The organism is Acidimicrobiia bacterium (assembly GCA_029210695.1).
Classification (GTDB): domain Bacteria; phylum Actinomycetota; class Acidimicrobiia; order Spongiisociales; family JAHEDJ01; genus JAHEDJ01.
The window spans coordinates 55,823-113,344 of the sequence record JARGFH010000003.1 but is presented as its reverse complement, the minus strand read 5'-3'; the positions used below and the strand labels follow the sequence as shown (position 1 = coordinate 113,344).

At 61.9% G+C, this 57,522-nt stretch carries 59 protein-coding genes (1 of these 59 running past the window's edge); 27 read left to right on the top strand and 32 right to left on the bottom strand.

Annotated features, from left to right (window positions below; all coding sequences use genetic code 11):
- Positions 1–41: 41 nt before the first annotated feature.
- Positions 42–743: an ATP-binding cassette domain-containing protein gene (locus P1T08_01930; protein MDF1594846.1), complete on the top strand. Its 702-nt coding sequence runs from the start codon at positions 42–44 to the stop codon at positions 741–743.
- Positions 740–1,525 carry an iron export ABC transporter permease subunit FetB gene (fetB, locus tag P1T08_01925; GenBank protein MDF1594845.1) on the top strand — a complete coding sequence of 262 codons (786 nt, stop codon included), beginning with the start codon at positions 740–742 and terminating at the stop codon, positions 1,523–1,525. The genes P1T08_01930 and fetB overlap by 4 nt, the downstream gene beginning before the upstream one ends.
- Here fetB and P1T08_01920 read toward each other — a convergent pair.
- Positions 1,473–2,699 (bottom strand): MFS transporter, encoded by a 1,227-nt coding sequence (locus tag P1T08_01920; GenBank protein ID MDF1594844.1) that lies wholly within the window; start codon positions 2,697–2,699, stop codon positions 1,473–1,475. The two genes, fetB and P1T08_01920, sit on opposite strands and share 53 nt — an antisense overlap.
- A gap of 74 nt (positions 2,700–2,773) precedes the next feature.
- Here P1T08_01920 and P1T08_01915 point away from each other — a divergent pair, with 74 nt between their 5' ends.
- Positions 2,774–4,108: a dipeptidase gene (locus P1T08_01915; GenBank protein ID MDF1594843.1), complete on the top strand. Its 1,335-nt coding sequence runs from the start codon at positions 2,774–2,776 to the stop codon at positions 4,106–4,108.
- Between the two features lie 121 nt (positions 4,109–4,229).
- Here P1T08_01915 and P1T08_01910 read toward each other — a convergent pair whose 3' ends face one another.
- Positions 4,230–4,694 (bottom strand): tRNA (cytidine(34)-2'-O)-methyltransferase, encoded by a 465-nt coding sequence (locus tag P1T08_01910; GenBank protein MDF1594842.1) that lies wholly within the window; start codon positions 4,692–4,694, stop codon positions 4,230–4,232.
- A 2-nt stretch (positions 4,695–4,696) separates the two neighbouring features.
- A complete protein-coding gene (nucS, locus tag P1T08_01905) occupies positions 4,697–5,356 on the bottom strand; it encodes an endonuclease NucS (protein MDF1594841.1) in 660 nt (219 codons plus the stop codon).
- Between the two features lie 70 nt (positions 5,357–5,426).
- Here nucS and P1T08_01900 point away from each other — a divergent pair, with 70 nt between their 5' ends.
- From P1T08_01900 to P1T08_01855, 10 genes are all read left to right on the top strand, one after another.
- Positions 5,427–5,864 (top strand): nitroreductase family deazaflavin-dependent oxidoreductase, encoded by a 438-nt coding sequence (locus tag P1T08_01900; GenBank protein ID MDF1594840.1) that lies wholly within the window; start codon positions 5,427–5,429, stop codon positions 5,862–5,864.
- A 187-nt stretch (positions 5,865–6,051) separates the two neighbouring features.
- Positions 6,052–6,663 carry a DUF2975 domain-containing protein gene (locus tag P1T08_01895; GenBank protein MDF1594839.1) on the top strand — a complete coding sequence of 204 codons (612 nt, stop codon included), beginning with the start codon at positions 6,052–6,054 and terminating at the stop codon, positions 6,661–6,663.
- 2 nt (positions 6,664–6,665) lie between these two features.
- Positions 6,666–6,872 carry a helix-turn-helix transcriptional regulator gene (locus P1T08_01890; protein ID MDF1594838.1) on the top strand — a complete coding sequence of 69 codons (207 nt, stop codon included), beginning with the start codon at positions 6,666–6,668 and terminating at the stop codon, positions 6,870–6,872.
- Between the two features lie 50 nt (positions 6,873–6,922).
- Entirely contained in the window at positions 6,923–7,660 is a 738-nt protein-coding gene (locus P1T08_01885; protein ID MDF1594837.1) for an ABC transporter ATP-binding protein, read from the top strand.
- A 2-nt stretch (positions 7,661–7,662) separates the two neighbouring features.
- On the top strand, positions 7,663–10,209 hold the full coding sequence (locus tag P1T08_01880; protein MDF1594836.1) for an FtsX-like permease family protein: 2,547 nt from the start codon (positions 7,663–7,665) through the stop codon (positions 10,207–10,209).
- A gap of 168 nt (positions 10,210–10,377) precedes the next feature.
- Positions 10,378–10,938: a YceI family protein gene (locus P1T08_01875; GenBank protein ID MDF1594835.1), complete on the top strand. Its 561-nt coding sequence runs from the start codon at positions 10,378–10,380 to the stop codon at positions 10,936–10,938.
- 88 nt (positions 10,939–11,026) lie between these two features.
- Positions 11,027–11,326 (top strand): hypothetical protein, encoded by a 300-nt coding sequence (locus tag P1T08_01870; GenBank protein MDF1594834.1) that lies wholly within the window; start codon positions 11,027–11,029, stop codon positions 11,324–11,326.
- A gap of 6 nt (positions 11,327–11,332) precedes the next feature.
- Positions 11,333–12,829: an AAA domain-containing protein gene (locus P1T08_01865; protein ID MDF1594833.1), complete on the top strand. Its 1,497-nt coding sequence runs from the start codon at positions 11,333–11,335 to the stop codon at positions 12,827–12,829.
- A gap of 163 nt (positions 12,830–12,992) precedes the next feature.
- Positions 12,993–14,390 carry a Na+/H+ antiporter NhaA gene (nhaA, locus tag P1T08_01860; GenBank protein ID MDF1594832.1) on the top strand — a complete coding sequence of 466 codons (1,398 nt, stop codon included), beginning with the start codon at positions 12,993–12,995 and terminating at the stop codon, positions 14,388–14,390.
- Between the two features lie 19 nt (positions 14,391–14,409).
- Positions 14,410–14,586: a hypothetical protein gene (locus P1T08_01855; GenBank protein ID MDF1594831.1), complete on the top strand. Its 177-nt coding sequence runs from the start codon at positions 14,410–14,412 to the stop codon at positions 14,584–14,586.
- Between the two features lie 3 nt (positions 14,587–14,589).
- Here P1T08_01855 and P1T08_01850 read toward each other — a convergent pair whose 3' ends face one another.
- Positions 14,590–14,994 (bottom strand): CoA-binding protein, encoded by a 405-nt coding sequence (locus tag P1T08_01850; GenBank protein MDF1594830.1) that lies wholly within the window; start codon positions 14,992–14,994, stop codon positions 14,590–14,592.
- 123 nt (positions 14,995–15,117) lie between these two features.
- Here P1T08_01850 and P1T08_01845 point away from each other — a divergent pair, with 123 nt between their 5' ends.
- A complete protein-coding gene (locus P1T08_01845; protein ID MDF1594829.1) occupies positions 15,118–15,522 on the top strand; it encodes a thioredoxin family protein in 405 nt (134 codons plus the stop codon).
- Positions 15,523–15,627: 105 nt separating this feature from the next.
- On the opposite strand, the gene P1T08_01840 is transcribed toward P1T08_01845, so the two are convergent.
- The 3 genes from P1T08_01840 to P1T08_01830 all read right to left on the bottom strand — a co-directional run bounded on the left by P1T08_01840 (position 15,628) and on the right by P1T08_01830 (position 18,214).
- On the bottom strand, positions 15,628–16,413 hold the full coding sequence (locus P1T08_01840) for an ABC-2 family transporter protein (GenBank protein ID MDF1594828.1): 786 nt from the start codon (positions 16,411–16,413) through the stop codon (positions 15,628–15,630).
- Positions 16,414–16,493: 80 nt separating this feature from the next.
- A complete protein-coding gene (locus P1T08_01835) occupies positions 16,494–17,210 on the bottom strand; it encodes an ABC-2 family transporter protein (protein MDF1594827.1) in 717 nt (238 codons plus the stop codon).
- The gene (locus P1T08_01830) at positions 17,207–18,214 is read right to left on the bottom strand and encodes an ATP-binding cassette domain-containing protein (GenBank protein MDF1594826.1); all 1,008 of its coding nucleotides are present in this window, start codon (positions 18,212–18,214) and stop codon (positions 17,207–17,209) included. Before P1T08_01830 ends, P1T08_01835 begins: the two co-directional genes overlap by 4 nt.
- Before the next feature lie 228 nt (positions 18,215–18,442).
- Between P1T08_01830 and P1T08_01825 the strand changes: the two genes are divergently transcribed.
- The 4 genes from P1T08_01825 (at position 18,443) to P1T08_01810 (ending at position 22,423) form a co-directional block, all read left to right on the top strand.
- The gene (locus tag P1T08_01825; GenBank protein ID MDF1594825.1) at positions 18,443–20,032 is read left to right on the top strand and encodes a S1C family serine protease; all 1,590 of its coding nucleotides are present in this window, start codon (positions 18,443–18,445) and stop codon (positions 20,030–20,032) included.
- 158 nt (positions 20,033–20,190) lie between these two features.
- Positions 20,191–20,535 (top strand): PadR family transcriptional regulator, encoded by a 345-nt coding sequence (locus P1T08_01820; GenBank protein ID MDF1594824.1) that lies wholly within the window; start codon positions 20,191–20,193, stop codon positions 20,533–20,535.
- Positions 20,522–21,322, top strand: a complete 801-nt coding sequence (locus P1T08_01815; protein MDF1594823.1) for an NfeD family protein — start codon at positions 20,522–20,524, stop codon at positions 21,320–21,322. The genes P1T08_01820 and P1T08_01815 overlap by 14 nt, the downstream gene beginning before the upstream one ends.
- A gap of 111 nt (positions 21,323–21,433) precedes the next feature.
- On the top strand, positions 21,434–22,423 hold the full coding sequence (locus P1T08_01810; protein MDF1594822.1) for an SPFH/Band 7/PHB domain protein: 990 nt from the start codon (positions 21,434–21,436) through the stop codon (positions 22,421–22,423).
- A 63-nt stretch (positions 22,424–22,486) separates the two neighbouring features.
- On the opposite strand, the gene P1T08_01805 is transcribed toward P1T08_01810, so the two are convergent.
- Together P1T08_01805 and P1T08_01800 are read right to left on the bottom strand one after the other, a co-directional pair.
- Positions 22,487–23,008, bottom strand: a complete 522-nt coding sequence (locus P1T08_01805) for a hypothetical protein (protein ID MDF1594821.1) — start codon at positions 23,006–23,008, stop codon at positions 22,487–22,489.
- 29 nt (positions 23,009–23,037) lie between these two features.
- Positions 23,038–23,805 (bottom strand): hypothetical protein, encoded by a 768-nt coding sequence (locus P1T08_01800; protein ID MDF1594820.1) that lies wholly within the window; start codon positions 23,803–23,805, stop codon positions 23,038–23,040.
- 308 nt (positions 23,806–24,113) lie between these two features.
- Between P1T08_01800 and P1T08_01795 the strand changes: the two genes are divergently transcribed.
- Entirely contained in the window at positions 24,114–25,253 is a 1,140-nt protein-coding gene (locus P1T08_01795) for a M20 family metallopeptidase (protein ID MDF1594819.1), read from the top strand.
- 145 nt (positions 25,254–25,398) lie between these two features.
- Here P1T08_01795 and P1T08_01790 read toward each other — a convergent pair whose 3' ends face one another.
- The 4 genes from P1T08_01790 to P1T08_01775 form a co-directional block, all read right to left on the bottom strand.
- Positions 25,399–26,139 (bottom strand): amino acid ABC transporter ATP-binding protein, encoded by a 741-nt coding sequence (locus tag P1T08_01790; GenBank protein ID MDF1594818.1) that lies wholly within the window; start codon positions 26,137–26,139, stop codon positions 25,399–25,401.
- A 12-nt stretch (positions 26,140–26,151) separates the two neighbouring features.
- Positions 26,152–27,900, bottom strand: a complete 1,749-nt coding sequence (locus P1T08_01785) for an amino acid ABC transporter permease (GenBank protein MDF1594817.1) — start codon at positions 27,898–27,900, stop codon at positions 26,152–26,154.
- The gene (locus tag P1T08_01780; GenBank protein MDF1594816.1) at positions 27,900–29,426 is read right to left on the bottom strand and encodes an ABC transporter permease subunit; all 1,527 of its coding nucleotides are present in this window, start codon (positions 29,424–29,426) and stop codon (positions 27,900–27,902) included. The genes P1T08_01785 and P1T08_01780 overlap by 1 nt, the downstream gene beginning before the upstream one ends.
- Positions 29,427–29,495: 69 nt before the next feature.
- Positions 29,496–30,626 carry an amino acid ABC transporter substrate-binding protein gene (locus P1T08_01775; GenBank protein ID MDF1594815.1) on the bottom strand — a complete coding sequence of 377 codons (1,131 nt, stop codon included), beginning with the start codon at positions 30,624–30,626 and terminating at the stop codon, positions 29,496–29,498.
- A 210-nt stretch (positions 30,627–30,836) separates the two neighbouring features.
- On the opposite strand from P1T08_01775, the gene dxs reads away from it, so the two are divergent.
- From dxs to P1T08_01740, 7 genes are all read left to right on the top strand, one after another.
- Positions 30,837–32,699, top strand: a complete 1,863-nt coding sequence (dxs, locus tag P1T08_01770) for a 1-deoxy-D-xylulose-5-phosphate synthase (GenBank protein MDF1594814.1) — start codon at positions 30,837–30,839, stop codon at positions 32,697–32,699.
- Positions 32,700–32,878: 179 nt separating this feature from the next.
- On the top strand, positions 32,879–33,658 hold the full coding sequence (locus P1T08_01765; GenBank protein ID MDF1594813.1) for a transporter substrate-binding domain-containing protein: 780 nt from the start codon (positions 32,879–32,881) through the stop codon (positions 33,656–33,658).
- Between the two features lie 181 nt (positions 33,659–33,839).
- Positions 33,840–34,628, top strand: a complete 789-nt coding sequence (locus P1T08_01760; GenBank protein ID MDF1594812.1) for an amino acid ABC transporter permease — start codon at positions 33,840–33,842, stop codon at positions 34,626–34,628.
- Between the two features lie 4 nt (positions 34,629–34,632).
- Positions 34,633–35,379: an amino acid ABC transporter ATP-binding protein gene (locus tag P1T08_01755; GenBank protein ID MDF1594811.1), complete on the top strand. Its 747-nt coding sequence runs from the start codon at positions 34,633–34,635 to the stop codon at positions 35,377–35,379.
- Positions 35,379–35,609, top strand: a complete 231-nt coding sequence (locus P1T08_01750) for a hypothetical protein (GenBank protein ID MDF1594810.1) — start codon at positions 35,379–35,381, stop codon at positions 35,607–35,609. The genes P1T08_01755 and P1T08_01750 overlap by 1 nt, the downstream gene beginning before the upstream one ends.
- Before the next feature lie 89 nt (positions 35,610–35,698).
- The gene (locus P1T08_01745; GenBank protein ID MDF1594809.1) at positions 35,699–36,844 is read left to right on the top strand and encodes a Na/Pi symporter; all 1,146 of its coding nucleotides are present in this window, start codon (positions 35,699–35,701) and stop codon (positions 36,842–36,844) included.
- A gap of 11 nt (positions 36,845–36,855) precedes the next feature.
- Positions 36,856–37,530, top strand: coding sequence for a PhoU domain-containing protein (locus P1T08_01740; GenBank protein MDF1594808.1), 675 nt, complete (start codon positions 36,856–36,858; stop codon positions 37,528–37,530).
- Positions 37,531–37,687: 157 nt separating this feature from the next.
- On the opposite strand, the gene P1T08_01735 is transcribed toward P1T08_01740, so the two are convergent.
- The 11 genes from P1T08_01735 to P1T08_01685 all read right to left on the bottom strand — a co-directional run bounded on the left by P1T08_01735 (position 37,688) and on the right by P1T08_01685 (position 47,639).
- The gene (locus P1T08_01735) at positions 37,688–39,418 is read right to left on the bottom strand and encodes an ATP-binding protein (protein MDF1594807.1); all 1,731 of its coding nucleotides are present in this window, start codon (positions 39,416–39,418) and stop codon (positions 37,688–37,690) included.
- Positions 39,411–40,112 (bottom strand): response regulator transcription factor, encoded by a 702-nt coding sequence (locus P1T08_01730; protein MDF1594806.1) that lies wholly within the window; start codon positions 40,110–40,112, stop codon positions 39,411–39,413. Before P1T08_01730 ends, P1T08_01735 begins: the two co-directional genes overlap by 8 nt.
- Entirely contained in the window at positions 40,099–40,782 is a 684-nt protein-coding gene (gene phoU, locus P1T08_01725) for a phosphate signaling complex protein PhoU (GenBank protein ID MDF1594805.1), read from the bottom strand. Before phoU ends, P1T08_01730 begins: the two co-directional genes overlap by 14 nt.
- Positions 40,779–41,531 (bottom strand): phosphate ABC transporter ATP-binding protein PstB, encoded by a 753-nt coding sequence (gene pstB / locus P1T08_01720; protein MDF1594804.1) that lies wholly within the window; start codon positions 41,529–41,531, stop codon positions 40,779–40,781. The genes phoU and pstB overlap by 4 nt, the downstream gene beginning before the upstream one ends.
- A 77-nt stretch (positions 41,532–41,608) precedes the next feature.
- Entirely contained in the window at positions 41,609–42,961 is a 1,353-nt protein-coding gene (gene pstA / locus P1T08_01715) for a phosphate ABC transporter permease PstA (protein MDF1594803.1), read from the bottom strand.
- On the bottom strand, positions 42,958–43,890 hold the full coding sequence (pstC, locus tag P1T08_01710) for a phosphate ABC transporter permease subunit PstC (protein MDF1594802.1): 933 nt from the start codon (positions 43,888–43,890) through the stop codon (positions 42,958–42,960). Before pstC ends, pstA begins: the two co-directional genes overlap by 4 nt.
- Before the next feature lie 102 nt (positions 43,891–43,992).
- Positions 43,993–45,039, bottom strand: coding sequence for a substrate-binding domain-containing protein (locus tag P1T08_01705; GenBank protein ID MDF1594801.1), 1,047 nt, complete (start codon positions 45,037–45,039; stop codon positions 43,993–43,995).
- 316 nt (positions 45,040–45,355) lie between these two features.
- Positions 45,356–45,754 (bottom strand): arsenate reductase ArsC, encoded by a 399-nt coding sequence (locus P1T08_01700; GenBank protein ID MDF1594800.1) that lies wholly within the window; start codon positions 45,752–45,754, stop codon positions 45,356–45,358.
- Between the two features lie 75 nt (positions 45,755–45,829).
- Positions 45,830–46,264, bottom strand: a complete 435-nt coding sequence (locus tag P1T08_01695; GenBank protein ID MDF1594799.1) for a copper chaperone PCu(A)C — start codon at positions 46,262–46,264, stop codon at positions 45,830–45,832.
- A gap of 11 nt (positions 46,265–46,275) precedes the next feature.
- The gene (locus P1T08_01690; protein MDF1594798.1) at positions 46,276–46,917 is read right to left on the bottom strand and encodes an SCO family protein; all 642 of its coding nucleotides are present in this window, start codon (positions 46,915–46,917) and stop codon (positions 46,276–46,278) included.
- Entirely contained in the window at positions 46,914–47,639 is a 726-nt protein-coding gene (locus P1T08_01685; protein ID MDF1594797.1) for an SCO family protein, read from the bottom strand. The genes P1T08_01690 and P1T08_01685 overlap by 4 nt, the downstream gene beginning before the upstream one ends.
- Before the next feature lie 136 nt (positions 47,640–47,775).
- Here P1T08_01685 and P1T08_01680 point away from each other — a divergent pair, with 136 nt between their 5' ends.
- Complete coding sequence (locus tag P1T08_01680) at positions 47,776–48,246, top strand: hypothetical protein (protein MDF1594796.1); 471 nt, start codon at positions 47,776–47,778, stop codon at positions 48,244–48,246.
- Positions 48,247–48,267: 21 nt separating this feature from the next.
- Here the strand turns inward: P1T08_01680 and P1T08_01675 are convergent, their stop codons facing one another.
- From P1T08_01675 to ppk1, 8 genes are all read right to left on the bottom strand, one after another.
- Positions 48,268–48,630, bottom strand: a complete 363-nt coding sequence (locus P1T08_01675; protein MDF1594795.1) for a c-type cytochrome — start codon at positions 48,628–48,630, stop codon at positions 48,268–48,270.
- 4 nt (positions 48,631–48,634) lie between these two features.
- Complete coding sequence (locus P1T08_01670) at positions 48,635–50,866, bottom strand: hydrogenase iron-sulfur subunit (protein MDF1594794.1); 2,232 nt, start codon at positions 50,864–50,866, stop codon at positions 48,635–48,637.
- A 221-nt stretch (positions 50,867–51,087) separates the two neighbouring features.
- Positions 51,088–52,749: a b(o/a)3-type cytochrome-c oxidase subunit 1 gene (locus P1T08_01665; GenBank protein ID MDF1594793.1), complete on the bottom strand. Its 1,662-nt coding sequence runs from the start codon at positions 52,747–52,749 to the stop codon at positions 51,088–51,090.
- A gap of 16 nt (positions 52,750–52,765) precedes the next feature.
- Positions 52,766–53,278, bottom strand: coding sequence for a cytochrome c oxidase subunit II (locus P1T08_01660; protein ID MDF1594792.1), 513 nt, complete (start codon positions 53,276–53,278; stop codon positions 52,766–52,768).
- Complete coding sequence (locus P1T08_01655) at positions 53,275–53,415, bottom strand: cytochrome c oxidase subunit 2A (protein ID MDF1594791.1); 141 nt, start codon at positions 53,413–53,415, stop codon at positions 53,275–53,277. The genes P1T08_01660 and P1T08_01655 overlap by 4 nt, the downstream gene beginning before the upstream one ends.
- A 246-nt stretch (positions 53,416–53,661) precedes the next feature.
- Positions 53,662–54,399, bottom strand: a complete 738-nt coding sequence (locus P1T08_01650) for a cytochrome c (protein MDF1594790.1) — start codon at positions 54,397–54,399, stop codon at positions 53,662–53,664.
- Between the two features lie 105 nt (positions 54,400–54,504).
- Positions 54,505–55,977: a CHAD domain-containing protein gene (locus tag P1T08_01645; protein MDF1594789.1), complete on the bottom strand. Its 1,473-nt coding sequence runs from the start codon at positions 55,975–55,977 to the stop codon at positions 54,505–54,507.
- A gap of 2 nt (positions 55,978–55,979) precedes the next feature.
- Positions 55,980–57,522, bottom strand: partial view of a polyphosphate kinase 1 gene (gene ppk1 / locus P1T08_01640; GenBank protein MDF1594788.1) — the 3' portion only. The gene runs 494 nt beyond the window's last position; only the last 1,543 of its 2,037 coding nucleotides appear in the window; the start codon falls outside the window, past its right edge; it ends in the stop codon at positions 55,980–55,982.

Genomic DNA, 57,522 nt, shown 5'->3' with positions numbered 1-57,522 from the left:
GATGAATCCCCGGTCGCGCCGGCGCTCCTATCGTTGCGGGGATGGTGTTCGAGTTCGACAACGTGGTGATGAGCGGCGCCAACGGGACCAGGCGGCTATCGGTCGCCGATCTGCGACTCTCCTCAGGCGGTATGACGGCGATCGTCGGCCCTTCGGGAGCCGGCAAGTCCACGCTGCTACGACTGTGCAATCGCCTCGAGGTCCCCGACCGAGGGGTGATCCGCTTCCACGGTCGATCGCTCACCGACCTACAGGTACTGGAACTGCGTCGGGCGGTCGGCATGGTGTTTCAAGAGCCGGTCCGGTTCGCGGGCACCGTCTTCGACAATCTGCGAGAAGCCGACCCTGATCTCGACGCGTCGGCAGCCGCGCGGTTGCTGGAACGAGTCGGCCTCGACCCATCCTTCGTCAACAGGACCGCCGATGAGCTCTCCGGCGGGGAAGCCCAGCGTATGTGCATCGCACGTGCACTGGCGACCGGTCCGGAGGCGCTGCTGATGGATGAGCCGACGTCGTCGTTGGATCCCGCAGCAACCCGCACAATCGAAGATCAGGCGATGGCTTTGGCCGCGGCCGGCATGCCCATCCTCTGGGTCACCCACGATACGGCACAAATGAACCGGATCGCTTCTCACGTTGTCTGCCTGGTCAATGGACGGGTCGCCTATGAGGGGACCGCGGCCGGATTGATGGCATCCGCCGATCCGAGTATCGCCGCCTACCTTGCAGAGCAGCAATCATGACCGCAGACGTCACAACCGTCGGCCTGATCGCCTCTCTGCTCCTGGTCGTCGTAGCGATCGCTATGTCTGCGAGCCAGCGTCTCGGGCTCGAACGAGACATCATCTGGGCAACGGTTCGCTCCCTCGTCCAGTTGTTGTTCGTCGGCGCCATCCTGGCCTTCGTCATCGATCCGGAGCAGCCGCTGATCCTTTCGTGGGGTTGGGTCATCGCGATGGTGGCGTTCGCCGGTGTTGTCGTACGCCGCCGGGCACCTGAAATACCGGCGCTCCTTCCGCTCGGATTGCTGGCTATCGGAGCCGCGGCCGGAGTGACCCTGGTGGTCATATTCGGACTCGGGGTGTTCCCACTCGAGGGGCGCACCCTGGTCCCGCTCGCCGGCATGATGATCGGTAACTCCATGAACGCCACCGTTCTGGCGGCTCGCCGGGTGATCGACGAGTTCCGGGACCACCGCGCTGAGGTCGAGGCTCGTCTGGCGCTCGGCCAGTCGTCCTCCCAGGCGAGTCGCCGCCATCTCCGTTCCGCCCTTCGCACCGCGCTCACACCACAAATCGAAACGACCAGGGCCGTGGGTTTGGTCTTCCTGCCAGGCGCAATGACCGGGTTGATCCTGGCGGGGGTCGACCCGATCGAGGCGGTGCGGGTTCAAGCCGCCATCATGTATCTCATCCTGGGATCGGTGGCGACCACAGCCACCGTGATGACCCTTGGAGTTGGCAGGCGGCTCTTCACGGCCGACCACCGGCTGATCGATTTGCCGCGGCCCGCCGAGCGCTCCTGACCTCGGACGCACTTCGTCCTGCCATCCAGGTCACGAGCGCGGCAAGAGCCATCGTGATTGTCAGACCGGCCATCGGGAGTTGGTAGCTACCCGTGACGTCGCGCAGGATCCCAACACCGGCCGGAAAGACCGCACCGAACACTGCGGCTACCGACCACTGCACTCCCAGGATCCGACCGTACGCCGATCCGGAATACCACGAGGACATGACCATCGCTCTGAGCGGAAGCATCACACCGAACGAGACGCCGAACAGGAGGAAATGCGCGCCCATCTGCCACCCGGCTCCAACGAACACCGCCAGAGCAAGTGCAAGTGCGAGGGCAGCCATTCCCGAGGCATGAACGGAGGTGGGCCGCCGTCTGCCCGCCACATACGGCGAGGCATATCGGCCGGGAAGGCTCAACGCTGAAGCAACCGCCGCCCACATCGCCACCGAGGCGACGGCGAAACCGGCTTCTTCGAAGCGGGCGACCCGGTGGGTGATGATCGCCTGCATGGTGCCGAAGCTGAGCAGCATTCCGATCGTGTACATCACGAACCGACGATCGGAGAGAAGGCGGCGCACCGAAAAGGGAGCCGATGGAGCCTGCCCGACCCGCCCGGCGCCTGACGGAAGAAATACCAAGGAAGCAACACCACCGACGATGAGCAGAATGCCGCCGAGGGCGAAGGCGGCGCCTCGCCAGCCGAACCAGGTGACGAAGCGTTCTGTGAGAGGTATGAAGATCATGCCGGACACTCCCCCGATGACGGTCAACGTGGCAAGTGCACGGGCGCGATGTCGGGCCGAGAACCACTGGTCAACGGCGACGAAGGCCGGTTCGTAGTAGGTCATCGCGCCGGCCGGACCGATCAGCAGCCACCAGGCGGCCAGTACGTGCCACGGCTCCTGAGCAAACGAGAACGCCAGCAATCCGAGGAAGCCGACGACGGACCCCACACCGAAGACGAGGCGAACCCCGCGCCGGTCGGCGAATCTCCCGATTGGGAAGGCCAGGAGTCCCCCAACGAGTGCTGCACCTCCGTATCCGAGGGAGAGAATCGTCGTGCTGAAGTCGGCGCCTGCAGCATCTGCGGTCAGGAATACCGAGAAGCCGTAGAACATGGCGCCGAACGCCACCATCACGATCAGTGCGATGGCAACGATCGCCGACCACGAGAAGCGCTCCATGACGGTGAGGGTAGATCGAACGGGGCCGTCGGCACGGCGGCGGACGCCGGTTCTGAGCCCATTAGCCTTTCCTCATGCACGACGATCTCCGCTCTGCCATCGATAACCTGTTTCCCTCCCTCCAGGCGACCCTCGAAGACCTCGTCCGGATTCCCTCGATCAGCGCACCGGGCTTCGACCCATCCCGCCTCCGCAGTTCCGCCGACGCCGTCGCAGCCCTCCTGACTGAGGCCGGATTCGACGACGTTCGCTTGTTGGAGGTGGATGGCGCCCACCCGGCCGTCTTCGCGGAGATTCCGGCGCCCGACGGCGCTCCAACCGTCTTGTTGTACGCCCACCACGACGTGCAGCCGGTGGGCAATCTCGATGATTGGGACCGGGATCCGTTTGAACCAATCGAGGAGAACGGGCGCCTGCTGGGTCGGGGATCATCCGATGACAAGGCCGGCATCGTTGTGCATCTCGGCGCCGTCAAGGCGCACGGCGGGAGACCCCCGGTAGGGGTCAAAGTCATCGTCGAGGGGGAAGAAGAAGTCGGCTCGACCCACCTCGGCGAGTTCCTGGGTCAGTACCGCGACCTGCTGGCGGCGGACGTCATCGTCATCGCCGACTCCGGGAACTGGCGGGTCGGTCAACCGGCGCTGACCACATCACTCCGGGGCTTGGCCGACTGCACGGTCGAGGTCAGGACGGCTCGATATGCGATTCACAGCGGTCAGTTCGGGGGCGTGATACCCGATGCCCTGACTGTGCTGGCGCGCCTCCTCGCCACCCTGCACGATGCAGACGGCAACGTTGCCATTCCGGGTTTGGTTTCCGGTGTTGCCGACGACCTGGATCTGACCGAAGAGGAACTGCGGGCTCAAGCAGATACGGTCGAGGGTCTGATGTTGATCGGATCGGGTTCGCTCACTTCGAGGATGTGGAGGCAACCGGCAGTGGCCGTTCTGGCTATCGACGCCCCATCGGTGCGTGATGCGGTCAATGCTCTGGTGCCGGTGGCGCGAGCCAAGGTGAGCTTGCGAGTCGCGCCCGGTGACGATCCGAGACGCGCCATGAGCACACTGGTGGCGCATCTGGAACAGCACGTCGACTGGGGAGCCGAGGTGACGGTGACGCCCGGCGCCATGGGCCAGGCCTTCGCCCTCGAGACGTCCGGTCGAGTGACGGACGCGTTTCGGACTGCCTTCGAAGAAGCGTGGGGGCGGGAAACGGTCGACATGGGGGTCGGCGGCTCGATCCCGTTCGTGGCCGCCTTTTCTGAGGCCTACCCGGATGCAACGATCCTCTTGACGGGCGTCGCCGATCCGACCAGCAGAGCCCACGGACCGAACGAGAGCGTCGACCTCGACGATGTCCGCAAGGGTGCCCTTGGAGAGGCGATCGCCCTCCGCCTCCTCGCCAACTGAACTCTTCTCCGCAATGCAATGGCGCGTCACACACCATTGCATTGCGCAGAAAAACCCGCTCACTTTCTCAGCAATACAGTGGCGCGTCACACACCATTGCATTGCGGAGAAACCCCCAGATCTAGACGCCGCCTGCGAAGTCGTGCCGTTTCCACGCCTCGAACAACACCACCGCCACCGCGTTCGAAAGATTGAGGCTGCGCGATCGGGGCAACATGGGAATCCGAACGCGACGATCCACGAGAGGCAGACCCAACACTTCGTCGGGGAGGCCGTCCGACTCCGGGCCGAACAGCAACGCGTCGCCCCGTTGGTAGTCGACGTCCGAATACCTGTTCTCGCCGTCACGCGTAAAAGCGATCACCCGGCCGGGAGCCACTACAGCCACGAAAGCTTCTATCGACTCATGTTCCCGGACGTCGGCCCACTCCCGGTAGTCGAGTCCGGCCCTCCGCAGCTTGGTGTCCTCAAGGTCGAATCCCAACGGGTGGATGAGGTGCAATACCGTGCCGGTGTTGGCGCACAGGCGCATGATGTTGCCGGTGTTCGGAGGGATCTCCGGCTGGTAGAGAACCACGTCGAACACGTTCAGAACAACCGGAGCGTATTCGATTCTGCGCCCCGCAGATCGTCGTAGTCCACCTCGACGCACATGATGCCCCGTGCGTCGGCAACCACCTTGGCTTGCGGGGTGATCGACTGGGCGGCGAAGATCCCACGCACCGGTGACAGCCGGGCGTCAAGGTTGAGCCGCTCCAGGTAGCGAGCGAGTTGCTCGACGCCGTCGATGTCGCCACGCCGTTTGATCTCGACCGCCACGGTGCCGCCTGCCCCATCCGTGCACAGGAGATCGACAGGGCCGATGTCGGTGAAGAACTCGCGCCGGATGAGTTGCAGACCATCTTCCAACACCCCCGGTTGGTCGGCCAGCAACACCTGGAGATGGGCCTCAACACCGTCCTTCTGGAGACCGGGATCCTCGCCTAGCTCGATCGTCACGTCGGAGAGGACCTCCCCGAGTCGGATCGTCAGGCGTTCCCCCTTCGGATTCGTCACAACCCACTCGTCGTCGAACTCCTCGAGATAGTTCGGGGCGTTCATCCAGTTGAGCGGCTTGTAGGCGCCGCCGTCGGCGTGCACGGCGACACACCCATCCGCTTTGACCATTATGAGACGGACGGCGGGAGGCAGGTGTGCGTTGAGCCGTCCCTCATAATCAACACAGCATTTGGCCACGACCAATCTCACGGCACGAGCGTAGCCAGTCGTGAGCAACTCGTCGGCGGCTGTAGGGAGCCAACGCTGTATCTTCTCCCCTATGCATGACAAGGCTGCCAAGCATCTCTCCACGTTTCACACCCTCCTCTATCGCGCAACGCGGGGACGGATCGGCCGGCGTCTCCTCGACAACGACATGCTCCTGCTGACCACGCGAGGCCACACGACCGGTAAGGCCCACACGGTGCCGTTGCTGTACCTCGAGAACGGCACCTGCCCGGTCGTGATCGCATCCTGGGGCGGGAGACCCAACCATCCCCACTGGTACCGGAACCTCCTTCACACACCCGAGGCCGAGGTCCGCCTTCCGGATGGCTCCTTTCGGGTGATTGCCAGGACCGCTTCCGGGGAGGAGAGAAGAGACTGGTGGCCGAGGATCGTCGCGGCATACGCTGGATACGAGGCCTACCAATCGCGAACCGATCGTGAGATACCGGTCGTATTCCTGGAACGAACTTCGAACACGCAGGACAAGTAGCTCCGATCGGCCGCTCCTCCGGCAGCGCGAGCCGCAACGTACGGGGCGTACCAGAGCGTTTCTCATATCGCCGGCGGGGAGAGAAGGCAGCCCCGATTGGCAAGGGTTCACTTGATCCACATTCTTTATCAATATGTTGACCGATAAACGATAAGCTCTTATTGTTTATCAATAAGGAGGTTTGGACATGCAGACAAGACTCCCTCGCCTCTTGCGGGGATTCACCACCTTCGCGATTGCCTTGTTGACCGTCGTGACCGTCGCCATAGTCGTCTTCGCGACGGTCCTCATCGGGACCGATGAGTCCGGATCGGCGGAACTGGCGGTTCCCATTCAATTCAAAATCGACTCCGACGCCTATTCGCTGACCAGCGACGGGTGGGGAGACGGGACGATCATCCGCGCATCCGGAGAGGCCAACTTCGACGACCCGGGAATCGGCCTGGCGATTGCCGCCGGCGGAACGATCCTCGCCGGCCTGGCGGCGGCTTTCATAGCGCTGATACTCATGCGCAGGATCTTCAGCACGATGATGGTCGGCACCCCGTTCCTACCCGAGAACGCTAGACGCATCCGCTGGCTCGGATACATGGTCATAGGAGGCGCACTCGTCGAACAGATAATCGAGATCGGACTCGGTCTGCTGGTGCTCAACAGTATCTCGAGCACAGGGCTCGACATCGACTACCACTTCGATCTCAACCTGGCCGCCGTGTTCGTCGGCTTGATCATCCTCGCCCTGGCTGAGGTCTTCAGGCACGGAACCGCGCTGCAGGCCGACGCTGATCTCACGGTGTAGCCATGACAATCTCCGTACATCTCGACCAACTGCTCCTCGATCACAAGATGACACTCACCGAGCTCGCCGATCGAGTCGGCATCACCGTCGCCAATCTCTCGATCCTCAAGACCGGCAAAGCCCGCGCGGTGCGTTTCTCGACTCTCGAGGCAGTCTGTCGCGAACTCGACTGTCAGCCGGGTGATGTCTTGAGATTCTCTCCCGAGTAGGGACAACTCTCCATTCGCGAGAGAATGGACAAGACGAAAGAGGTAGCTCTGTGACAGAACCCAATTCAGCCGCCGCCTCGGCACGCGGCCTAACCAAGATCTTCGGTGAGGGCGAGACGGCCGTCACCGCCCTCGACAACGTAGACGTCACCTTCGAGGCAGGCCGATTCACCGCAATCATGGGGCCATCCGGATCAGGAAAATCAACCCTCCTCCACTGCATGGCCGGACTCGACAGAGTCACTGAGGGGCAGGTCTTCATCGGCGACGTAGACCTCACAGATCTGGCCGACAAACGGCTGACACACCTCCGGCGCGACAAAGTGGGCTTCGTATTCCAGGCGTTCAACCTGGTGCCGACGTTGAACGCTCGTGAAAACATCACCCTCCCGATGGACATCGCCGGCCGTAAGCCGGACGCCGATTGGCTGGCCCACGTAATCGACATCCTCTCTCTCAGCGATCGCCTGTCTCACAAACCGTCAGAACTGTCCGGGGGCCAGCAGCAACGCGTCGCGGCTGCCAGGGCGCTTGCCAGTCGCCCGGAAATCATCTTCGCCGATGAACCCTCCGGCAACCTCGATTCGAAATCCGGAACCCAACTGCTCCAGTTCATGGAACAAGCCGTGGAGGATTACGGACAGACGATCGTGATGGTCACGCACGACCCGCTGGCCGCGGCCCACTCAGACCGCGTTGTCTTCCTCGAGGACGGCCATATTGCCGGCGACATGCTCGACCCGACCGCCGAGCGGATTCTGGATCGCATCAAGACGCTGGAAGGCTGAGCATGCTTCGGGCGGCTTTCAAGAACATCTGGGCTCACAAGATCAGATCAGGGCTTCTTTCGCTGGCAATCCTGGCCGGAGTCAGCTTCGTTGTCGCCGCCTTCGTGTTCACAGACACAATCGGCGAGGCATTCGACGATCTCTTCTCCGAGGCATTCGCGGCCACCGATATCCAGGTGCGGCGGGAAGTGGACCCCGATCTGAGCTTCGGGCTGCCCGAGCGGATGCCGGAGGACCTCATCGAACAAGTGAAGAACATCCCCGGCGTCGAAGGCGCCTGGGGAACCGTGTTGTCGCCGTACGGTCAGATCCTAGACGCACAGGGCGATCTCCTTCCGACCGCCGGACCTCCTACTTTCGTGACGTCGTGGTCGGGAGGCCCTTCGCAGTTCACGATTCGCGACGGCCGGCCTCCGGTGGGGGCGTCGGAGCTGATGCTCGACGTCGGCACGATCGAACGTGCCGGCTTCGCAGTTGGAGACACGGTTGAGATGCTCATAGGCGGACCAAAGCTGAGTTTCACGCTCGTAGGAAGCCTCGGGTTCGGCGAAGCCGACAATCTGCTGGGGACTAGCTGGGCCTTGTTCGACCTCGAGACCGCTCAGCAGCTTCTCGACGCCACGGGCCAGGTCGATGCGATCGAGATAACAATCGAGCCGGCCGGTGACCTGGATACCGTCATCGAGGCCGTTGACGCGGTTCTGCCGTCGGGGATCGAAGCTGTGAGCTCCCAGAGTGTCGCCGAGGAGCAGACGTCGCAGGTCAAAGAGGGCCTGGGATTCCTGAACACCCTTCTGCTCGCTTTCGCCGGCATCTCCCTTTTCGTAGGTGTATTCGTCATCTACAACGCCTTCAGGATCGTTGTCGCCCAGCGCACCCGGGAGCTGGGCCTCCTGCGTGCGATCGGCGCGACCCGTGGCCAGGTGACTTCATCGGTGCTATTCGAATCCGCAGTCACCGGACTCATAGCCTCTCTGTTCGGTGTCGGGGCCGGGGTGTTGTTGGCGATGGTGATGCAGGTCCTGATCGAAGTGGCGTTCGGGGGCGACCTGCCTTCAGGCGGCCTTCAGCTGCAGGTGCGTACCGTCGTCGTGGCTCTGGTCACCGGGCTCACAGTCACCATGATCTCCGCCCTCTTGCCGGCAATCCGGGCGTCGCGCATCTCCCCCATGGCCGCGCTGCGCGACGTGCCGACCGTCGGCACGAGAAAGTCCTGGCGCAATCGAGTGATCGGAGGGACGCCCATCGCCCTGCTGGGTACGGCCGCAATTGCAGGCGGGCTGACCGGGCTGGACGTTGCCGATCTGTCTCCGGCGCTTCTGGTGGGAATCGGAGCCGGCCTCGTGTTCATAGGCACCTACGTTCTGAGCCCGCTGGTGGCAAGACCGGTTGCTCGCCTGATCGGGGTCCCGATGCGCGCTCTGTCGAACGCCACCGGAAATCTCGCCCAGCGTAATGCTGCAAGAAGTCCGCGTAGGACCGCGGCCACAGCCGGAGCACTGATGATCGGCCTCGCACTCGTGGCGACTGTTTCAATCCTCGCCGCTTCGACGCGGGACACCGCGACCAGCGCTATCGAGGAGGCCTTCACCGCCGACCTGCTGCTACAACCGCCCGGCTTTGGTTTCATCGGTTTCAGCTCGGAAGCCATATCCGCGGTGGCGACCCTCGACGGCGTCGATCTGATCACCGGAGTGCAAGCAGGACCGGCGAAAGTGCTTGGTTCGACGACCCTCATAGCTGGTGTGGATCCCACCGTGGTAGGCGAGTTCCTCAGCGTCGAAACAGTCGATGGATCATTCGAGGGCCTCGGCGGCAATCTGATAGCCACGACCCAATCTGTCGCTGATGACAAGGGTCTGGAGCTGGGCGACCCGATCGACGTCGGCTTCGCACGGACGGGAGCACAAGAGTTCGAACTGGCGGCCATCATCGACATTGCCAGCGCCACCGATGTGTCGTGGTTCATGGCCACCACCACTTTCTCCGCCAACTACATCGAAGACACGATCACACAGGCCTACGTCCGGCTGGCAGAAGGGGTATCGATCGAGAGTGGCAGGACGGCAATCGAGGCCGCCCTCGAGCCGTTCCCAGGCATTCAGGTGATCGATCAAGAGGAGTTGCGCGACCAGATTTCCTCTCAGATCAACCAGGTCGTGTACCTGATCTTTGGGCTGCTGGCGATGTCGGTCTTCATCGCCCTGCTCGGCATTCTCCTGACTCTGTTGCTGTCGGTCTATGAACGCACACATGAGATCGGCCTTCTCCGAGCTATCGGCATGAGCAGACCACAAGTGAGGAACATGATCGGATTGGAGTCGGTCATCATCGCGATCTTCGGCGCATTGCTCGGTGCCGGACTCGGCATGGCTTTCGGGTGGGCGCTGGTGGCGGCACTAGCTGATCAGGGACTCGAGCTCAGCATCCCGTGGGGATGGCTCGCCACCGGCATCGTCGGTGCGGCGGTGGCCGGCATCCTGGCGGCCGCCTGGCCGGCGTTCCGGGCCTCGAACCTGGATGTGCTCGAGGCGATTTCGTACGAGTAACCGATCGTTGCAGAGGTTCTAGGTTTTGGTTTTGGGTTGTAGACCTACCGATACCTCGGCGTGCTCGCTGCAGCCGGTTGCCGTGACTCGGCCAAAGATCTCCGTCAAAGTCATGTTGAGTCTTGCGTATGGTAAAATCATTGAACGTTCAAGTAAAAGGAGAACCTGATGAGCACTCGCACCATTGACACCCGGACCGTACCGGCCACCGGAACCTGGGTCATCGATCCCTCACATAGCACCATCTCCGCCGTCGCCCGCCATCTCGTCGTTTCGAAGGTTCGGGGAACATTCGGGGACTTTGCCGGCACCATCATCGTTACGGAGGATCCGGCTGAATCCGTGGTCGAATTCACCATCCAAAGCGCCAGCATCACCACCAATGCGGAGGATCGCGACACCCACCTGCGGTCCCCCGACTTCCTCGACACCGAGAACTACCCGCAACTCACCTTTGTCGGCACCTCAGTAACGCCACAGGACGGACATTGGAATCTCGCCGGCGATCTGACCATGCGGGGTGTCACCCATCCGATCGAGATCGACTTCGACTTCCTCGGTGTGTTCGCCGACCCATGGGGAAACCAGAAGGCCGCCTTCACCGGTTCAGCCACGCTCGTGCGCGAACAGTGGGGCGTCAACTGGAACGCTCCACTCGAGGCCGGTGGCCTACTCGTTTCGAAGAAGCTCGAAATCGAACTCGAGATCCAGGCCGCGCTTCAGTCCTAGACCGGCCCACGGAGATATCAAGGAGCGCCCGGGCAACCGGGCGCTCCTTGATGTAGGTTTTCCGATCGAGCGACTCAAGGGGACCACAATGACCGTCACGCTTGCCATCGGAACCTCCAAGGGGGCGTTCTTTCTTCGCTCCGACGACCGCCACCACTGGGACATTGGGGAACCCGCCTTTCCGGGCTGGAAAGTCACAGCCTTCAATCGCACACCGAACGGTGAGTACCTACTGGCAACTGCCAGCAACTGGTTCGGGGCGGCCCTGCATCGAAGTGCAGATCTCAACGAGTGGGAACAAGTCGTGGCCGGGCCGGGCTGGCCGGAGGGCTCGGAAAGGCCACTCACCCAGATCTGGACTCTGACCTCGGTTGGTCGGCGGACCTAGGCGGGAGTGGACGAAGCTGGACTGTTCGCCAGCGACGACGACGGTGCGACCTGGCATCCGATCGAGCCATTGAACGAACATGCGACCCGCTCGAGTTGGGAACCGGGGCTCGGCGGACTGTGCGCTCATCACATCCTTGCCCATCCGGGCGACCCGCAGCGATTGTGGGTGGGGATCTCTGCCGTCGGCGTGTTCCGGACCGACGATGGCGGCGAAACCTGGCAGCCGAAGAATTCCGGTGTAACCGGTCCAAGCGATGAGGCAAGCGGTAGTGGCTGGTGTGTTCACGGCCTCACACTCGATCCCGAGCATCCCGATCGTCTCTGGCGCCAGGAACACACCGGCGTCTACTGCTCAATCGACGCGGGCGACTCGTGGCAGCGGATTGAGACCGGGCTACCTGCATCGTTCGGCTTCCCGATGGTGAGCGATCATCGATCCGGACGGTTGTTCGTCGCACCTCTGCGGAGCGACGAGTTCCGTCTGCCGGTCGATGGCCGCCTCCGGATCTTTCGCTCGGACAATCAGGGAGACACCTGGGTGGAGTCGGGCACCGGCCTCCCCGACCAGACCTACACCACCGTCTTGCGCGGCGCCATGGTCGCCGACCAGCTCAATCCGGGCGGCGTCTACTTCGGCACAACCGGTGGCGCCGTGTACGGAAGCGCCGACAACGGCCAAACTTGGGATCGGTTCTACGGCGGCCGGTTGAAGTTGATGACCCAGCACCCGGCAACGGAGTCCAGGGACGCCATTCAACTGATGTACACCGCCGGCCGGCGCGATAGAGCAGGGGTGAACGAAGCCGAGGTTGTCGCGGTGAGAACTGAAGTGGAACGTCTCGCCGGCGCGGGAGCAACCAGTATCGGCGTTGTAACCCCGTTCCGGGCCCAAGCCGACGCGCTCGAGCAAATGCTGCTCGATGTCTTCGAGCCGGAAGATACCGAGCGGCTCGGACTGCGCGTGGGTACGGTGCATGCATTCCAGGGGAATGAACGGGATTTCGTGGTTGCGTCACTGGCTATGACCGACGACGAACTCGGCACCGGACTTCGATTCGTCGAGAACCCGAACTTGTTCAATGTGATGGTCACGCGAGCGAGATCCGGGATGACCGTTGTTCATTCGTTCGCGGCCGATGCTCTGCCGGCCGGCCTACTCAAGGACTACTTCAGGCACGGTGACCATCCTCCGCGTCCGTCAGAATCGACTGCTCGGCCGGACGGCTGGGCCGGAGAGATATTCGACGAGCTTCGTCGTTTCCGTGTCGAAGCAGTCGCCGACTACCCGGTGGCCGGTTGGACCGTTGACCTGGCCGTGGGCCGGGGCAGGGGGGCCTTTGGCGTGGTGTGCAGGGTTCATCCCGACGGCCCTGACGCGCACATCGAGCGGCATATGGCGCTGCGCAGGGCCGGCTGGACCATCACCGACGCTCATCAGAGCCGCTGGCTCAGCCGTCCAGACGCGATTGCAGAAGAACTGGCCAAACGGGCGCTGGACTGATCTCACCCTGGCTCGTTGCCGGCCGCGAGATCTCTCCGGCCATCCCACCCGCTCCGAGGTGGATTGGCACCACCAGCCCACCGGAGAGCGCGATCAGCGCGCGCTCCCCGACTACCCGACCGACGAACGGACTCGTCCGCGAACCTTGGTAGCCTCCTCGTTCGTGGACGATGAACGCGTATACCCAACCTGGCTTCATTCGGACCGGTTCGTCCCGCGCCGGTTCATGCAGCCGGTCATTCGATTCACGGAGACGGAAGCTGCCTCCGGGATCATCCTTCTCATCGCGGCGGCCGTCGCTTTGATCTGGGCAAATGCTCCATTCGGTGAGACGTACGCCACGTTTTGGGAAGAAACGCACCTCACCTTCCAGATCGGGGAGTGGTTCCATTTCGACGAGAGCCTCCAGCACTTCGTCAACGACGGACTCATGGTGCTGTTCTTCTTCGTCGTTGGACTCGAGATCAAACGCGAACTGGTCGTCGGCGAGTTGCGGGACCCGAAGGCGGCCGCCCTGCCGGCGATCGCCGCACTCGGAGGAATGGTCGTACCGGCGCTGATCTACATCGGCTTCGTGTGGGGCACAGGCGGCGAAGCGATGAACGGCTGGGGTATCCCGATGGCCACCGACATCGCCTTTTCAGTTGGTGTGGTGGCGCTGCTCGGTTCGCGAGTACCGACCGGAGCCAAGCTCTTCTTGCTGGCCCTGGCGATTGCAGACGACATAGGCGCCATCACGGTCATTGCGGTCTTCTATACCGACGACATGAACCTCGGATGGTTGGGGGCGGCCATCGGAACGCTCGTCGTCATCGAGGCTTCAAAGCGCTCGGGCGTCAGGAGCATGGTGTTCTACATACCGGCCGGAGTCGTTGCCTGGTTCTGCCTCCTCGAGTCCGGGGTGCACGCCACCCTGGCCGGCGTCGCGCTCGGTCTCATGACCCCGGCGCGTCCACTGTTCTCGAGCGATGAGTTCGACAACAAATCCCGCCGTATCCTCGATGTGTACCCGGCTCGAGCCACCACTCAGGCCGCCAGGGAGCACGTCGACTACGAGGCCGGCCAAATCATCTCTGTTGCACACGAGTCGATGGCACCACTCACGCGACTCGAGCACAAGTTGCTGCCGTGGAGTTCGTTTGTTGTCGTTCCGATCTTCGCTCTGGCCAATGCAGGCGTTCGATTCGCCGGGGTCGACCTCGTCGATGCCATCACCCATCCCGTTGCTCTCGGAGTAGGTTTCGGACTCCTCTTCGGCAAGATGTTCGGGATCACGCTGTTTACCTTCGCAGCGGTGAAGTTCAATATCGGAAAGCTTCCGGCCGGCACGACGAGAGCACACGTTTGGGGTCTCGCCCTTCTCGCCGGAATCGGATTCACGGTCGCTCTGTTCGTGGCGAGCCTGGCATTCGACGACCCGACACTGACCGATCGAGCCAAGACGGGGATCTTCCTGGGTTCGCTCCTGGCAGGCATTGCCGGCTACTGGCTGCTCCGTCGGATGAAACCATCCACCGGGATCGACAACGCGGTCGAAGATCCTGCCACCATCCGCCTCTAGCTGTCGCTACCGTTGAGGTATGGAACCCGCGCCGATCATCGTCTGCGTTGAGTGCGGAGGTCGCGCCCATCTCATCAGCTTCGCCCCGCCCGACCGGGAATACGAACCCGGCGATCAGTTGATTTACCGGTGTGAGGACTGCATGGACCGGTTCGATATCGTTCACGATGACATCGAAGGACCGGAAGACCTCTAGCGATCAACGACCCCTGCGTCTGAGCTCGATCGCCGGACAGCGGTCCATCACGACATCAAGTCCCGAATCCGTTGCCCGGACGGCCGCCTCTTCGTCGATCACGTCGAGCTGCATCCAGACGGCCCTAGCACCGATAGTGATTGCCTCATCAACGTGGGCGCCGGCCAGTTCAGACCTACGGAAGATGTCCACCACATCTACCTCGAAGGGAATCGATTCGAGATCGGGATAGCTCTTTTCACCGAGGATCTCATCTTCCAAAGGATTGACCGGAACGACCGTCATCCCGATGGACTGCAGCCGCACAGCCACCCGGTAGGAAGCGCGATCAGGATTGGCTGACAGCCCGACAACGGCCCAGGTCTTCGTATCGGTGAGCAGACGATCGATGGTCTTGGAGTCGTTCATGCGAGAAGAAGGTAGTCGCGAGACGCGAGCCGCGAGTCGCCGTTTGCAGCTATCGGGTGGAATCCGGGCATAATCGCGGGCTCGTTATTGTTGACCATCCTCGAAACCATCAAGGAAACCCGCATGATCTTCAAACGTCGGCAAAAGGCCGTACAAGCCAACTCCCTCGCGCAAATCGACGAGATGGTCGCGTCCGGCAAACCAGTGCTGATCGACTTCTTTCAATTCGGTTGCCCTCCCTGCAAAGTGATGGACGGCATTGTCGACGAAATCGCCGACGAGTTCGGCTCGAACGCCCACGTAGTCAAGGCCAACGTGGCAAACGTGCCGGACGCAGCCCAGCACTTCAAGATCCGATCGACCCCCACCTTCGTGCTCGTTTCAACTTCTGAGCGTCAGAAGAAGAAGAGCAAGCCGAACGGCAACCGGGTCGTCGCAACCCAGCGGTGGCGAGCGTCGGGTCTCGTGAAAAAGGATCAGCTGCGGCGGGTACTCGAACGCGAGGGCGCCGAGCCGATCGAGGCGTAGGGAGACGAGGGCGCCGGGCCACCCAAGGGGCCCATACGACTGAGCGGCCTGGCATCTTCGGCACTCCGCTGGGGCAATAGAAACGTAACCCGCTCCTACTTCTGCTCAGGCAGAGGCACCCGAATAGTGGCGCACCCCGTACTGCCATGCGGCCCGGGTGACCAGGAGCATGACTCCCGTCACGGTCACCGTCAGGGCCAGCGTTCCCCCGGTGAGCCGCGAGGTTAGGCCCTCGGCGGGGACCGTGATGGCAAAGGCCAGGGGAACGACGAACGTGAGGGTCAATCGGAGCCAGCCGGGGTAGATGGTGACCGGCCAGCGGCCCGCCTGGAACAGACCATTCAGCAGTTGAGCCGTGTCGTCAACACGAATCCACTTGAAGGCAGCCGAAGCCAGGATCATCCACATGCAGTAGAGGATGATCACCCCGCAGAACACGGCTACGAGGAATCCCAACACCTCGAACCAGGAGGTCGTTTCGACGATCCCGCTCACCGCCCAAACGATCACTACCGCGCCGACCACGACATCCACCAGTTGCCAGAACCGCAGGTTGCGGATGCTCACCATCAGCTGTGAGTCGACCGGTCGCGCCAGCACGTAGTCGAACTCGCCCTCGCCGATCGTGTAGATGAACTGAAACACATTCGGCTCGATGAACGTCCGCACGATCCCGGACAGCAGGATGTGAATGCCCATGACGGCCAGCAGTTCATGTCGACTCCAGCCGGCCAGGTTGTCGATGTGGGCGAAAACGAGGTAGATCGCCACCAGTCCCGTTGCCAAACGGATGGCCGAATCGACCAACTGGAGGAAGAAGTTGACCCGGTACTGGAGTTCATGCATGGCGCCGACCTTCCAGTGCATCGCGGCGAGCCGGAACCCGTTCACGAGCCCACCGCCGTGTAGCGCTTGATTGCGCGCCGCCAGGTCAGGACGATGGCACCTGCCATCAACCCCACCCAGAGGAACTACATGCCGAGGCCGATGAAAACGTCCCGATTGCTCAACTGTCCGATCAACACCTCTATCGGATACTGGAAGGTCCATTGAAACGGGAGCCAACCGGCCAGGCGCTCCACCCATTCGGGCATAACGGCCAGCGGAACCAATCGACCCGACAACAGCAACTCCGCCCCGATCATGATCTCGATCAAAGCCTGGGCCCGCGTCGTCCAGAAGCTGATGAGCCCCAACAGGAACAGCAGTGAGAATCTGATGATGTAGCCGAGCCAGATGGCCACAAAGAACACGAGGCCCTGGAGCAATGTAGGGCTGAGCTCCGGCTTGAAGATGAGCGAAAGGACGGCTGCCACCGGGAACCACAGCAAGATCCAGACGAACTTGAATCCGGCGAAGCCGGCCAGCTGCCGGTGATAGACGGCCACCGGATGCATGAGGTCGTTTGAGATGCGGCCGGACTGGATCCAGTAGTCCCAGGCGCCGGGAGCCAGCGCCAGGTTCATGTTCCTCACCAGCGTCCACACGATGTAGTAGGACGTGAACTCGGCAACGCCGTAGCCGCCGATCGGGCCACCTTGTTCGGCGACGGTTCGCCACACCACGAGGTAGACCACCGGCTCGATGAGAAACCCGGTCAAGCTGAAGAAGGCGGCCCACCGATACTGCATCTGATTGGCGACTGCGAACTTCATCTCCGCCGCATAGACGGAGACCAGCTTCCTCACGACCGGACGTCCTCTTCTTCTTCAGCCGCTTGGGCGTCGCCGATGGCGAACGCATGCTCGATGACGTCCTCGATGGGCGGATCTTCGATCGAGAGGTCGGTCACCGAGTAGTCGGCCAGCAGCCGGGCAGCCACCGAAGCTATCGCCTCCTTCGGTACCTCGAGCGTGGCCTTGAAGGAGTTCTGCTCCAGGACCCTGCCGAGATGGGTGAGCGTCCCCAACTCGCCGGCAACCGCCACCACGATCGTCTTGTGGGCCGTGAACCGATCGGAGAGGCCGGCGAGATCGCCGTCGAACAGGATGCTCCCGCGATGGATGACGATTACGCGTTCGGCGAGGGCGGTGACGTCGGCCATGTAGTGACTGGTGAGCAAGACACTCGCCCCGGTCGCGGCCGCGTACGTGGCGACGAACTCCCGGATCCGCTTCTGCATCGTGATGTCGAGCCCGATGGTCGGCTCGTCGAGGAAGAGCACCTGCGGGTGTGGCAGGAGCGAGGCGAGAATCTCGACCTTCATGCGCTCACCCAGCGAGAGGTTGCGGACGGGCTTGGTGAGGAGGCCGCCAACATCGAGCATCTCGACATAGGCATCCTTCCGTTGCTCGAAATCTCCCCTGTCGACCTCGTAAATGGCGCGACGCAGCTCCAGGGAGTCGGCCACCGGCAGATCCCATTGCAGGCTGTTGCGGTTCCCCATGATCAGCGCCACCCGGCGCAGGAACTCCGCTTGGCGGCGCTCCGGCCTGAACCCGAGCACGTGGGCCATGCCGCCGTCGGGGTACAGCAGGCCGGACAGCATCTTGAGGGTGGTGGTCTTGCCTGCGCCGTTCGGACCAAGGAATCCGACGATTTCACCCGGCTCGAGCGAGAAGCTCACCCCCTTGACCGCTTCAACCATCCGATGCTCGCGCTTGAACAGCGACCGCAAGGAATTCCGCAGCCCGGTCTCCCGCACCGGCACTTTGAACACCTTCTTGAGATCCTGAACGTCGACGGTGGGCATGACCACCAGCCTGGCATAGCCAACCGGGCGATGCGCGCCGTTTTCGGGGCAGGAGACCCTGTGCGTAATTGCCGGACCATGCGATCTGAGACGAGAAGCTCCTCCCGAAACAGCCCGGAGTCCTAATGAACCGGGATCTGTTGGCCGATACGTAGCATGGAACCAGCTACAACCCACCCGTCCCGTCTCGGGGTCGGGAGTTCGAACCTATTGATAGGGAAGGCCGTAATGAGAGCATCAGCCGTACGAGTAGTCGTCTTCGCCTCGATCATTTCCTTGATCCTGGCCGCCTGTGGGGGAAGCAGCGACGAGACGACCGTGGCTACCACGCCCGACACAGACACAACATCGGCTACAGCCGCTGAAACCACGACGACGGCGGCAACAACCGGGGCGGCAGGAACGCTCGGGGATGTCAAGGGAGCCACAGTCCGCATCGTCGCCTCCGGGACGTTCGTCGATCCCGACTACGGAACCCAGCTCAACTCGGCCGGTAGCGGTTCCGGGTTCATCATCGATCCGGCCGGAATCGCCGTCACGAACAACCATGTCGTCACCGGCGCCGCCTTTCTCCAGGTCTACGTTGGGGGCGAGACCGAACCGCGCAACGCCAAGATTTTGGGCGTATCCGAGTGTTCCGATCTGGCCGTGATCGACATCGACGGTGACGGCTACCCCTACCTCGAATGGTTCGACGGCGATGTCACTGCGGGGATGGACATCTACGCAATCGGGTTCCCGCTGGGAACCGAGGAGTACACAGTGCTCGACGGCATCGTCTCCAAGGAGAGAGCCGACGGAGAGTCGTGGTGGTCGTCCGTCGACAACGTGATCGAACACTCGGCCGACATCCTTCCCGGCAACTCTGGTGGACCCGTAGTAACCAAGGATGGCAAGGTTGTGGCGGTCAGCTACGCCAGCGACGCGGATGGTCAGACCTACGCCATCGGCCGGGCCGAAGCGTTCAAGGTGCTCGACACGCTGCGCGGCGGTGCGGATGTCACATCGATCGGCATCAACGGCCAGGCCATTGTCGGCGACGGCTACTCCGGCATCTGGGTAGCTTCAGTCGAGTCTGGTTCACCGGCCCACGAAGCCGGGATCCGTGGTGGCGACGTCGTCACTCTGCTCGAAGGCCTCGTACTCGCCACCGACGGGACCATGGCCGACTACTGCGACATTCTCCGCTCCCACGACTCTGCCGATCCGTTTGCCATCGAGATCTACCGGCCTGATACAGGGGAGTTCCTCGACGGCACACTCAACTCGGGGAATGAACTCGAGGTTGCCTTCTCCTTCAGCACGGAACTCGACGACGAGATCGTCGCAACCGGTGACATCTACACCGAATACGTGGAGATTTCGGACGATTCCTTCTCACTCTACGTCGATGTACCGATCGAGTGGACCGACCAGCAATCCGGGATCTGGAGCCTCGCCGACACCGATGTAGGTGTGCAGGTTCTCGCCTCACCGGACCTCGACGGCTACTTCGGGACGTGGACGACACCCGGAATCTTCTTCGGAGCGTCCACAACCCTCGGTGAAACGTGGACGATGGAGGACTTGCTGGATTACCACGGCTTCCCCGACTCTTGTGTCAGCGGCGGTCGGGATGCATACGACGACGGTTTGTACGCCGGTCTGTGGGAGGTCTGGGATTCCTGCGGTGGAACCGAATCGTCGATCGTCAACGTTGCTGCCCAACCTGCCGACGGGTCCTTCATGGTTCTCGTTCAGATGCAGGTGGTAACCGATGCCGATCTCGATGCTCTCGATCAAGCGCTGGCCACTTTCGTCGCCATCATGGACTTCTAGACCGTACCGAGGAGTCTGGGCACTGGGATGGTGCCGGCCCGAAAGGGCCGGCACCGTTCTGATTGATGGCCTGTGGGAGAAAGTTCCGGGCCCGACCAACCAGCTATCTTGCAGTGCAAGGTAATGACCGCTATACTGCATTACATGGTAGTGAAAAGATGAGCGTCGAACGTAGCTCCCAACTCCTCAAGGGCGTGCTTGACATGTGCCTGCTGGCGATCATCGCCGAGGAGCCGAGCTACGGCTACGAAATGGTCCGCAAACTGCATGAGCGCGGACTGTCGCTGGCGAGCGAAGGCAGCATCTACCCGCTGCTCAGCCGGCTCCAGCGACAGGAGCTCATCGAGGGCTACCTCGTAGCATCGACCGAAGGGCCGAGGCGCAAGTACTACAGGATCCTCCCGGATGGCGATGAACGCCTCGCCACCTGGAAGGCCGAGTGGCAAGAACTGACGGAAGGCGTCAACCGGGTGCTGAATGGAGGTGCACGTGTCGACCGATAGAACAGTGACGGAGATCGTCGCCGACTGCGAACGCTATTGGCTTCAGACGCGTGTGCCACGAAAAACCGCCGACGAGATGCGGACTGAACTGGAACAACACCTTCTGGAGGCGACGAGTGAGGGGAAATCTCCCTCGACGGTCGTGGGGCCGGACATCGCCACATTTGCCGAAGCGTGGGCATCGGAACAACGGGACCGCTCCGGCCAACTGCCCAGCTGGCAGGACGTCAAGAGCGGAAACTCTGAACGACGTCGGAACGCCCGGTATGCCTTGCTGGCATATGTACTGATTGTCGCGGCGATCACGGCGCTTGGGTTTGTAGTTGGAAAAGGAGATGAAGCAATGGACTTCGAGGTATGGCGCTGGGTTTGGACGATCCTCGCCGTTGTGATGCTCATCGGTGAGATGTTCACAGCGGGGTTCTTCCTGCTGCCGTTCGGCATTGGGGCGGGGGCGGCGGCCCTCCTCGCCTGGTTCGAGACCGGCCTGGCCGTGCAGTGGATCACGTTCTTTGCGGTTTCGATCATTTCGCTTCTCTATGTGCGCCGGTTCGTCCACCATCAGGACGACTTCGAGCCCACCCCGGTGGCGAGTAATCGCTTCCTCCATGCCAAAGCGATCGTCCTCGAGACGATCGACCCGCATGCAGGATCCGGCATGGTGAGAATGGAATCGGAGGAGTGGCGAGCAACCAGCGACGGGGAGGTCATCGAAGCCGGATCTGAGGTGCGCGTCGAGCGGATCACCGGATCGCGCTTGGTAGTGGCCAGGGATGAAACGACATGACACCCGCCGACCCACAGGAGGCACCCGTGGTGCTCCATTGACGCCGGGCCGCTCGTCGGTCGAGATGTTTGAAGTACACGAACGCACAGAAAGGAAGTAGCTATGGAGGCATTGATTGGACTTCTGATAGTCCTGGCCGTGATGGCCATCGTGATCGCCGCCACCGGCCTCAAAGTCGTCCGCCCGTTTGAGCAGGGACTCATCGAGTTCCTGGGCAGATATCAGCGGACCGTCGGAGAAGGCCTTCGCTGGGTGATGCCATTCGTGAAGCGCATGACCAAGGTCGACATGCGCGAACGGGTCATCGACGTACCTCCCCAAGAGGTCATCACGAAAGACAACGTGGTGGTCACCGTCGATGCGGTCATCTACTACGAGGCGACTGATCCGGTGAAGCTGACGTACAACGTACAGAACTTCGCCCAGGCGGTCATCAAACTCGCCCAAACGAACCTCCGTAACGTCATCGGTGATCTCCAACTCGACGAGGCTTTGACCTCCCGCGAGTTGATCAACACAACACTGCGCTCGATCCTCGACGTCGCCACCGACAAGTGGGGAACCCGCGTGGTCCGTGTCGAGATCCAACGCATCGAGCCTCCACCCGATGTCACCGACGCCATGCACCGTCAGATGAAGGCGGAGCGCGACCGTCGCGCGGTGGTTACAGAGGCCGAGGGTCAGAAGCGGTCGGCCATCCTCAAAGCGGAGGGTGTCAAGGAAGCGCAGATCTTGCGAGCCGAAGGTGAAGCAGAGGCCATCAAGCGAGTGGCCGATGCCGACAAGTACCAGAAGCTCACGGTTGCCGAAGGTGAAGGACAGGCCATCGAGCGAGTGTTCGGTGCGATCCACCATGGCGACCCGACTCCCGACTTGATCGCCATCCGCTATCTGGAAGCGCTACAAGGTATCGCCGACGGGCAGGCCACGAAGATCTTCCTGCCGCTGGATACCTCAGGCATCCTCGGGAGCATCGGAGCGATCCGGGACCTCTTCGTCGATGTGGAGCCGGCCGGCGTCGCCAAAGCAGGCCGGGTAACGGCGAGCTCTCCTGTCTTCGAGGCGGGCGAGGAAGCGCCACCACCGGAGCCCATGGGATGACGGCTCTGTAGAAGCAACGCAAGAACTAGTCGGCCGGTGGTTTCGACCACCGGCCGACTCGCGTCATCGATCCGGGATCAGGGACTCGGCCACCTCGAGCGCTTCGTCGGCTGAGGTGGGCGGATATAGGATGAGGGTGTACAGGTCACAGCGGTCTTCGCTCTCAAACCAGGCCACCGCCCAGATATCACCCGGCAGCGGACCGAGCGCGGCATCCTCTCGCACCACCTCGATACGCGCCGTGGGACCGGCCCAGGCTACGGGCGGAAGTGATCCGCGCACCAGCGCCATGACGGGTGCAGAGTCGGCGTCTACCCACAGCTTCAACGAAGTCCCGGGAATCGCGGTAAGCGGATCGTTGCCCAGGTCCTTCGGGGAGGTCTCCGCTCCGGCCACCCGCCCCGGAACGACCAGCGCCCGGTAGGGAACGTCGTCGCAAGATTCGAGCGTCGGGAGGCTCGTGGTCGAGACCGCAGGCGTCGTAGAGGTCGTCGTCGTGTCGGCGGTGAGCGCGACGGTGGTCGAGGCGGCCTCGCCGGAACAGGCGGCAAGGAGAAACACAACAGCGAGAAAGGAGCGAGCCACGCCAAGACCCTACACCCCCCGTTCTGGCGTCAGGAACCGGCCAGAATTGCGCGCTTTCTGACGCCAGAACGGTGGATGGCTGCCGCCAGGGCAGCTTCTAGCTCGGATAGCACTACTTCGGGGCGATTGATGAGATCCCACCACGTGTACCGAAACGTCCTCCATCCGAGGAGTTCTGTGCGGTTCTGAACTCGACGATCTTTGCGAAACGTGGGTCGGTCCATATGGAACGCCTCCGAGTCCAACTCGACTCGGATTCGATGGGCAGGGAATGCGAAGTCGGCCCGGCACACAAAACCCCAGTGGGTATCCTCGATGACGTACTGGGGAACGGGCTGAGGGAGCCGGACTCCCCAGATTCGACGAAAGAGGTCCTCGAGTTCGCTCTCGGTGAGACCGTCCCAATGCAATCGCTGCTCAATCAGGGGTCGGATGATCCCGACGCCTGCTCGACCCCTACGGCCAACCCTGCCGACGAATGCCTCTACGTCGGCCAGGGTCAAGGCCTGCTGCCGGATACCCCTCTCGAGTGCCTTTTCAACCAACCAGGGAGCGGAAGCACCCAGGTCGACGACCGTCCGAGCTGCCGTGGTCGTAGGTATGCCCTCGACGATCACCCGGTCTTCGGGGAGCAGATCCTTCGACTCATGAATTCGAAACGGCGGCTGCTGCGACCGACGCCAGCGAGGCATGACGATCTCAACCTGGTCGAGCGGACGGTCGAGCAACCCGTGGAGAGTGGCGGCGGTGGCGTGTGAGGCGAGCGCAGTTGGGCCGCCGGTGAGTGTGGCGCTCATGACCTCTTGATGCCACGAGGGTTCAACAACCGGAAATCGAAAGGTCCGAAACGCAATCCTCTCGAGCTTGCCGGACCTGACATGGCGCTCCACCGTCCTCGGGCCTACGCCGGCCGATCGAAGTTGATCAAGACTGATCAACCCGTATTGAGCACGTGCAGTTTCGATGGCAGATAAGAGCCCGGTCACATTGCCCAATATGCGGCACCCTTCCCCCGAAGTGAAGTAGGTCGCAACAAACCCCCGTTCTGGCGTCAGGAACCCGCCAGAATTGCGCGCTTTCTGACGCCAGAACGTAAGGTTGGGGGATGGATCGCAAGGCAGCCGCACAAGAGAAGTTCACCGCTGTCGAGGGCGAACTCCAGCAAATCAGCCGGTGGATGTATGACAACCCGGAAATTGCGTTTGAGGAATTCGATACCTCGGCCCGACTCTCGACGTTTCTCGAGGAGCACGGCTTCGCCGTCGAGTACCCGGCGTATGGACTCGATACGGCCTTTGTGGCACGGGTCGGGGACTCGGGGCCGGAAGTTGTGATCTGCGCGGAGTACGACGCTCTGCCCGGCGTCGGCCATGCCTGTGGTCACAACATCATCGCCACGTCGGCGCTGGGAGCGGGAGTCGCGCTCGCCGGCCTGGCCGACGAGCTCGGCATCCGGGTGACGGTGCTCGGCACACCCGCCGAAGAGATGAGGGGCGGCAAGGTCGACCTCATCGAGGCCGGCGCATTCGAGGGCACCGCCGCTTCGATGATGATCCACCCCTCCCCCGACGATGTGCTCGACCCCGACGTCCTCGCAGTTCGGCACATCGACGTGACTTTCCACGGGCGGGACTCGCACGCCGCCTTCGCTCCACAACTCGGTATCAACGCCCTCGACGCATTCGTGCAGGCTTACGTGAACGTCTCGACACTTCGACAAGCGTTCTACCCGACCGACAAGGTCCATTGCATCGTCACACACGGCGGAGACGCTCCCAACATCATCCCTTCGATGACGAAGTCATCGTGGTACGTCCGGGCCGGAACCAAAGCCAGAATGGTCGAACTGTACGACAAGGTGATCGCCTGCTTGGACGGCGCGGCCACTGGATGTACCTACGAGGTCGAGGAGATCGGCCACCCCTACGAAGACCTGGTCAACAACCCCGTCCTCGTTGACCGGTTCAACGCCAATATCTCTGCCCTCGGGCGGACCATGCTGCGTGCAAGCGACTTCGACCCAGGGGCAGCCGGTTCCACAGACATGGGCAACGTTTCCCACGTCGTTCCCTCGATTCACCCGTTCCTCGGCATCAACGCCGGCGGCCACGTGAACCATCAACCGGAGTTCGCCGCCCATACGGTGACACCAGACGGCGAGCGAGCAATCAGAGACGGCGCTCTCGCCATGGCGTGGACGGTGATCGACCTGGCGGAGCGCGACCTATGGGGTCAGCTGCGATGACGTTCAGAGGTTCGAGTCGGGCTTCATGTCGGGAACGTCATCGTCGAACCAACCGGACTGGTCGGCGACATCGTCTCAACCAACCATTCTGGCGTCAGAAATCAGCCAGAAATGCGCGCTTTCTAACGCCAGAAAGGTCTTAGGGCTAGAGGATCTGGCTGAGGAACAGCTTCGTGCGGTCGTGTTGGGGGTTCGTGAAGAAGTGCTCCGGTGTGCCGGCCTCGACGATGTTGCCGTAGTCGAAGAACAGCACCCGGTCGGCCACCTCTTTGGCGAACCCCATCTCATGGGTGACCACGAGCATCGTCATGCCCGACCTGGCCAGCTCCTTCATAACGTCCAGGACCTCTTTGATCATCTCGGGGTCGAGCGCGGAAGTCGGCTCGTCGAAGAGCATGATGCGAGGCTCCATCGCCAGGGATCGTGCAATGGCGACACGCTGTTGCTGACCACCGGATAGCTGGCCGGGGAACTTGTCGGCTTGCTCGGGGATTCCAACCCTCTCCAGCAGCGCCATCGCCGTCTCCTCAGCGTCCGCCCTCGTGTGCTTCCGCACCCAGATCGGCGCCAGGGTGATGTTCTGCATCACGGTCAGGTGAGGGAACAGATTGAACTGCTGAAACACCATGCCGACTTCAGAGCGGATCTTCTCGATATTGCGGAGATCGTTCGTCAGTTCGACGCCGTCGACGACGATACGGCCTTCCTGGTGCACTTCGAGGCGATTGATGCAGCGGATGAACGTCGACTTGCCCGATCCGGAAGGGCCGATGATCACAACGACTTCGCCCTCTTTGACGTTCGTCGTCACGCCTTTGAGCGCCTGGAAGTCGCCAAACCATTTCTTGACGCCGTCGCTGATGATGATGTCTTTGTCGCCTGGCACTGTTACCTCCGTTTACCGCTCGCCGACGCCGAGCTTCCGCTCCAACCTCAAGCTGGCGCGACTGACATTGAATGTGAAGATCCAGTAGATGACCATCGCAAACAGGAGGCTCTCCTGGAGGCTGCCCAGCGAGGCAGGCTGGTTGGGCACGATGTCGCGGGCGACCCGCAAGAAGTCTGCGAGACCGATGATCGCCACAAGCGATGTGTCCTTGAACAGGGAAATGACCTGCCCGACGATGGCCGGGATCACCGACCGCAACGCCTGCGGAAGCGTGATGAACACGGTCATCTGGACGGTGGAGAGACCCATCGCCTTGGCTGCCTCGTACTGACCCTTCGGAATCGACTGGAGACCACCGCGCACGTTCTCAGCCAGGTACGCGGCGGAGAACAGGGCGATCGCCACGATTGCTTTCACGATGTTGTCGAGTTCGACCTCGCGGGGTAGGAATCTGTTGATCACCAGGTTGCCGAAGAAAAGCACCGTGATCAGCGGAACCCCGCGCACGGTTTCGATGTACCCGGTGCTGAGAAGCCGGAAAATGGGCATCGATGAGGTACGGCCGAGCGCCAGCATGATTCCGATCGGGAACGAGATGACCAGGCCGGAAACGGCGAGCAGGAAGGTCAGGTTGAGGCCGCCGATGAACTCCCCCTGGAGGCCCACGAGGCCGGTTTCCGCTTGCATCATGACCATGAAGTAGGCCGTGATCAGCACCGTGACCGACCAGGCGATGACGATGTTCTTCTGCGCCTTCCCGGTTCCACCGAACGTCGGAGCCGCCAGGGCAAACGTGGCCAGAGCCAGCAGCAGGAACCTAACCAACATCGGCATCGAGACCAGCCAGCAACCGAGAGCCGCGATTACCACAACGCCGGCCGCCAGGCGCCCGCCCTCGCCGGCATTCCCGGAGCTCATCCACCACAGCAAGCCCCCACCAAGCACGATGAACGCAACGGCGGAGGGCAGGAAGACCGACATCACCGGCACGTCGGCGGTCACCGGTGCCCGCTGAACGACCAGGTAAACCACAGGAAGAGACAACAACCACAGGCCGACCAGGACGCCGCGGGCCAAGCCTTCTGAAACAACGCGGACGACCACCCCGCCCAGGAGGTACGACACGACCAGCAGCACACCTTGAATGGTCAAGCTGGTTTTGGTGCCGGTCTCGATCGGGAGTATCCAGACAATGACGCCGATGATCAGCAGGATGCCGAGGAGAACGGAGCGGATGTGGATCGTTTCTTCTTTGAACCGCTCACCGGCCATCATCCGAACCGCCTGGCCCGCCAAAAAGAGAACGGCGCCAACCGCAGCGGCGCCGACCCGAATGCCGGACGGTGCATCGGCCAGGATGGCGACCACCAGGCCGGTGATGCCGATGGAAGTCAGCGTCCTACCGAATTGACGCGGGGCGGTTTTCCCGCCCACTTTCCAGACGGCCAGACTCAATCCCGCCAGCACCAGGACGATCCCCAGCGAGACCCAGGTCCTGGTCATTTCGGCGACGGGATAGGCCTCTGTCCAGTACAGCTTCATGTTGCGAGGAATGACGTTCCACAGCCGCTCCTCGGCAAACACGTAGCTCAAGAGGCCTCTCACGAACACCACGATCAGCGCCAGCATCAACAAAGAGAGGACCGAGTTGAAGAACGTCGAGAAGAGGTTCTCCCTGGCCCAGCGGATCGCACCGGCCGACGGTTTGTCAGGTGCAACCTCGGACTCGCTGATCTCGTTGACAAATGGTTCGGTCATCAGCGCTCCACGAGTGCGACTCGGCGGTTGTACCAGTTGACGATGGCTGAAAGCATCAGACTGACCAGCAGGTAGAACCCCATCCAGATCAGGATGACTTGAATCGTGGCGCCCGTCTGGTTGAAGAGCGTCTGCCCGACGGCCACGACCTCGGCGTATCCCACTGCGATCCCGAGCGACGTGTTCTTGGCCAGGTTGAGGTACTGATTTCCCATCGGCGGGAGGATGATCCGGAAGGCCTGAGGCAGAACGATCATCCGCAGCAACTGGCTGCGCTTGAGGCCCAACGCCAGTCCGGCCTCAGTTTGCCCCTTGGCGACGGCCAGAATGCCGCCGCGCACGATCTCGGCGATGAACGCAGCCGTGTACAACGTGACGCCCACCCACACACCGAAGAAGTAGCCGCTCATCGTCATGCCGGTGGCTCCGAAACTGGCGAATCGCCCGGGAGCTTCCACCGTCGGACGCCCGAACTCGAGCACGGTGCCTGTGCGCAAGAAATCGAATTTGCCATCCCAAAATCCGAAGAGGCGTTCGAGTCCGAGATTGATCCCCTCGGTGATCCCGGGCACCAAGAAGAAAACGATGGCGGCAACGACACCCATCGCCCCGGCCAGGCCGATCCGGAAGATGTCATCATCGGTCAACCGGGCAAGACCAGCCGGGCTGCGCAGCGAGTCGAGGAACCGTTTGATCCACCGGGCCGCCAGGCCGACGACGGCAACGGCCAGGACGAACTGCATGAGCACCAGCGGAACGCTCCCGAACAGCCAGGACAAGCCACCAAAGACCCACCCGAGAGCGCCGGCAATGGGGTGCGCGAACCAACCGACGACGGCAAAGAGCATGAAAGCGGCGAGCGAGTACCCAACGGCGTGGGCTTCATGTCCTGTCTCTTCAAGGACCCTGATCCGCCACCGGAAGGCGAACCGGGCGGCGATTGCACCGGCTAGAACGAATACGAACCACTGCCAAAACGCTTCGCGAGGAAAGAACCACGGGATGGACAGACCCTTGTTCGTGGCGTACAGCCACCCCTCGATCGGCCCCGAGCCTTCGGATTCCAAGCTTGGAAGCGAGCCAAAGACTGCAAACCAGAACACAATCTGGAGCAACAGCGGAACGTTGCGAATGGTCTCGACATATACGGTGGAGGCCTTGTTGACCAACCAGTTCGAAGAGAGCCTGGCGATGCCGACGATCACTCCAAGGATCGTGGCGGCTACAACGCCCGAGGCGGTGACCCGCAACATGTTGACGACGCCGACGAGTATCGCCTCGAGGCCGGACGAGGGCAGTGTGGCGAAGCCCTCAGAGAGCTGAATGCCCGGCGCGTCACTCAGGAACCGCCAGGAGAAGGTGAGACCTTGCGCCTCGAGATTGGCTGCGGCGCTGCGGACGGCGACGACACCCACGAAGATCAGTCCTAGCAGGACCGCAATCTGAGCTGCCCACTTCAGAACAGTGGCGTCCCGCCAGAGCGGGGGCCGCTCGTGTGCTGCCTTCGGTTCGACGGTCTGCGTCACAAAGCCCCTCCGCGAGCCGATGTGGTGAGGGGGCGCCTGCGCGCCCCCTCACTGTGTCTTCCTCTTCGGTTACCTAGCAGGCGGTGCGTAGATCAGACCACCGTCGCTCCACAGTGCGTTGAGGCCGCGCTCGAGTCCCAGCACCGTGAGATGCCGATCGAAGATCTCACCGTAGTTGCCGACCTGCTTGATGACGTTATAGAACGCATCAGCAGAAAGGCCCATCGCCGTCTGCTTTTCTTCCTCGCCGCCGAGCAAACGCTGAACCTCACCATTAGGTGGGCTCGCCTGCATGGCGTCCACGTTGGAGCTGTCCACTCCCAGTTCCTCAGCGAGGATCATGGCGTAGATCGACCAGTTGACCGCATCGGCCCACTTCGCGTCACCCTGGGCGACGCCGGGACCAAGAGGTTCCTTGGAGATCGGCACCGCCGGGAAGATGACCCAATCGCCGGGGGCGGGTTCATCGGTGGACTTGCGCGAAATGAGACCGGAACCGTCGGTGGTAACGGCGTCACAAGCGCCACTCTTGAAATTCTCCAACACGATGTTGAAGTCCTCGAAAGTGGTGAGTGTGAAATCCGTACCGGCCGCTTGCATCGCCTCGGTGATGTTCTTCTCGGTCGTGGTTCCGGCGTTGGTGCATATGACCGCACCGGCGAGATCCGCAAGGCCTGAGCCGCTGTCGAATCCGTCGGCAGCCAGAGCCATAACCTGCTGTCCGTCGTAGTAAGTGGTCGGGGCAAAGTCCACGCCCAACTCGCCATCACGGCTTTGGGTCCAGGTCGTGTTCCGGCTGAGCATGTCAATTGAACCTGAGGACAGAGCCTCGAAGCGCTGTGCGGCCGTCAATGCGGTGTAGTTCACCGCTTCTGAGTCGCCGAGCACCGCGGCTGCCACTGCACGACAGAGATCGATGTCAAAACCGACAAATGCGCCCGTCTCATCCTTCGAACCGAACCCGGGCAAGGTTTCGTTCACACCACAATTGAGCGTTCCGCGGGCGATAATCTCGTCGAGACGGCTTCCACCCGTCTGCGCTCCGGTATCGGTTCCGCCTGCGGTGGTCTCGGTAGTAGTGCCGTCATCCGGGGTGACGGCCGTGGTGGGAGTGGTCTCGTCTCCGCCCCCTCCGGCGTCACACGCCGTCAGGACCAGAGCCAATACCGCCAGTACCGCCATTAGTTTCTTGAGATTCATTCTGCTCCTCCCAAATGGGAATTCAGGGACTGCGCCTCCCCGATTAGTGAAACCACCATAGACAGGGCCGAACGGACGCATCAACCAAAAGTGGGACCTATTTCAGATCGGCCGTGACCAGTGGCCCGTTGCAGCGCTAGTCTGTGACCCTCGTTTCCGACCGCACAAGCGGTTGCCGCCGACACCACGACCCTCACAAACGAAGCGCACGTGAACTTTCTCGAACACATCCAGGATCCTGAAGACCTTCGCAGCCTCGACGTCGATGAACTCGAGCAACTGGCTGCTGAGATTCGACAATTCATGGTTGAGAAGATCTCGCGCACCGGGGGCCATCTCTCACCGAATCTCGGAATCGTCGAACTGACCCTGGCCCTTCACCGGGTCTTCGAGAGCCCGGACGACCGCATCTACTGGGACGTTGGGCACCAGGCATACGTCCACAAGATCGTCACCGGCCGCCAGGGCGGCTTCGACTCGCTCCGCTCGTTCGGCGGAATGACGGGCTACCCGAGCCGGGCTGAGAGCGACCACGACTTCGTCGAGAACAGCCACGCGTCTGTATCGCTCAGCTATGCGCTCGGCAACGCCATCTCCAACGCGGAGGCGGGCAACGGCCGCTATACGATCGCGGTCATCGGCGACGGCGCCCTGACGGGCGGAGTTGCGTATGAGGCCCTCAATCACATCGCGGTGACACGGCCCCCGAACCTGATCATCGTCGTCAACGACAACGGGCGTTCGTACGCGCCGACGGTCGGCGGACTTGCTGCACTGGCTCACCTACGGTTCAACCCGCGCTACGAGCACGCCAAGAAACTCACCGGCCGCGTTTTGCGCTCCCTTCCCATCGTGGGCGACACCGCCGACGAACTCGCATTTCGTTTGAAAGAGAGCCTCAAACAGTTGGTCGAGCCGGCCACAGTTTTCGATGTGCTCGGCCTGAAGTACTCGGGGATCCTCGACGGCCACGACTTCCAGGCAATGGAAGAGGCACTCGAACACGCCAAAGACATGGGAGAACCGGCCATCGTCCATGTCATCACGGACAAGGGCCGTGGGTACGAACCGGCCATCAACGACGAGGTCGAGAAGCTGCACGGCGTGAGCGCCTTCGACGTCGAGTCGGGCCGACCTAACAACTCCGAACTGAAGATGACGGACATCGCCGCCATGGCCGTCCTCCACGCCGCTCGCCAGAACGAGGATGTCGTCGCCATCAGCGCCGCCATGGTGTCTCCGACCGGTCTCGGTGAAATGGCAGGCGAGTTCCCCGACCGGGTCATCGATACCGGTATCGCCGAACAGCACGCGGTGGCGCTGGCAGCAGGGTTGGCGATGAGCGGCAAGCGCCCGGTCGTTGCCGTGTATTCGACCTTTCTGCAGCGAGCCTTCGACGAAGTAGTGATGGATGTGGCGATGCACAACCTGCCGGTCACCTTCCTCCTCGATCGTGCGGGCGTGACCGGACCGGACGGTCCATCTCATCATGGAGCTTTCGATCTCTCCTACCTGCGGATGATTCCCGGCATGACCATCGGAGCACCATCGGATGCACGCGAACTCTGTGCGATGGTGGCGGCCGGCGTTACTCACGAAGGCCCCATGGCTATCCGCTTCCCGAAAGGTGGAGCAGACACGATCCCGGAACTGCCCGTCGAGCCACTCGAAATAGGCACTTGGGAAGAACTCGAGTCCGGATCAGACGTACTGCTGCTCGCAACGGGTCGAATGGTCGAACTCGCTCAGAAGGCACAGTTGACGCTGGCACAACAAGGCGTGTCGGTCGGCCTGATAAATGCTCGCTGGGTGAAGCCTATGGACGAGCGTCTGGTCGACTGGGTGCGCGCCTACCCGATGGTTGTCACGCTCGAAGACAACGTGATTAGCGGTGGCTTCGGCGCCGGGGTTCTGGAGACGGTGAGCCTGGACGGCCTCGCCGATCGCATCCGGATCATGGGCATTCCGGACGAGTTCCTGCCCGCCGGTTCGGCCGGCGAGATAATGAAGTCGATCGGGCTCGATGCGGAGTCGATTGCCGAGCGCGTGCTTGGCCTGGTAAGCGGCGCCTGACCCAGAGAAGTACTGGGTACCGGGACATCGTTTCTCGGTCATTTTGGATACATCTGAAGTCCCAATAGCCGATACCCGGTACGGGGTACCTCTTCACGATCTGCACCTTTCGATTGCACGACCTAGAGTTCCAGATACGGGGAGAGCAGACTCCTCGTTCCCAATGGGAGGAAGACACCGTGAGAAGCAAATGGACTACGATCTTCGTGCTGTTGCTGGCGTTCTCGCTGGTCGGAGCGGCATGCGGCGGCAGCGAAGCAGACACCAGCGAATTCGGCCTTGTAGCAGCCGACACATTGACTGTGTGCTCTGAGATCCCCTACGAGCCTTTTGAGTACGAAGTCGACGGCGAATACACCGGGTTCGACGTCGACCTGATGCAAGCGATCGCCGACGAGTTGGGCCTATCGCTGGAGTTCCTCGGCACGGGCTTCGACGCCATCACGTCCGGCAGCGCCATGGCTGCCAATCAGTGTGACATCGCAGCATCCGCCATCACCATCACCGAAGAGCGCGAGGCGAACATCGACTTCTCGGATCCATACTTCGACGCGGCACAGTCGCTGCTCGTCAAGAAGGACTCGGGTTACGCAACCCTCGACGACCTCGTCGGTAAGAGCCTTGGTGTCCAATCCGGCACAACCGGTGAGGCATACGCCCAGGACAATGCCCCCGATGGCGTCGCCCTGCTCTCCTTCGAAAACGGCGGCGAGTTGTTCGTGGCACTCGAGTCCGGCAACGTCGACGGCATCCTCCAGGATCTGCCGGTCAACGCTGACCGTGCACAGAAGGACGAAACCGTTGAGGTCGTCGACACCTACTCGACGGGCGAGAACTACGGATTCGCCACGCAGGAGGAAGGTAAGGAAGCCCTGTTGACCGCAGTCAACGAGGCCATCCAGACCCTGCGCGACAACGGCACCTACCAGGACATCTTCGACAAGTATTTCGGCGCGTAAACAAAACTCGCCGATCCACAGACCTCGCTGAGGGGGACCCGCTAGTGGTCTGTCTGCTATTTGATGACCGGGGTAGGCAGTGCCACGAACCCTGCCACAGCGGGGATCGTCCGGCAGGAGACCAAGTCACCAAATCCGCGACGGACCACTAGGGTCCCCCTCAGCGCGTCGGGAGGGCAGCGTGACAAAGAGAACCAAACTCCTGATCAGCCGGGCGACCCTCTACTCGGTCCTCGTGATCATGGCCATTGTGGTCCTGCTCTTCGCAGACTGGGCGACACTGCAGCGCTCATTCGCCGACGTCGACGTGGCGGCCGACATGTTGCCGGAAGTCATCACGATCGCCGCCAAGAACACCCTGCTCTATACGTTGCTGGCGTTCTCGCTGGGTCTGGTCATGGCGCTGATTCTGGCGCTCATGAAGATGTCGCCGATCCGGCCCTACAAGTGGATCGCTACCGCCTACATAGAGTTGTTCCGTGGCCTTCCGGCCCTCGTCACCCTCATCTTCGTTGCCTTCGCACTACCCATTGCGTTCGATGGATTCGAAGTACCAGGCGGCACGCTCGGAAAGGGTGCCGTTGGCTTGGGAATCGTGGCCGCCGCCTATATGGCCGAGACGATCCGAGCGGGGATTCAAGCTGTGCCGCGCGGCCAGATGGAGGCGGCCCGGTCGCTCGGAATGAGTTCCGGGCAGGCGATGAGCCGCATCATCCTTCCCCAGGCATTTCGGATCATCATCCCGCCCCTCACGAACGAACTCGTGCTCCTGATCAAAGACACCTCCTTGTTCTTCGTGCTCGGCACCACGCCGGTCTCGAAGGAACTCACGAAGTTCGGACGCGACCTCATGAACCAGAAGTTCAACGGCACGCCGCTCACGGTGATCGCAATCGTGTACCTGGCGATCACACTGCCGCTCACGCAACTAGTCGCGGTGCTCGAGCGCAAGGCCGCCAAGGCGAGGTGAACCGATGAACCCCAACGTCCCTCCCATCAAGATTGTCGGTCTCCACAAGTCCTTCGGGAAGCTGGAGGTGCTCAAAGGCATCGATTTCGAGGTGGCGGCCGGTGAGGTCGTTTGTGTGATCGGACCGTCCGGCTCTGGGAAGTCGACGATACTCCGCTGTGTCAATCTCCTCGAGGTGCCCACCGCCGGCAAGATCTTCGTCGAAGGCATCGATATCACCGACTTCGAGACCGACGTCGACGCCGTCCGAACCCGGATCGGGATGGTGTTTCAGCGCTTCAATCTCTTCCCGCATCTCACGGTCCTCGGCAACCTCACGATTGCTCAGAAACGTGTACTGAAACGCTCCGATGACGAGGCGAACGAGGTCGCCAACAAGATGCTGGAGCGCGTCGGTCTCACGGACAAGGCAGACGAGTACCCGATCCGTCTGTCCGGCGGCCAGCAACAACGGGTGGCGATCGCCCGATCGCTGTGCATGAACCCTGACCTGATGTTGTTCGACGAACCCACCTCCGCACTCGATCCAGAGCTGGTCGGCGAGGTGCTCGACGTCATGCGCGGTTTGGCATCCGAGGGAATGACCATGATGGTCGTGACCCACGAAATGGGATTCGCCCGCCAGGTCGCAGATCGAGTCGCCTTCATCGACGGAGGGGTCATCGTTGAGGACGGCCCCCCTGCCCAGGTGATCGAGGCGCCCCAGCACGAACGCACTCGGAAGTTCCTCGAAGCGGTACAGCACTACTAATGCTCGACACCGTGCTCACCTGGGTGTTCGGTGCGGTCGCTCTCTTCATAATCATCTGGTTCATCCGCTACGCCGTCAGTGTGCTCCGGGGTGACTATGGACATGCCAAAGGCGCCAAGCGAGTCTGGTGGATTCCCGGCGGCGGCACACACGGCATGGGCCAGGTTCCCCCGATAGTGCCCGACCAGGAAGAGGACGACCAAGTCGACCCATACATGCCGCCGGGATAGCGGCTTCAGCCGGATCTCGACCTCGTCTCAGGCACTAGTCTCCTTCCCGCCACGAGGGACAACCCAACTCCACCCGGAGGCACGGCACGATGGAGACCGAAGAGCAGAGCGCCAAACGGGACCTTCCGACCTGGGTACGTCTCATCCTTGTCTTCTTCCTCCTCTACCTCTTCTTGGTGGGGGTCAAGGCGCTCGAATCTGGTATCAAGTCATTCGGCTCAGACTTCACCGACAGCCTGTTCGCGAATGTCTCCAACCCGATCGCCGGACTGTTCGTCGGGATCCTCGCCACGGTGCTGGTGCAATCTTCCTCGGTCTCAACGGCGACGATCGTGGGCCTGGTCGGCGCAGGAACGCTGTCCGTGCCCTTCGCCGTGCCGATGATCATGGGGGCCAATATCGGCACGACGGTTACGAACACGCTTGCCTCACTCGGCTTCCTCCGGCGCAGCACGGAGTTCAAGCGCGCCTTCGCCGGTGCCACCATGCACGACTTCTTCAACATCCTTGCCGTGGCCCTGTTCCTTCCCCTCGAACTCGCCACCAAGTTCCTTTCGAAGAGCGCTGAGTGGCTGGCCGACCTCCTCGGGGCCAACACCTCCCTTCAGTTCGAGAACCCCGACAGTCCGATCAAGTCGGCGGTGAAGGCACCCGTTTCGTGGTTCGAGTCAATCGTCGAACGATTCACCGAGAACGAAACGGCGATGGGCTTCGCGCTCCTCGTTCTCGGGCTTGCTCTGATCTTCCTGGCCCTCGCCTACATCACCGTGAACATGCGGTTGGTCATGGCAGGGCGGATCGAGCGATCGATGAACGCGGTGCTCTCGCGGGGCGGTGGCATAGCCGCCATCGCCATCGGGTTGCTGATGACCGTCGCCGTACAGTCGTCATCCATCACCACGTCAGTCCTCGTACCGATGATCGCCGCCGGAGTCCTGACCCTCGAGAACGGATTCCCCGTCACGCTCGGCGCCAACGTCGGCACCACAGTCACCGCGCTGCTCGCCTCCCTGGCGGCAGAGTCGCCAGCCGCGCTGGTCATCGCACTCACCCACACGCTCTTCAACGTCTCCGGCATTCTTGTCTTCTACCCGATCCCGGCGATACGTCGGATCCCGCTGATCCTCGCTCGGAAGCTGGCAGACGTTGCGGAGGTCAGGAAGTCGGCGGTGCTGGCCTACGTAATAGGCGTCTTCATCCTGCTGCCGATCATCGGCATACTTATATTGAACTGAGGAGAGCAATCATGGTGATGGAATTCTTTCGAGGCGGAGCCGACAAGGAACTCGAGCAGATCGAGCAAACGATTCAACAGATGCTGGTCGATTGCCGTCACACCTTCGACGCGGCCATCAACGCGCTCCTCGGGGGTACCGAACCGGAACTCGTCAAGAAAGACATCAAGAAGACGGATCGCCGGGTCAACAAGGCACAGCGCGAGGTGCGGCGGGAACTCATCGTGCACACCAGCGTCCGGGGAGCATCTGCCGACATCCCGATGGTGCTGGTTTCGATGAGCATCGTGAAGGACGCCGAGCGGATCGGCGACTATGCAAAAAACATCTTCGACCTGGCGAATGCAGGAGTGGATCTATCGTCGAGTGATCTCCGGGACCAGCTCCTGACGAACCGGGATCGAATATCGCGACTCATCGCCGAAACGGCCCGAATCTTCGGCGAGCGTGACGCCGAAGCCGCACACGAGATACTACAGACTGAAGATGAACACCTCAGCGAGTACGACGACCTCGTCCTCGAACAGATCCAATCGGCGGCACCGGCGAGCGAAGCCGTTCCGCTGGCATTGCTCTACCGCTACTTCAAACGGATCACCGCCCACTCGATGAACGTGCTCACCTCCCTGGTGATGCCGCTCGACCGCCTCGACTACTACGACGAAGACAAGGCTGATCGTTGGTAAGCCGTTTGCCGGGCACTTCGTGCCCGGCAAATTCGAGTTTCGCTTTGCGAAACTCCCCCCATACCCACCGGGCACCGCGAAACCCGAGAATACCCGTTTCGCTTTGCGACAATCGGCCCACATTGCACCTTGCACCACACCACACCCGGCACCCCATCTACGCCAAATCGGGCAGTGGAAGCCGGATGGTGAACGTCGACCCCCGCCCCAGTTCACTCGCAACCTCAACCGAACCACCGTGCCGCTCGGTGACATGCTTGACGATTGCCAACCCCAGACCGGTACCCCCAGTTTCTCGCGAGCGGGCCGCATCCACCCGGTAGAACCTCTCGAAGATACGGGGCAAATCCCGGCTGGGAATCCCGATTCCGGAGTCTCTCACCTCGAGCACCGCCTCTCCACCCTCCCGGCGGGCCGCAATCCTCACTGTTCCACCCGCAGGCGTGTAACGAAGGGCATTATCGAGCAGGTTCCTGAAGCCGAGCCGCAGGTCGTCGGCGTTGGCCAACGCTTCGACTCCATCGAGGCGCAGGATCAGCTCGATCTGGCGTCTATCAGCATCCGATCGAATCGCCGCGACCTCATCCTCGATCAACCGGTCGAGCCGGACTAGCTCGACGATCGGCAGCTCACCCTCTAGTCGCGAGAGATCGAGCAAATCGGAAACCAGGCGGCCGAGCCGGATGGCAATCCGGTCGATCTGTTCGGCGAACCGCGTCACCGCCGCCGGGTCGTCGTCGACCGCACGGAGAATCGTTTCGGCACCAGCCCGAATGGCCGCGACCGGCGTCTTCAGCTCATGCGACGCGTCGGCCACGAAATCCCGCCGCATGGACTCCACCCGTTTGGACTCCGTCATGTCCCGGGCGACCAACAAGACCATTCGACCCTTCTCGAGCGGGAGAACCGTGACGGCATAAACCTGGGGCGGCACACCTGCAGTGAACTCATCTTGTTGCGTCCGGGCAGTTGCCAGGGCGCTTTCTGCGGCTCGCTTCGCCGACGAGGGCGCCAGCCCGCTCACACCGGCCGGTGCTCCGAACAGCGCCTTGGCCGGCTGGTTGGCGTAGACAACCGATCCACCGGCGTCGATCAGGACCAGCGCTTCCGGCAATGCAGACAGGACGTCATCCCGCAGGCTGCGGGCATCCTCAGCGTCGGCGACCTTCCGCTGGAGCTCACCGGCCATCCGTTCGACAGACTGAGCCAATCGCGCCGACTCGGCGAGGCGCGGCGCCGGCAGACGCCCGGACGCGTCGCCATCCGCAATCTGGGAGACGGCGTCGGTGATCTCACCGAGCGGGCGGGAAATCCTGGCCGCCACCAGCCACACCGTGGCCACCCCGATCAAACTCATGAGGAGGGCGCTCCCAACGATCGAAAAGCGAAGCCGGCTCAATGACTCCTCGACCTCGGTCAACGGAACCGACAGCCTGTAGATCAGTCCGTCCGCCACCGGGAGCGCAACATATCGAAACGAGACACCGACCGTTTCGCTGAGACGCGAATCGACCCCCAGTTCCCCTGCCAGGGCGGCTATCACTTCGGGGCGTGTCCCGTGATTCTCCATCTCGGCCGGGTCCGAGCGCGAGTCTGCGAGCACCGTTCCGTCGGCTGCGATTACGGTGATACGCGTCTCGATTCTGTCACCGAGCGCAACGGTGTCCTCCCGGATGGATGGCGACTGTTCCAACGAGAACCGCACCACTTCCGCCTCTTCCTTTAGCAAGTTGGTGAGTTCTTCAATCAGGAGATCTCCCGTCCGTTCGTTGATAACGACGCCGAGGACGAGCAGGAGGACGACGACTGCGAGGGCATACCAAACGAGCAGACGGCGGGCGAGTGTCGGCCGGTGCCCGCGCCTGATTCGGGTGGGCGATTCAGTCATCGAGCAGCTTGTAGCCGAGACCGCGCACCGTCAGGATCAGGGCCGGAGAATTGGGATCGGTCTCGATCTTGTGGCGCAAGCGCTTTACGTGCACGTCCAGAGTCTTCGTGTCCCCGAAATACCCGGGCCCCCATACGTCTTCGATGAGGGCTTGCCGTGTGGCGAGGCGCCCATTTCGACGTAGCAATGCCTCCAGAAGATCGAACTCCTTCGGACGAAGTTCAACAGGCAGGCCCCTGACCTCGAGCTCGTGGCGATCGATGTCGAGTCTGAGTGATGCGCTCTCCAGAACCTCCGCGTCGGCCGACACTCCGAGCGACGCTCGGCGCAGATTGGCGCGCACTCGGCTAAGCAGCTCGCGCATCGAGAACGGCTTCTTCACGTAGTCATCCGCGCCGATCTCGAGCCCTGCGACGGCGTCGGCTTCGCTGTCCTTCGCCGTGACGATGATGATCGGGACGATGGACTCGGCTCGAAGGGTCCGGCACACGTCAAACCCCGACATCCCGGGCAGCATCAGGTCGAGAAGCACGAGATCGTGATGAGCGGCGCGGAACCTCCGCACTGCCGTCCTGCCGTCGGCCGCTATCTCGACCGAATAGCCCTCCCGCTCGAGGTTGTAGCGGATTGAATCGGCCAGCGCCTCTTCGTCCTCGACGACGAGGACCAGCGGGGGGGATTCAGTGAGCATCATCGCCGTCTGGCCTGGTGAACTCCTGAAACTCGCCCGTGATCAGAAAGGCAACCTGCTCGGCGATATCGACTGCTTGATCGCCCACTCGCTCCAGCGCACGGGCAACCATCAGCATCGGTACCGCCCATTCGAGGAGGTCGAGATCCCGGCCACAGTTGGCGATCTCACGGGCCATACTCCGATTCAGCCGGTTGACCGGTTCGTCCATCTCCGGCACTCGGAGAGCGAGGTTGAGGTCTCGCTGGACTAGTGCGTCCATGGCGGTGCTGACCATTGGCTGGACCAGGTCGCCCATCTCACGAACATGCTCGAGGATCATCGGCTCTCGTGGCAGGCCCTCGATGGCATGAACCACCTTGGCCACGTTGGTCGCCTGATCGCCCATGCGCTCGAGGGTCACATCGACGTGCAGGATCACCGACATCAAGCGCAAATCGATGGCGACAGGCGTCTGCAGCGCCATCGTCTCCAACCACTCCTGATGGATTGCCATATAGAGGTCGTCGATAGCCTGGTCTTCTGCGACGACCTGATCGGCAAGGACCGCGTCGTCCAAGACGAGGGCCAGCACCGCCTTCCCGACCGCCTGCTCTGCCAGGTCGGCCATGAAGACCAGTCGCTCAACGAGCCTCTCGAGTTCCTGATGGAAGTGCCGGCGAGGCTGGGTCATCCGAACCGTCCTGTGATGTAGTTCTCGGTTTCCTCGTGTTCGGGATTCGTAAATATATCTGCCGTTCTGCCGAACTCGACCACTCTCCCCGCCCTGTCCGCGTCCATGTTCAGAAAGGCGGTGAAGTCCGACGCACGGGCAGCTTGCTGCATGTTGTGCGTCACGATAACGATGGTGTAGTGGTCTTTGAGTTCCTGGATGAGTTCCTCGATGCGCAACGTAGCGACCGGGTCGAGCGCCGAGGTCGGCTCGTCCATCAAGATGATCTCCGGCTTCACGGCGATGGTACGGGCGATGCAGAGCCGCTGCTGCTGACCGCCGGACAGCGAGTAGCCGCTCTGGTCCAGTTTGTCCTTGACCTCGTCCCACAAGGCAGCCTGCCGGAGCGCCCCCTCAACCAACTCCCCCATGTTGCCGCGGTACCCGTTGACCCTGGCGCCCCAGGCGACGTTGTCGTAGATGCTCTTCGGGAATGGATTGGGTTTCTGGAAGACCATCCCGATCCGGCGCCGGACCTCGACGGGGTCAACGTCGCCGGCGTAGATGTTGGTTCCGTGGAAACGGACGTCTCCCTCCACCCGGGCTCCCGGAACGAGGTCGTTCATACGGTTCAGAGCCCGCAGCAGTGTGCTCTTTCCGCAACCGGACGAGCCGATGAGAGCCGTGATGTAGTGGTCGTAGATGGTGAGGTCTACCTCCTTGACGGCCCGGAACGATCCGTAGTAGGCGTGCATGGAGCGGATCTCCATGGCGGACGTGAGCCGTCCTGGCACGGCTTTGGCCGGCTCAGAGACCGATGTCCTCACGAAGGCGTCCTGCCCGGTCATCAAACCCTCCTTGCGTAGCGATTGCGGAGAACGATCGCAGTGGCGTTTAGCAGCAGCAGCAGCACGAGAAGCACAATGATCGCGGCGGCCGCGATATTGCGGAACTCGTCCTGAGGTCGGGACGTCCACTGGAAGATCTGAATGGGAAGCGCGGTGAATTTGGAGAATGGCCCGGTCGGATCAGCAGTAATGAACGTCGATGCGCCGACGACGACAAGTGGCGCGGTTTCACCCAATGCCCTTGCGACGGCCAGGATCGCGCCGGTGAGAATTCCCGGGATCGCATTCGGCAGAACGTGGGCACGGATTGTCTGCCACTGCGAAGCGCCCAGCGCCATTCCCGCCGACCGCAACGACTGAGGGACGGCCCGGATCGCCTCCTGGGCGTTGATGATGATGATGGGGAGAATCAGCAAACCCAGCGTCAGCCCTGCAGAAACAACGGTTCGGCCGTTGGCGGTGACGCCGTCGACTCCGCCGAAGGCGGCGCCGCTGGTGAATGCCTGGAGCACGCGGACGAAGATGGCCAGGCCGAGCATCCCGTAGATGATCGAGGGCACCCCGGCCAGATTGTTTATGTTGGTCTGGACCAGGCGATTCAGGCGGGTGTCCCGGGCGTACTCCTCCAGGTAGACCGCGGCGCCCACGCCGACCGGGAACGAGAAGAGGATCGTAACGCCGACGATCCACAGTGAACCCAGGATGGCAGTGCGCACCCCGGCGATCTCTGCCTGGGGGGATTGCGGACTTGTCACGAAATCGACCGAGAGCCACGAGCGGAAGATGAGGTCGGCGCTGGGGTAGAGCGCAGCCGCCCTCTCTTCGATCTCGGCACGGTGGAAAATCGAATCGAAGAGCAACCAGGTCTCCTGCACTCTCGGCTGGACGATTTGCTCGACGATGAGCGCGTATACGTTGTCCCGTTCCCGTGCGCCGGACGAACAACCCGCGGGACGATCCACGGCACGGGCACACAATTCGTCCCATTTCGCTTGCGTCTCGAACACGAGCCGATCGTCGTAGAAACGCTGGTCCCGTTCCAGGCTCCGACCGACGTTGTTGTTGATGTTGGTGCGCAGCACCGTGACGAGGTCGTCCTTGGACAGGTCGACCAGAGCGGATGAGGTGGAGTCGAGGCCGAGCGACTCCACCAGAGCTGCCGGCGCCACTTCGCTCTCGAGGGCGACCAGACCGAACGCACTGTTCACGATGTGGTACAGCAAGGTCAACAGCGCGAATACCGCAACGATCAGCGACGCCAGAAATGACAGCCGGAGGTAGGCGCCACGCCTGCGCCGCCGGCTGATCTGGCCATCGAGTTGAACCCCCTCCGGGAACCCTCCGGCGCTCATTCGTAGACCTCGCGGAATCTGGCCACGAACCGGCGGCTCAGCATGTTCAGAGACAGCGTCATCAGGAACAGCATGAGGCCGATGGCGAACACGCTGTTGTAGTCGATGGAGTTGTAGCTGAGGTCGCCTCCCGAGATCCGGACGATGTGTCCGGTCATCGTCTCGCCTGAGATGAACGGATTGAGCACCGTGCTGAACAGACCGTCCTTGCCGAGATTCCAATTGCGCGGCGCGGCACCTGCCGCTATCGCTACCACCATCGTTTCGCCGATTGCCCTCGACACCGAGACCACAACTGCGGCTGTGATGCCGGAGAGGGCGGCGGGAAGCACCACCCGCAGGGACACCTCGAGTTTGGTGGCACCGAGACCATGGGCTGCCTCGCGCAAGGAGAGGGGCACTGCGTGGAGAGCGTCCTCGCTCATCGAGCTGACGAGTGGAATGATCAGAATTCCCACCACGATCCCGGCAGACGCCACATTGAAGATTTCGACCAGCGAAACGCCGAGGAGCGATCGCAGAATGGGAGTCACGAACGTGAGAGCAAAATAGCCGTAGACGACGGTCGGGATGCCGGCCAGCACCTCAAGTACGGGCTTCAGCAGGCCGCGGGCACGATCCGAGGCGTATTCGCTTAGGTAGATGGCCGCAGCCAGGCCAAGCGGTACCGCCACCAGAATCGCGATGAGGCTGACCATGAGCGTTGACCGAACAAGCGGCCAGATCCCGAACTCGAGAATCTGTGGCTCCCAGGTCGTCGAACTGAAGAACTCACCGAGCGTCACTTCTTTCGTCTGAAAGAACAGCAGGGCTTCGCGGCCCAGGACAACGACGATCCCGATCGTGGTCAGGATCGAAATCATGCCGGCGAGAAACAAGGACCCCTGTATGGCGGCCTCGATCGGGCGCGACCGCCTGGTCAGGTCGATAGTCCCGTCAGTTTCGTTAGTGCTGGTCGTGCCCGTCTCCCTTGCTCGGATAACCCGATGGGTGAGGTCTGGAGGAACACTCACCCATCGTGGGTTCTCTTTCTACTCTCCGAGTGCCCCAGCTAGGGCAGACCTGGCAGCATCGAGATCTTCTGCCGGGGCGGGGAAGTAACCGACCTCGCCGATCTCCTCATCCACGTAGGTCAGCACGAAATTGAGGAACGCTCCAACCTGGGGTTTTTCCGCGATGATCGAAGCGGTCGTGTACATGAACAGCGGGCGCGCCAGGGGATACTCACCTGCATCGACCGCCTCTGCTGTTGCCTCAACGCCCTCGACTGCCAGCACGTTCAGCACACCCCGGTTCTCTGCGTAGTAGGCGTATCCGAAGAACCCGACCGCGCAGGTGGTCGATACATCGGCAGCATCACAACCGTCCGCGGTGATGCCCTGCACCAACACATTGTCATCTTCGGACTTCTGCGTGTCGGCAGCAGCCAGGATCGGACCCGGCTCCTCGTCGAAGACCTCCTCAACGAAGTAGTCGAACGTCCCCGAGTCGGTACCGGGAATGAACCTGGCAACCGGATTGGCCGGCCAATCCGCCCGCACGTCCTGCCAGGTCACCGCCGTCGAGAACAGCACCGCCAGCTCCTCGAGTGTGATGTCGGTTGCAAACGTGTTGCCCGGCGATACCGTCACCGCCAACGCGTCCGTCCCAAGCCGAATCTCGATCGGATCCCGATCGATCGCCCGACACGCGGCAACCTCTTCATCCTTGATGGGGCGGGACGCATTCGAAATGTCCGATTCGCCCTCAACACAGAACCGCTCGAAGCCGGCGCCCGAACCGATACTGTCGATCGTGATCTGACCCGAATACCCTTCGTTCTCGAACCGGGCGGCCATGGCCTCGACCAGCGGGAACACCGTCGACGAGCCGGCCGCCGCGATGTCACCCGTCACGTCCAACGGATCAACCATCGGCAGAATGCCATCACCCGATGAAGTCGCCGTCCCCCCGAGCGTGGTAGTGGTGGGCTGGTCGGTAGGGGTTGCGGTGGTATCCGCCGTCGAGTCACCACACGCTGCCGCAACAACTGCCAATGTCGCGATCAACGCGACCAGGGTACTGAGCTTCTTGAACATCGAAACCTCCACGGTTGGCTTGGTGCGGGGTGGATCGAGAATCTCTCCTCCCTGGGAGCCGTCGTAGCTCCGGCGAGAACGTTAGAGAACGCTATTAACCGGGGTGTGGCGTGGAAGTGAACGTCCGGTGAACGTTTCTTCGGCGCTTTGCGCCAAAGAAATTGGAGTTTCGCCCAGCGAAACTCCCGTCAAGAACCGCGTTCCTCCCTCGGCGCAGACGGGGGAGGTGGCGTGCAGCTGATGCTGCACGGCGGAGGGGCAAGAACGGGGACTCCCCCTCGGTGAGGAGAGAGCGCGACGGGGTTCCCACCAACGCCTACAGCAGCTCGTCCAGCAACAGCTTCACCCGGCGACTGATCTCATCCCGAATTGGACGGATCTCCTCAACCGATTTCCCGGCAGGGTCCTCGAGTTCCCAGTCGAGATAGCGCTTGCCCGGGTAGATCGGGCAGGCGTCTCCGCAGCCCATCGTGATGACCACGTCCGAGGCCTCGACCGCCGCATTGCTCAGCTTCCGGGGGACGGCACCGATAAGGTCGATCCCGAGTTCACCCATCGCGGTGACCGCCACATCATTCACTTCCGATGCCGGCATCGATCCGGCCGAGCGGACAACTACCCGATCGCCTCCGTAGTGACGTAGGAAAGCGGCCGCCATCTGGCTACGCCCGGCGTTGTGAACGCAGACGAACAGAACTTCGGGTTTTACCAACATCCCTGCCTTTCTCCTCGTTCTGGCGTCAGACACCCGACAAAGCTGCGCGCTTCTCGACGCCAGAATGTTAGAACGTCAGCTTTCCTTTATCTCAGCTTGGACTTCGACCGTGCCGGCGTTCTCGAACTCGAGGGTCACGTCGAATCTCTCTCCAGCAACAAATTCCGCTTGCTTGTCGATGCACATGACGTGAAGGCCACCGACCTCGAGTGTCGTCTGGCCGTTGGCGGGGATCTCGATCCCCGCCGGGCCGACCTGAGCCATGCCCATCACACCGTCGTTCATCATCGACTCGTGCAGTTCCGCCGCTGCACACGCCGGAGACGAGGCGGCCACCAGGTGGTCGGCGACCTCGGTGTTGTTGGTGATCACCATGTAGAACGCACCGTTTGTGGCGACGGAGGGTGACGGTCTCCCCCAGACATCGGCAACCTCAATGTCGGCTCCGCTACCGCAAGCGGCGGCGAGCAAAGCAAGCACAGCCATCGACCAGACCCATGTGCTTCTCATCCTTGATCTCCTTATCGCAGCATGTATTCGAGATCCGACGCGATTGCGTCCGCCTCGACGCCAAATGGGATAACGATTTTGAGATTACCGGCCTGATCGATGACCAGGAGCGTCGCCGTGTGCTCCATCAGATAGCCTGTGGCTTCTGAGCCTTCTCCTGCCCGGTAATAGATTCCATAGAGGGTGGCCACCGATCCGATTTCTTCTTCGGTGCCGGTCAAGCCAACGAATCGATCGTCGAAGTGGCGAACGTACTCCCCGATCCGATCGGCCGTATCCCTGGCCGGGTCGATCGTCACGAAGATGAGCTGGACATCTTCCGCATCATCCTCGCTGAGGCTGTCGACGGCGGCGGCAGCATCCGCCAATGTTGTCGGACAGACATCGGGACAGAACGTGTAGCCGAAGTAGATCATGACGACTTTTCCCGCGTAGTCACTGAGAGACACCGGACCGCGATCCGAGGAAAGCGTGAAGTCCGGCGCGGCGGACAATCCCTGAATCACGGACCCGCTGAATTGATGTGGTTGAGAACGGTTGAAACCCCACCAGAAGACCAGACCGGCGATCAGCAAAGGGACCAGCAGAAGGAACAAACCAAGCCAGCGCCGCGACGGCGGCTGTTCAGCTTCGGGTGCAAATGTGTCGGTCATGGTGCGTAGCAAAGGAACAGATGGGCTGCTTCGTAGGCCAAGCCGGCCGGACCGTTGCTGTTGGCCTCCTCTTCCGCCAGCACGCCTAGGTGGCGGAGAATGCGATCGGTGTCGGAGGTCTGCGTCTCGTACTTGTACTCGTTGCGAATGATCCCGGCACCGTCGACGAGCACGAAACGCCGATCAAGAGTGATAGTCCCGTCGTCGTTGAGGCTGAAATAGGTGCTGAACCCTCCGGCAACGACATCGGCCAGGAACCGAGGGTCCTCGACAGTGGCAAACGCCCACACCTCAGGGTCTGCACCGACCGACTCCGCGTACGAGGCCATGCTTTCCGGAGTGTCCAGCGGGTCCACCGAGATGGTGACGAGAGCAACATCGAAGCCACGCAGGTCGGCGGATGCCAGACCTTCTTGAACCTCTTTCATCGTCTGGTCGGTGGAGTCACAGGTCACACACGACGAGTAACTGAACGTGTAGAGAACGAACTGGCCCCGCATATCCTCACTCGTCATGGCCCGACCCTGTGAATCGACGAGGCTGAAGCCGGGAGCCAGACGCACTCTGGGGAGGACCTGGATCGGCTGAAAGGTGACGAAGGCGAACACCGAGCCCACCACCAACGCGGCAAGCACGGCAATACCGATGAACCAACGTCTCCCTCGCTGGGTTAGCCGGGGTTCCTGGATCGGTTGAGGCGTGACCGTCGTCATGTCGACCATGAAGGCTCCTACGTCGCGGTGGGATGCGACCAGCACAAATGGTAAACCCTCGCGAGGCCCACGGATCCGACCCTCGCCGGATCAGCACCAGAACCGATTCGCACTCTCAATGCGCCTCGACAATCCTTCTTACCGTATGTGGAAACACCGGCCGGCGCTCATCATCTTCTGCCTCGCAATCCTCGGCGCCTGCAGCCAGAGCGACCCTTTGATGCATGGCGAGGACGCCCTGCCGAGCAGTATCGGGAACCTCTCGGGAACCTATGTTCTCAACGGCATCGACCCACTCGGCAACGAATACACCGGGCACCTCGAGGTTTCGGATACTGAACGGATCGGCATCTACGATCTGCAGTGGATCGTCACCGAGGCGTTTCAGCTGGGTACCGGACGACTGGACGGCAACCTCCTCGAGGTCGAATGGCGCACCTCCGACCAGGCAGCCCAGGAGGTTTCCGGAACGGCGACGTTCACCGTAACCGTCGACGGAGAACTCTACGGATCAAAACACGTCGACGGAGATGACGGTGAGTGGCGTGAAACTGCCTATCCCGCCGGTCGCGAGTCGCGAGTCCCTGGTCGCGAGTTCCTGGTGGCCGGTCGCTGATCGATCGTCTGTGACGCAAACCTAGAGACCGAGCAGATACTCAACCAGGGAGTCGATCTGAGCATCGCTCAGGTCCCAGCCCTTTGGCATCACACCGCTGGCGTAGCCGCCGACCAGATGAGAATCCGGATCAGTGATCGACTCCCGCAGGTAGTCCCCGGCCGCCATACCGGCCACCCGCGTACCGGCAACAGAGCCGATCCCGGCCAGAGACGGGCCGACGCCGTCCGCACTCGGTGCGGTCGAGTGACACGCCGAGCATCCGGCCTTACCGCCGACGACGATCGAAGTGAAGAGCTCTTCACCAAGCAGCTCGGGTTCGTCGGCGGACCCGCACGCCGCAATCAGAATTACCAGGCCAACCATCAATCCAATGCGTTTCATGCAATCACCTCAGAGTAAGAAGATACGCAACCAGATCAGCCAGTTCAATATCGGTCAAATCCTCACCGGCATCAGCGCGCATCTGCCCGGATGGAAACCCTTCAACTATGTACTGATCAGGTTGCAGGATCGACTGCCGAAGATACTCCTCAGCGGGAACACCCGGAACACGATCTCCGGCGCGGGCACCGACGCCGGCCAGAGAAGGCCCAACCCCGTCGTCGCCCTCCCGGACTGAATGGCAGACCCTGCACCCGGCGCCTCCACGGATGGCGGCGGCCCTGAAGAGGTCCTCGCCTCGCTCCGGATCGGCATCACCCAACGCGTCGGAGACGGTGATCGAGATGATCTCCCGCTCTTCGATGATTCGTGACTCTTCGAACACGAGCATCTGTCGTAGACCGCCGTCGTCGACCACAACAAGCACTTCGTGCCATCCGGGGGTCACTTCAACCTGCTCGAAGACCGTCACGGCCGATCCACCGTACGAACGATCCAATGCGACCGCTCCATCGATGAGTACTTCCAGTCGAGTGCCGCTTCCTCCGAACGCTCCCGCAGGGGCCGGACTTCCTTCGATCGCCGCTCCGACGCGGTGTTTCATCGAGACTTCTACGACCGCCGAGTCGTCACCGAACGCATCCACCCGAACGAATGTCAGCATAAGTTGTCCGACGACCAACAATCCGATCATCATCGAAACGGGTAGAAGCCGCTTCCAATGTGGCGGTGGAACCACCTCCCGGAACCTCACCGGAGCATTGACCGTCGGGGAATTCCCCGGCGCTCTCCAGTCGAATTCGACCCGATCGAGATCGAGTCCCTCATGGGCTTTCGGGCGCCGCTGCCCGGTCAATCGGGCCTGGGCCCACTCATTTCCCTCCCGGTTGGAGCAGTCGTCCGGCGGACATCCAATCAGGCGCACCCGACTGGCTCCCGCAAACAGCACTGCCTCTACCTCATCAGGATGGATCATCCCGACGCACGTAACCGGAATCACGATTCCCGACACGTCGCGGGCCCCCTGCTGCAGATGCCGCTCACATACATAGGAGACTTCCGCTCCCTCCCGGAATTCCGGGTGAACCAAAGGCCAACCGGTCTCGGGTGGCTTGCCGTCAAAAGAGATGGCAAGCGGTGGACAACTCCCGATACAGATTCCACACGAAACGCACTTTCGTGGATCGACGATGGCCAGCAGATCACCGGTTTCCTGCCGGCCCATCGTGATCGCCGTGTACGGGCAGTCGACGAAACAGAGCGTGCACCCGGTGCACCGCAGCGCGTCCACCACCACCGGGGCCGGCAGCCTGCGCCGCAGCAACCAGGGGATCGCAGCTCCAAGGATCGTCACCGTGGCAACGGCAACCCATACCAACAGGGGGCTGCGCAACGCAGCAGGAAGGTAGGTGAGAAACCACAGATCGAGGTCGAGCGTCCCAACCCGCTCGGTGACGTCCATCGCAGGAAGCATCCCGACCGGCATCGCAATGGCAGCTAACAGCAATACAGCGCCGGATACCCACATCCAATGGGCAGGTGGCAACCAGTGAGCCCGGTTCAGCCGCCGGAGGTGATACCAGAGCATCACGCCGATGATCGCGCTCACCAGCACATGCGCAGTGATGACCAACACGAGAAACACCCAGCCAGATCCAGAAAATCCAGGGGTGAGTGTGTTGACGATGAACGCATCCGCGCCGGGAACCCAATCGATCAGGTCGATCAACGACTGATTCAATGGGCCGGCGGTGACGTCCCAAATCATCCAATAGCCTGTGACGCCCGCCAGCCAAACAAGCGACACAGAGGCCACGCCGGTGACCCACGCAGTCCAGCGGGCTCCCCGGAATCGATCCATGAAGAACGTTCTCCATGCGTGGATAACGGCCGTTATCAGCGTGGCTGCGGAGGCATAACGGTGAACGGCACGGATGATCCGGCCGACCGGGTTGCTCTCAATGCCCGCCACGGCCACGTAGGTGGCGTCGAATCCGAACTGATAGAACAGCGTCAAATAGATGCCCGTCAGGAGGAGCAGCACCAGCAAGAAGACCGTGATTGTGCCGGTGTGATAAAGCGGATTCAGGTTCTGGTCACGAACGAATCTACCAACGAGACGCTCAACAGCCAGAGACCACGACTCGAACCGATTGAGCCACCGCTTGACCACTCCGCCCTGGCGGGCGTCCCAGTCGACCGCAGGCTGGAGTTCGTTGAGACGCTCGGTGTTCATAGGTCGGGGAGAGTAATGGCGAGCCGTATGCCGCTGATCGCCGGAATTGGCAATCAGCCATAGGCGGTGAGCCGACCGCGTCGAGCGTGACGAGGTAGAACCCAGAACCTAAAACCCAGAACCTAGGAGTCCGGTGCCCCCCTACCCGCTGCTTGCGCAGCGGGTCCCTTCCCCCCAAGGGGGGACCGAACGGACGCGTCGCGCCGGAACTCCTGGTGCGGTTAGGGCCTGAACCCCGGAGACGACAGATCGATGTTGCCGATCTGCTCGATCAACTGTGGACCGTAGGCAACCAGGATCAGCGCCACCGTGCCGATCAGCCAGGGCGTCCACCAGTCGAGCTTCGCCGGCGTCTCCTGAGCTGGATGCACCGATTCCGCCGCCGGGATCTCTACTTCTTCACCGGGGCCGGCGAGCAGTTTCTTCGACCACCAGGTCCTGGCGATATTGAAGATGAACATGTAGGCGGAAACGAACAGGATGGCGCCGCCGATGCTGGTGCGCAGCAGATGGCCGCTCCATTCGTCCGGCACATACGGCGCCTCACCCAGCGGTGTCCGTCGCGGTGCACCGAGCAGACCGAGGACATGCATCGCATTCGAAAAGATCAGCATCCCAACGAACCAGAGCCACGTTTGGATCTGGGCCCATTTGCGACTCCACAGCCGTCTGCCGCGGAGATACGGCACGAGCCAGTAGGAGATCCCCATGAACGACAATGCGGAGGCCGAGGCCACGGTGAGATGGAAGTGCCCGGAGACCCAGGCCGTGTTGTGGATTACGAGGTTGATGTTGTAGGAGGCGTTGGTAATCCCCCCGATGCCTCCGAAGAAGAACAGAATGCCGGCGAGCAACTGGGCGCTGACCGACGGATCATTCCACGGGAGTTTCGGTATCCAGCCGAGCCACCCCTTGCCGCCTCGATTTCGTCCTGCACGTTCGAGCGAAGCGATGACTGTGAACGCAGTGATCATGGAAGGGAAGAACACCGCGTAGGTGAGGATCGCATGGATGTACTTCCACCCCGCCGGAACGCCCGGGTCGACGAACTGATGGTGGAACCCGAGAGGCACCGACAGAAGCAGGAACAACCAGAAGGCGATCCTCGCCAGAGAATCACTGAAGAGCTTCCCGCCGGCCTGCTTCGGAAGCATGGCGTACCACGACACGTAGGCAGGCAGGAGCCAGAAGTAGACCAGTGGATGACCCGTGAACCAGAAGTAAGTTCTGGCCAGCTGTGGATCGGCTCCGTCGATCCACCCCAACGCCCAGGGAATGAGCATTGTCAAGATTTCAACTGCAATGCCGAGCGTGGCAAGTTGCCACATCACCATGGTGATTAGGCCGCCAAAGGTCATTAGCGGCGTCCGAACTCCCGGATTCTCTTTGCGCCACTCGCGCCAGGTGAAGATGAATCCGTAGCCTTCAAGCCAGCTGCCGACCACCACCAGGGTCAAGCCGAAGTAGAAGAACACGTTGGCTTGGAGGGGCGGATAGAAGGTGTAGAGAACACTGGCTTCGTTGAGCAGGATCGGCACCGCCGCCATCAAGAGACCCACGACCATCGTCCAGAAACCGATCCGGTTGAGGAGCGGGTATTTGAGCGGACGCTTGAGTCCGTAGATCGTGGTCAGCGTGAGAAAACCGGTGATGAAGAAGGTCGTGAATATCAGTGCGTTGAGCACGCCGTGGAGTGTCAGTCCCTGGTAGTAGGACTGGATCACCGGCTCGAGGAGCGGATAGAAGTCGACCCCGCTGAATTCGAACGCCTGGAGGGGGCCGAATAAAGACCCGATCGCAAGCGCGATGAACGCGAACAGCAGGTGTTGCGAGATGAAGCTCTTCTCGGATTTTGTGAGTACGTAGGTCGGCGTGGTCAGCATCTCAATCCCTTTGCGCTCACTTCTCGACGGTCAGCGTGCCGTACATCTGCGCGTGGGCACTGCCGCAGTACTCGGTACAGATGAAGTCGTACGTGCCGGGTTCGTCGAAGGTCATCGTCAGTTTCGAAACTTGCCCCGGAACGATCTGCATGTTCACGTTGGTGTTCTGGAGCTTGAAACCGTGCTGGACGTCGACCGAAGTGACGTAGAAGGTGACCTCCGAACCGGCAGGAATCGTCACCTCGTTGGGAGTGAAGGAGAACATTTGCGAGACGATGTAGAGGTCGTAGCTTCCGTCCGGGTATTCGCGCAAGCCGGGTTCTGCGAAAGGCCCATCTCCAATCGCAACCGTGTTCGGGTCGACGCGCTCTTCGGGACTGGGCACCTGAAAACCGAGGGCAAACCCGGCGATGGTGACGGCTGTGGCGAACACCACCAAGAGCACCACCGTGAGGCGCATCCAGTTCCGCTCATACGGATCGATGTGGAGCGACGTCTGGACTGAGCCGTCGCCGGGAACCTCGGTCATACGGTCGTCATCCCTCTCGAGAGCAGAATCAAATACACGGTCGCCCACAGCAAGATCAGAACGAGAACGAATATCGCCAGGACAAGCAACGTTCCTTTCGGATGGAGCTGTTCCTCAGTGGATGTGGTCTCTTCCATGGTCCTTACTCTTCCACCAGACGTCGGTCGGCGGCTCGTCGGAACTCGGTACGCAACGCGGGCGAGCATAGAGGACGCCCGACGACGATGGCAACATAGCCTCGGAAAACGTTGGGGGACTCAACAGCACGAGCGTTCCGTACCAAGAATCGCCCGCTCTCGACGTCGCGGGTCGAGAACGGCGCCGGCCGGCGAATCGAGCTGGTTCTGCGCAACACGTGGTAACGGCGAGCGCGCTGCGCTCGCCTAGACCCGCCCCTGTTTCTGGAGGAGCCGGAGTGCGTAGATCCCCACAGCCAAAGCAACGAACCAGGCACTTGAGGCGGCGAGGTCCTTGACGAGATCCGGCATCGACTTCAGGGTCGGTTCGTTGATCACATAGTCGGGAAGCCACACCGTTCCGATCGCGAAATAGAGGAACACGATGATGGCCAGCCACCAGGCCCGTGCCCACGTGAATCCCTGCGCACCCGGTGTCACTATGACGTAGGCGATTCCGACGGCCAGCACAGACACAAGGGTGAAGAGCGCGACCAGCCCCCACGGGAACGCATCTGCCTCTGCGGTCTCACCGACGACGACCGGCAGGCGACCGAGATCGTTCTGCACATAGTCGATGACCGCAACGATCTCCTCGTCCGTGAGATTCTGCGCCGGCATGGAGCTGTTGTAGGTGACACCATTGACCACGATCTCACCCGTCCGGCCGTTGCGGATAACGTCCTCGACGTAGGCCGCGTCCTCAACATGAGGATTCGGATACAACGGCGGGAAAACGCTGGAGCCTTCCCCGTTCGGTTGGTGGCAGGCGAAGCACACCGAGTCATACACGGCCTGGCCGGCCACGTTGACCTCCCGAGATTCAGTCGGTGTCGTCGACTCCACGGTCTGCTCCTGCGCTCCGGCGACCGCTCCTATGCCGAAGAGCACGGCAAACGCCAGAACCGCGATGACACTTCTCTGGGTTGTCCTCGCTGCCGGCATCCATATCCCTCCTGCTCGCGGGTGCGATGAGTCGACCCGGCGATCATAGATGGCGATTTCAGGTCGCGAGTCCGGTCCGGTCAATTGACAACGCCGCGGGCCTCTTCACCCCATCCAGGAAGTCATCGGGTGGCGGTTGATCGACTCCCAGACGTCCCGCCATCCCTCGGCAGCCCGGTTGGCCCGCGCTACTTCGAAACCGATGAGCTCCCCCGCCGCCAGGGCCTGGGATGGATGGCGACGCCGGAGCCAGGCGGCGGCGACCACCGCGTCCTGATGTTCGCCGAGCACATCCTGCAGTTCGGAGAGGCGAACGGCAAAGAGCTCCGCATTCGCCCCGACCACCGGAATCAAGGCCTCCGCGGCATACCGGGTCCGCTTCGCCAGGATCCGGACGCTATGCAGTTCATCCGGTGACGGCAGCTCGGGGAGTTGACCGACTGCGGCTACCAGGACTCGCCAGGGTTTGCGCGCCAACTTCAAGAGAGTGGGATCGACCGGTTTCCCTGCCAGTTTGGTGACGTGAGGTGCGTTGGCCGCCGCCACCAAACGATTGAGCAGAGAGAGAAACCAATCCTCCCGAAGCGCCTCGACAACTCGTTGGTGAGCGTCCGCTCGCTCGGCGCTCAGCGTGGCGATGATCGCCTCGGCAGCCTCTCGTTCGGGGTCAGGAACGTCCTCCAGCAGAAGCGCCAACCGGAGCTTTAGCACATCGAGATCGCGCACGCTCCCCAGGAGGTCGGTGAGGGCGCGGAGATCAGTCCTGAGCTGATCGGCCCAGGTCCGGTTGAGGAAACGGCGAAAGGTGCGAAGGTCGGAGCGGAGACGCCTGATGGCCACCCTGGCCTGGTGCACCCCCTCCGGATCCTCGTCGAGAATGACGGCCGGGCAGTGGTCCAAGAAACGGCGCACCGATCTGGCGATGGCACCATGAACGATCTCGGTTACGGCCGGCGCCGCTCCGGGTTCCCAGACCGGTACCACGGCCTCCGGCACCGCCGACATTCCCACCGCACGAGCAAGCTTGGGAATTGCGATCACTCCACCTGCGCCCAACTGCCTGAGTCGCGCAACCACCGGACCGAGCACGGAAACCGGCGCCCCTTCCGCCAGCTCGATCTCGAGTTCCCGAAACTCCACATGCGCCCGGCCCTTCGCGGCTGATTCCACCTCGTCGAAGACGATTTCAGCCAGATCGACTCCGGCGTCGTCACGAAGGGCAAATGTCTGACGGGCCGTCGACAATCGCGCGACGGGCAGCACCGGGGCCGAGCGAGCGGCGGAACGAGTCAGGTCGAGCACACCAGCCGGAATGCTCCCTTCAGGACCGTCGAACGGTATCTCGATCCGCTGCAAAAGCTCGGGTCGATCGGACGGCTGCGCCAGCTTGACCATCCAACCCTCCCTGAACCGCAATGAGATTCCGCTGCGGAGCAACCGGAAATCGGTGGTGTCGTAATACTCGGCATCAAGAGCCACCGACTCGAGGAGCTCGAGCTGCCAAGGGCCGAGCCGCCCGCTGAGCGCAGAAGAATCAAAGGCATCTCCGACGGCGAGCTTCAGCTCACGCTCGAGCACGTTCACCTCGTACGTTCGATTGCCAACTCCTGGAGGCGAAGATGCGCATTCACTCCGCCCCCGGCCGCGACTTTGCTCCATTTGCCGTCCGGGTGAAGTTCCCATGCGAGCTGATCATCGGCGAAGAGGATCTCGAAGATCTCGTCGAGGCGGTCGTGGTGGGTTGGGTCACCGATCGGCACAACCACCTCAACCCGGCGGTCGAGGTTACGCGGCATGAGATCCGCGGAACCTATGAGGTAGTCATACCCTCTTTCATGGGTGCCAAACCGGTAAATCCGCGAGTGCTCGAGATACTTGCCGACCAGCGACCGGACAGTGATATTTTCGGATCTGCCTTCTACTCCTGGTCGCAAGCAGCAGATTCCTCGCACGATCAGGTCAACGGGCGTGCCTTTCTGCGAGGCCTTGTAGAGCTCACGAATCATGCCACCGTCGACGAGTGAGTTCATCTTCATGACGATGTGGCCATCCTCGCGTTTGGCCTCCCGGCGGATGAGCCTGATCATTCGGTCTCGAAGCGTGATCGGCGAGACCAGGAGTTTGCGATAGTCGACCTGTTTGCTGTATCCCGTCAAGTAGTTGAAGAGGTCGGAGAGGTCGGCTCCGATCTCGGGATCGGCAGTCAGGAGCCCGATGTCCTCGTAGATCCTGGCGGTCTTGTCGTGGTAGTTCCCGGTTCCCACATGTGAGTAACGCCGAATCTCGTCACCGTCGTCACGCACGACCAGGGTTGTCTTGGTATGCGTTTTGAGCCCTACGAGACCATATACGACGTGGACGCTCGACTCCTCGAGGCGCCGGGCCCATTCGATGTTGGCTCGCTCGTCGAACCTCGCCTTGAGTTCGACCAGTGCCACCACCTGTTTGCCTGCTTCGGCCGCGGCGATGAGCGAGCGCATCGATGGGGATTCGGCAGAGGTTCGATAGAGGGTCTGCTTGATGGCCAGCACCTTCGGATCGTTGGCCGCCTGGTTCACCAACTCCTCGACGGAGGCGGCAAACGAGTCGTATGGATGCTGCACGAAGATGTCACCCTCGCGAATCCGATCGAAGATGTTCATCCGTTCGCCGGGAATCGAGGCCAGCTGGCGAGGAGTGACCCAGACGTAGCGATCCCATTTCAGGTCGGGACGCTCCAGATCGTAGAGACCCCAGAAACCGGTCATATCGAGCGGCCCCTCCGTAACGTATACCTGCTCCGGGGCGATGTTGAGTTCGCGGACCAGCAACCCGAGCGAATCATCTGTGATGCCGGGCTCGACCTCGAGGCGAACGACCCGGCCGAGTCGCCGCCGACTGAGTTCGCTCTCGATGAACTCGAGCAGATCGTCGGCCTCTTCCTCCTCGATGGTGATGTCGGCGTTGCGGGTCACGCGGAAGGCGACGTGCGAGACGATCTCCATGCCGGGGAATAGGAAGTCGAGATGGGCTGCAATGACTTGCTCGAGGGCGATGATCTGTTCACCGCCCGGGAGAACCAGGAAGCGCGGCAGGATCGGCGGAACCTTGACCCTGGCGAACCGGGACTTCCCGCTCGACGGA

Coding starts and splice junctions, on each gene's coding strand:
- P1T08_01850 (MDF1594830.1), bottom strand. CDS start 14,994: ATGAACGACTCCAAGACCATCGATCGTCTGCTCACCGATACGAAGACC.
- P1T08_01670 (MDF1594794.1), bottom strand. CDS start 50,866: ATGAACACCGAGCGTCTCAACGAACTCCAGCCTGCGGTCGACTGGGAC.
- P1T08_01745 (MDF1594809.1), top strand. CDS start 35,699: ATGGAGACCGAAGAGCAGAGCGCCAAACGGGACCTTCCGACCTGGGTA.
- P1T08_01740 (MDF1594808.1), top strand. CDS start 36,856: ATGGTGATGGAATTCTTTCGAGGCGGAGCCGACAAGGAACTCGAGCAG.
- P1T08_01755 (MDF1594811.1), top strand. CDS start 34,633: ATGAACCCCAACGTCCCTCCCATCAAGATTGTCGGTCTCCACAAGTCC.
- P1T08_01785 (MDF1594817.1), bottom strand. CDS start 27,900: ATGACCGAACCATTTGTCAACGAGATCAGCGAGTCCGAGGTTGCACCT.
- phoU (MDF1594805.1), bottom strand. CDS start 40,782: ATGACCCAGCCTCGCCGGCACTTCCATCAGGAACTCGAGAGGCTCGTT.
- P1T08_01895 (MDF1594839.1), top strand. CDS start 6,052: ATGCAGACAAGACTCCCTCGCCTCTTGCGGGGATTCACCACCTTCGCG.
- P1T08_01890 (MDF1594838.1), top strand. CDS start 6,666: ATGACAATCTCCGTACATCTCGACCAACTGCTCCTCGATCACAAGATG.
- P1T08_01855 (MDF1594831.1), top strand. CDS start 14,410: ATGGAACCCGCGCCGATCATCGTCTGCGTTGAGTGCGGAGGTCGCGCC.
- P1T08_01820 (MDF1594824.1), top strand. CDS start 20,191: ATGAGCGTCGAACGTAGCTCCCAACTCCTCAAGGGCGTGCTTGACATG.
- P1T08_01920 (MDF1594844.1), bottom strand. CDS start 2,699: ATGGAGCGCTTCTCGTGGTCGGCGATCGTTGCCATCGCACTGATCGTG.
- P1T08_01650 (MDF1594790.1), bottom strand. CDS start 54,399: ATGCCGGCAGCGAGGACAACCCAGAGAAGTGTCATCGCGGTTCTGGCG.
- P1T08_01735 (MDF1594807.1), bottom strand. CDS start 39,418: ATGACTGAATCGCCCACCCGAATCAGGCGCGGGCACCGGCCGACACTC.
- pstA (MDF1594803.1), bottom strand. CDS start 42,961: ATGAGCGCCGGAGGGTTCCCGGAGGGGGTTCAACTCGATGGCCAGATC.
- P1T08_01665 (MDF1594793.1), bottom strand. CDS start 52,749: ATGCTGACCACGCCGACCTACGTACTCACAAAATCCGAGAAGAGCTTC.
- fetB (MDF1594845.1), top strand. CDS start 740: ATGACCGCAGACGTCACAACCGTCGGCCTGATCGCCTCTCTGCTCCTG.
- P1T08_01880 (MDF1594836.1), top strand. CDS start 7,663: ATGCTTCGGGCGGCTTTCAAGAACATCTGGGCTCACAAGATCAGATCA.
- P1T08_01870 (MDF1594834.1), top strand. CDS start 11,027: ATGACCGTCACGCTTGCCATCGGAACCTCCAAGGGGGCGTTCTTTCTT.
- P1T08_01675 (MDF1594795.1), bottom strand. CDS start 48,630: ATGAAACGCATTGGATTGATGGTTGGCCTGGTAATTCTGATTGCGGCG.
- P1T08_01705 (MDF1594801.1), bottom strand. CDS start 45,039: ATGTTCAAGAAGCTCAGTACCCTGGTCGCGTTGATCGCGACATTGGCA.
- P1T08_01875 (MDF1594835.1), top strand. CDS start 10,378: ATGAGCACTCGCACCATTGACACCCGGACCGTACCGGCCACCGGAACC.
- P1T08_01660 (MDF1594792.1), bottom strand. CDS start 53,278: ATGACCGAGGTTCCCGGCGACGGCTCAGTCCAGACGTCGCTCCACATC.
- P1T08_01700 (MDF1594800.1), bottom strand. CDS start 45,754: ATGTTGGTAAAACCCGAAGTTCTGTTCGTCTGCGTTCACAACGCCGGG.
- P1T08_01730 (MDF1594806.1), bottom strand. CDS start 40,112: ATGATGCTCACTGAATCCCCCCCGCTGGTCCTCGTCGTCGAGGACGAA.
- P1T08_01795 (MDF1594819.1), top strand. CDS start 24,114: ATGGATCGCAAGGCAGCCGCACAAGAGAAGTTCACCGCTGTCGAGGGC.
- P1T08_01680 (MDF1594796.1), top strand. CDS start 47,776: ATGTGGAAACACCGGCCGGCGCTCATCATCTTCTGCCTCGCAATCCTC.
- P1T08_01695 (MDF1594799.1), bottom strand. CDS start 46,264: ATGAGAAGCACATGGGTCTGGTCGATGGCTGTGCTTGCTTTGCTCGCC.
- P1T08_01915 (MDF1594843.1), top strand. CDS start 2,774: ATGCACGACGATCTCCGCTCTGCCATCGATAACCTGTTTCCCTCCCTC.
- P1T08_01900 (MDF1594840.1), top strand. CDS start 5,427: ATGCATGACAAGGCTGCCAAGCATCTCTCCACGTTTCACACCCTCCTC.
- P1T08_01825 (MDF1594825.1), top strand. CDS start 18,443: ATGAGAGCATCAGCCGTACGAGTAGTCGTCTTCGCCTCGATCATTTCC.
- P1T08_01800 (MDF1594820.1), bottom strand. CDS start 23,805: ATGAGCGCCACACTCACCGGCGGCCCAACTGCGCTCGCCTCACACGCC.
- P1T08_01775 (MDF1594815.1), bottom strand. CDS start 30,626: ATGAATCTCAAGAAACTAATGGCGGTACTGGCGGTATTGGCTCTGGTC.
- pstB (MDF1594804.1), bottom strand. CDS start 41,531: ATGGAGATCCGCTCCATGCACGCCTACTACGGATCGTTCCGGGCCGTC.
- P1T08_01750 (MDF1594810.1), top strand. CDS start 35,379: ATGCTCGACACCGTGCTCACCTGGGTGTTCGGTGCGGTCGCTCTCTTC.
- P1T08_01690 (MDF1594798.1), bottom strand. CDS start 46,917: ATGACCGACACATTTGCACCCGAAGCTGAACAGCCGCCGTCGCGGCGC.
- P1T08_01845 (MDF1594829.1), top strand. CDS start 15,118: ATGATCTTCAAACGTCGGCAAAAGGCCGTACAAGCCAACTCCCTCGCG.
- P1T08_01655 (MDF1594791.1), bottom strand. CDS start 53,415: ATGGAAGAGACCACATCCACTGAGGAACAGCTCCATCCGAAAGGAACG.
- P1T08_01685 (MDF1594797.1), bottom strand. CDS start 47,639: ATGGTCGACATGACGACGGTCACGCCTCAACCGATCCAGGAACCCCGG.
- P1T08_01930 (MDF1594846.1), top strand. CDS start 42: ATGGTGTTCGAGTTCGACAACGTGGTGATGAGCGGCGCCAACGGGACC.
- P1T08_01830 (MDF1594826.1), bottom strand. CDS start 18,214: ATGCCCACCGTCGACGTTCAGGATCTCAAGAAGGTGTTCAAAGTGCCG.